This window comes from Micromonospora sp. NPDC047465 (assembly GCF_040643125.1).
Taxonomy (GTDB): domain Bacteria; phylum Actinomycetota; class Actinomycetes; order Mycobacteriales; family Micromonosporaceae; genus Micromonospora.
Window position 1 is genome coordinate 1 of the sequence record NZ_JBEYTP010000017.1, and the last position, 51,283, is coordinate 51,283.

Annotated in this window: 43 protein-coding genes; 27 read left to right on the top strand and 16 right to left on the bottom strand. The window is 73.2% G+C overall.

Annotated elements, in window-relative coordinates; all coding sequences use genetic code 11:
* The first annotated feature begins 273 nt into the window (after positions 1–273).
* From ABZ793_RS17215 to ABZ793_RS17245, 7 genes are all read left to right on the top strand, one after another.
* Positions 274–843: a sigma-70 family RNA polymerase sigma factor gene (locus ABZ793_RS17215; protein WP_357457908.1), complete on the top strand. Its 570-nt coding sequence runs from the start codon at positions 274–276 to the stop codon at positions 841–843.
* 89 nt (positions 844–932) lie between these two features.
* A complete protein-coding gene (locus ABZ793_RS17220) occupies positions 933–1,709 on the top strand; it encodes a zf-HC2 domain-containing protein (protein WP_357457910.1) in 777 nt (258 codons plus the stop codon).
* 95 nt (positions 1,710–1,804) lie between these two features.
* Positions 1,805–2,407, top strand: a complete 603-nt coding sequence (locus ABZ793_RS17225) for a copper chaperone PCu(A)C (RefSeq protein WP_357457912.1) — start codon at positions 1,805–1,807, stop codon at positions 2,405–2,407.
* Positions 2,404–3,633: a Dyp-type peroxidase gene (locus ABZ793_RS17230; RefSeq protein ID WP_357457914.1), complete on the top strand. Its 1,230-nt coding sequence runs from the start codon at positions 2,404–2,406 to the stop codon at positions 3,631–3,633. Before ABZ793_RS17225 ends, ABZ793_RS17230 begins: the two co-directional genes overlap by 4 nt.
* 29 nt (positions 3,634–3,662) lie before the next feature.
* Complete coding sequence (locus ABZ793_RS17235; protein WP_357457917.1) at positions 3,663–4,259, top strand: copper resistance CopC family protein; 597 nt, start codon at positions 3,663–3,665, stop codon at positions 4,257–4,259.
* A gap of 237 nt (positions 4,260–4,496) precedes the next feature.
* On the top strand, positions 4,497–6,482 hold the full coding sequence (locus tag ABZ793_RS17240; protein WP_357458180.1) for a bifunctional copper resistance protein CopD/cytochrome c oxidase assembly protein: 1,986 nt from the start codon (positions 4,497–4,499) through the stop codon (positions 6,480–6,482).
* Between the two features lie 574 nt (positions 6,483–7,056).
* Positions 7,057–7,602, top strand: coding sequence for a winged helix-turn-helix domain-containing protein (locus ABZ793_RS17245; protein ID WP_357457920.1), 546 nt, complete (start codon positions 7,057–7,059; stop codon positions 7,600–7,602).
* A gap of 202 nt (positions 7,603–7,804) precedes the next feature.
* Here the strand turns inward: ABZ793_RS17245 and ABZ793_RS17250 are convergent, their stop codons facing one another.
* On the bottom strand, positions 7,805–12,172 hold the full coding sequence (locus tag ABZ793_RS17250; protein ID WP_357457923.1) for a S8 family serine peptidase: 4,368 nt from the start codon (positions 12,170–12,172) through the stop codon (positions 7,805–7,807).
* A gap of 336 nt (positions 12,173–12,508) precedes the next feature.
* Between ABZ793_RS17250 and ABZ793_RS17255 the strand changes: the two genes are divergently transcribed.
* The gene (locus tag ABZ793_RS17255) at positions 12,509–13,063 is read left to right on the top strand and encodes a winged helix-turn-helix domain-containing protein (protein WP_357457926.1); all 555 of its coding nucleotides are present in this window, start codon (positions 12,509–12,511) and stop codon (positions 13,061–13,063) included.
* A gap of 91 nt (positions 13,064–13,154) precedes the next feature.
* Here the strand turns inward: ABZ793_RS17255 and ABZ793_RS17260 are convergent, their stop codons facing one another.
* From ABZ793_RS17260 to ABZ793_RS17270, 3 genes are all read right to left on the bottom strand, one after another.
* Positions 13,155–14,084 carry a diacylglycerol kinase family protein gene (locus ABZ793_RS17260; protein WP_357457929.1) on the bottom strand — a complete coding sequence of 310 codons (930 nt, stop codon included), beginning with the start codon at positions 14,082–14,084 and terminating at the stop codon, positions 13,155–13,157.
* A gap of 122 nt (positions 14,085–14,206) precedes the next feature.
* Positions 14,207–14,950: a DUF2071 domain-containing protein gene (locus ABZ793_RS17265; RefSeq protein ID WP_357457932.1), complete on the bottom strand. Its 744-nt coding sequence runs from the start codon at positions 14,948–14,950 to the stop codon at positions 14,207–14,209.
* 92 nt (positions 14,951–15,042) lie between these two features.
* Positions 15,043–18,120: a BTAD domain-containing putative transcriptional regulator gene (locus ABZ793_RS17270; protein ID WP_357457935.1), complete on the bottom strand. Its 3,078-nt coding sequence runs from the start codon at positions 18,118–18,120 to the stop codon at positions 15,043–15,045.
* 188 nt (positions 18,121–18,308) lie between these two features.
* Here ABZ793_RS17270 and ABZ793_RS17275 point away from each other — a divergent pair, with 188 nt between their 5' ends.
* Positions 18,309–20,150, top strand: a complete 1,842-nt coding sequence (locus tag ABZ793_RS17275) for a BTAD domain-containing putative transcriptional regulator (protein WP_357457938.1) — start codon at positions 18,309–18,311, stop codon at positions 20,148–20,150.
* On the opposite strand, the gene ABZ793_RS17280 is transcribed toward ABZ793_RS17275, so the two are convergent.
* Both ABZ793_RS17280 and ABZ793_RS17285 read right to left on the bottom strand, forming a co-directional pair.
* Positions 20,116–20,718, bottom strand: a complete 603-nt coding sequence (locus ABZ793_RS17280) for a hypothetical protein (protein ID WP_357457941.1) — start codon at positions 20,716–20,718, stop codon at positions 20,116–20,118. The genes ABZ793_RS17275 and ABZ793_RS17280 overlap by 35 nt on opposite strands.
* Before the next feature lie 42 nt (positions 20,719–20,760).
* Complete coding sequence (locus ABZ793_RS17285; RefSeq protein WP_357457943.1) at positions 20,761–21,660, bottom strand: hypothetical protein; 900 nt, start codon at positions 21,658–21,660, stop codon at positions 20,761–20,763.
* A gap of 319 nt (positions 21,661–21,979) precedes the next feature.
* On the opposite strand from ABZ793_RS17285, the gene bla reads away from it, so the two are divergent.
* The 3 genes from bla (at position 21,980) to ABZ793_RS17300 (ending at position 25,276) form a co-directional block, all read left to right on the top strand.
* The gene (gene bla / locus ABZ793_RS17290; protein ID WP_357457946.1) at positions 21,980–22,930 is read left to right on the top strand and encodes a class A beta-lactamase; all 951 of its coding nucleotides are present in this window, start codon (positions 21,980–21,982) and stop codon (positions 22,928–22,930) included.
* Between the two features lie 145 nt (positions 22,931–23,075).
* On the top strand, positions 23,076–23,651 hold the full coding sequence (locus tag ABZ793_RS17295; protein WP_350706088.1) for a TetR/AcrR family transcriptional regulator: 576 nt from the start codon (positions 23,076–23,078) through the stop codon (positions 23,649–23,651).
* Positions 23,648–25,276, top strand: coding sequence for an isovaleryl-CoA dehydrogenase (locus ABZ793_RS17300; protein ID WP_357457949.1), 1,629 nt, complete (start codon positions 23,648–23,650; stop codon positions 25,274–25,276). Before ABZ793_RS17295 ends, ABZ793_RS17300 begins: the two co-directional genes overlap by 4 nt.
* Before the next feature lie 38 nt (positions 25,277–25,314).
* Here ABZ793_RS17300 and ABZ793_RS17305 read toward each other — a convergent pair whose 3' ends face one another.
* Positions 25,315–25,971: a M23 family metallopeptidase gene (locus ABZ793_RS17305; protein ID WP_357457952.1), complete on the bottom strand. Its 657-nt coding sequence runs from the start codon at positions 25,969–25,971 to the stop codon at positions 25,315–25,317.
* A 79-nt stretch (positions 25,972–26,050) separates the two neighbouring features.
* Positions 26,051–26,614, bottom strand: a complete 564-nt coding sequence (locus tag ABZ793_RS17310) for an adenylate kinase (protein ID WP_357457954.1) — start codon at positions 26,612–26,614, stop codon at positions 26,051–26,053.
* Positions 26,615–26,719: 105 nt separating this feature from the next.
* Between ABZ793_RS17310 and ABZ793_RS17315 the strand changes: the two genes are divergently transcribed.
* The 3 genes from ABZ793_RS17315 to ABZ793_RS17325 all read left to right on the top strand — a co-directional run bounded on the left by ABZ793_RS17315 (position 26,720) and on the right by ABZ793_RS17325 (position 30,251).
* Positions 26,720–27,994: an MFS transporter gene (locus tag ABZ793_RS17315; protein ID WP_357457956.1), complete on the top strand. Its 1,275-nt coding sequence runs from the start codon at positions 26,720–26,722 to the stop codon at positions 27,992–27,994.
* 155 nt (positions 27,995–28,149) lie between these two features.
* Positions 28,150–28,935, top strand: a complete 786-nt coding sequence (locus ABZ793_RS17320; RefSeq protein WP_357457958.1) for an alpha/beta hydrolase — start codon at positions 28,150–28,152, stop codon at positions 28,933–28,935.
* A complete protein-coding gene (locus ABZ793_RS17325; RefSeq protein ID WP_357457961.1) occupies positions 28,932–30,251 on the top strand; it encodes a cytochrome P450 in 1,320 nt (439 codons plus the stop codon). Before ABZ793_RS17320 ends, ABZ793_RS17325 begins: the two co-directional genes overlap by 4 nt.
* A 61-nt stretch (positions 30,252–30,312) precedes the next feature.
* Here the strand turns inward: ABZ793_RS17325 and ABZ793_RS17330 are convergent, their stop codons facing one another.
* The 7 genes from ABZ793_RS17330 to ABZ793_RS17360 all read right to left on the bottom strand — a co-directional run bounded on the left by ABZ793_RS17330 (position 30,313) and on the right by ABZ793_RS17360 (position 35,897).
* On the bottom strand, positions 30,313–30,807 hold the full coding sequence (locus ABZ793_RS17330) for an N-acetyltransferase family protein (RefSeq protein WP_357457964.1): 495 nt from the start codon (positions 30,805–30,807) through the stop codon (positions 30,313–30,315).
* A 193-nt stretch (positions 30,808–31,000) separates the two neighbouring features.
* Positions 31,001–31,834 carry a MerR family transcriptional regulator gene (locus tag ABZ793_RS17335; protein WP_357457967.1) on the bottom strand — a complete coding sequence of 278 codons (834 nt, stop codon included), beginning with the start codon at positions 31,832–31,834 and terminating at the stop codon, positions 31,001–31,003.
* Positions 31,835–32,008: 174 nt separating this feature from the next.
* The gene (locus tag ABZ793_RS17340) at positions 32,009–32,197 is read right to left on the bottom strand and encodes a hypothetical protein (RefSeq protein WP_357457970.1); all 189 of its coding nucleotides are present in this window, start codon (positions 32,195–32,197) and stop codon (positions 32,009–32,011) included.
* Positions 32,198–32,257: 60 nt separating this feature from the next.
* A complete protein-coding gene (locus tag ABZ793_RS17345) occupies positions 32,258–33,322 on the bottom strand; it encodes a hypothetical protein (protein WP_357457973.1) in 1,065 nt (354 codons plus the stop codon).
* A complete protein-coding gene (locus ABZ793_RS17350) occupies positions 33,319–33,648 on the bottom strand; it encodes a PadR family transcriptional regulator (RefSeq protein ID WP_350706191.1) in 330 nt (109 codons plus the stop codon). Before ABZ793_RS17350 ends, ABZ793_RS17345 begins: the two co-directional genes overlap by 4 nt.
* Positions 33,649–33,788: 140 nt before the next feature.
* Entirely contained in the window at positions 33,789–34,835 is a 1,047-nt protein-coding gene (locus tag ABZ793_RS17355; protein WP_357457976.1) for a hypothetical protein, read from the bottom strand.
* A gap of 81 nt (positions 34,836–34,916) precedes the next feature.
* Positions 34,917–35,897, bottom strand: coding sequence for a DUF2804 domain-containing protein (locus ABZ793_RS17360; protein ID WP_357457979.1), 981 nt, complete (start codon positions 35,895–35,897; stop codon positions 34,917–34,919).
* Between the two features lie 224 nt (positions 35,898–36,121).
* Between ABZ793_RS17360 and ABZ793_RS17365 the strand changes: the two genes are divergently transcribed.
* The 4 genes from ABZ793_RS17365 (at position 36,122) to katG (ending at position 40,983) form a co-directional block, all read left to right on the top strand.
* Positions 36,122–37,315: an RNA ligase RtcB family protein gene (locus tag ABZ793_RS17365; protein WP_357457982.1), complete on the top strand. Its 1,194-nt coding sequence runs from the start codon at positions 36,122–36,124 to the stop codon at positions 37,313–37,315.
* Positions 37,312–38,001, top strand: coding sequence for a peptide chain release factor H (gene prfH, locus ABZ793_RS17370; protein WP_357457985.1), 690 nt, complete (start codon positions 37,312–37,314; stop codon positions 37,999–38,001). Before ABZ793_RS17365 ends, prfH begins: the two co-directional genes overlap by 4 nt.
* 253 nt (positions 38,002–38,254) lie before the next feature.
* Complete coding sequence (locus tag ABZ793_RS17375) at positions 38,255–38,683, top strand: Fur family transcriptional regulator (protein ID WP_357457988.1); 429 nt, start codon at positions 38,255–38,257, stop codon at positions 38,681–38,683.
* 23 nt (positions 38,684–38,706) lie between these two features.
* Positions 38,707–40,983 (top strand): catalase/peroxidase HPI, encoded by a 2,277-nt coding sequence (gene katG / locus ABZ793_RS17380; protein WP_357457991.1) that lies wholly within the window; start codon positions 38,707–38,709, stop codon positions 40,981–40,983.
* A gap of 98 nt (positions 40,984–41,081) precedes the next feature.
* On the opposite strand, the gene ABZ793_RS17385 is transcribed toward katG, so the two are convergent.
* Positions 41,082–41,996 (bottom strand): LysR family transcriptional regulator, encoded by a 915-nt coding sequence (locus ABZ793_RS17385; protein ID WP_357457994.1) that lies wholly within the window; start codon positions 41,994–41,996, stop codon positions 41,082–41,084.
* Positions 41,997–42,112: 116 nt separating this feature from the next.
* Here ABZ793_RS17385 and ABZ793_RS17390 point away from each other — a divergent pair, with 116 nt between their 5' ends.
* The 8 genes from ABZ793_RS17390 (at position 42,113) to ABZ793_RS17425 (ending at position 51,172) form a co-directional block, all read left to right on the top strand.
* On the top strand, positions 42,113–43,195 hold the full coding sequence (locus tag ABZ793_RS17390; protein ID WP_357457997.1) for a putative sulfate exporter family transporter: 1,083 nt from the start codon (positions 42,113–42,115) through the stop codon (positions 43,193–43,195).
* Positions 43,196–43,412: 217 nt separating this feature from the next.
* A complete protein-coding gene (locus ABZ793_RS17395) occupies positions 43,413–44,240 on the top strand; it encodes a DUF72 domain-containing protein (protein WP_357458183.1) in 828 nt (275 codons plus the stop codon).
* A gap of 369 nt (positions 44,241–44,609) precedes the next feature.
* Complete coding sequence (locus tag ABZ793_RS17400) at positions 44,610–45,383, top strand: aminoglycoside adenylyltransferase domain-containing protein (protein ID WP_357457999.1); 774 nt, start codon at positions 44,610–44,612, stop codon at positions 45,381–45,383.
* 130 nt (positions 45,384–45,513) lie between these two features.
* On the top strand, positions 45,514–46,779 hold the full coding sequence (locus ABZ793_RS17405) for an MFS transporter (RefSeq protein ID WP_357458002.1): 1,266 nt from the start codon (positions 45,514–45,516) through the stop codon (positions 46,777–46,779).
* Positions 46,780–46,788: 9 nt separating this feature from the next.
* Positions 46,789–47,745 carry a DUF1152 domain-containing protein gene (locus ABZ793_RS17410; protein WP_357458005.1) on the top strand — a complete coding sequence of 319 codons (957 nt, stop codon included), beginning with the start codon at positions 46,789–46,791 and terminating at the stop codon, positions 47,743–47,745.
* A gap of 325 nt (positions 47,746–48,070) precedes the next feature.
* Positions 48,071–48,913 (top strand): sugar ABC transporter permease, encoded by an 843-nt coding sequence (locus tag ABZ793_RS17415; RefSeq protein WP_357458008.1) that lies wholly within the window; start codon positions 48,071–48,073, stop codon positions 48,911–48,913.
* Positions 48,910–49,740: a carbohydrate ABC transporter permease gene (locus tag ABZ793_RS17420; RefSeq protein ID WP_357458011.1), complete on the top strand. Its 831-nt coding sequence runs from the start codon at positions 48,910–48,912 to the stop codon at positions 49,738–49,740. Before ABZ793_RS17415 ends, ABZ793_RS17420 begins: the two co-directional genes overlap by 4 nt.
* 22 nt (positions 49,741–49,762) lie before the next feature.
* Positions 49,763–51,172: an ABC transporter substrate-binding protein gene (locus ABZ793_RS17425; protein ID WP_357458014.1), complete on the top strand. Its 1,410-nt coding sequence runs from the start codon at positions 49,763–49,765 to the stop codon at positions 51,170–51,172.
* The last annotated feature ends 111 nt before the right edge of the window (positions 51,173–51,283 follow it).

The window sequence follows — 51,283 nt, forward strand, 5'->3', positions numbered from 1 at the left end:
TCCTACGGCACCCTGCTCGGCGCCACCTACGCGCAGCTCTACCCACAGCACGTCCGGGCGATGGTGCTCGACGGCGCGATCGACCCGAGGCAGGGCGTCGGCATGCCGACGCCGCCGACCGCGGGGAGGAGGTCAACCGATCCGGTCCGGCTAACTACCGCAGGGAGAGATACGTCGCGTCGCCCGCGATACGGTAGCGTCCGGTTACTACTACGACTTGTCGTGACCGCCGTGGGGGTGTCCGCCCTCCGGTGGGCTGACGGGAGGTGCCGGATGGCCGACGACGCGGAGATCACCGCGTGGGCGCTGGCCGCCGGCCGCGGTGACCGCGAGGCCGCCGCCCGGTTCGTCCGGGCGACGCAGCAGCAGGTCCGGCGCTTCCTCGCCGTGCTGGTCTCCCCCGCGGAGGCGGACGACCTCGCGCAGGAGACCTTCCTGCGGGCGGTGCGGTCGTTGCGGTCGTTCGCCGGGCGGTCGTCGGCGCGGACGTGGCTGCTCGCGATCGCCCGCCGGGTCGCCGCCGACCACATCCGCACCGCCACGTCCCGTCCGCGGACCGTGCCGCTGACCGACGGGCATGACACCGCCGACGCGTCGCGGAGCGCGTTCGACCGGCAGGTGGTGCTGGAGCAGCTGATCACGGCGCTGCCGGCGGACCGGCGCGAGGCGTTCGTCGCCACCCAGGTGCTCGGCCTGTCCTACGCCGAGGCGGCGGAGGTCTGTGGTTGCCCCGTCGGCACGATCCGCTCCCGGGTGGCCCGGGCCCGGGAGGACCTCGTGGCCGCCATGGGCGGCGGCGGCCGGTCGACGGCCGCGCGGCCGGGCGAGAACGCGGCCGGCTGAGCGGGCCGCACCCCGGTTGAGCAGGAGCGCAGCGGCGGCCGGCGAAAATCGTCGGGAACCGGCGGCGGCATCGGAACGACTATCCGTGCATGGGGTGTGAGCAGTGGCGTGAGGTGCTGTCGGCGCAGCTGGACGGGGAGGAGTCCCCTGCCGAGCGGACGGCGGCCGAGGCGCACCTGGCCGGGTGCGGCGACTGCCGGACGTGGTTCGACCAGGCCGCGGCGGTGACCCGGCGGGCGCGGTTGTCGGTCATGGTCGCCGGTGACGACCTCACGGACGTCGTCCTCGACGCGCTGCCCGAGGTGCCACCGCGCCGACGACGGGGGCAGGCCGTGCTCAGCCTGCGGGGACGGGCCGTGGTCAGCCTGCGGGCGGTGCTGGGGCTGATCGGGGCGCTGCAGCTGGTGTTGGGCCTGGCGCAGATCGGGCGGGGCGTCGCCGGCCCACACGTGCATCCGGCCGCCGACGGGCTGGCGGCGGGGCACCTGTGGCACGAGTCGGCGGCCTGGAACGTCGCGGTCGGCGCCGGGTTCCTCTTCGTCGCGGCCCGGCGCACTCCCCCGACGGGGCTGGTGCCGATGTTGAGCGCGTTCGTCGGCACGCTGGTGCTGCTGTCGGTCAACGACCTAGCGACGGGGCGGGTGGACACCACCCGGCTGGTCAGCCACGGTTTCCTGCTCGTGGGCTACGCGCTCGTCGTCGTGCTGTCCCGCCGCGGGCTGCGCCCCGACGGCCCGGTGCGGCGCAACCGCACCGACGAGCCTCGTTGGCACCTGCCCGACGAGGAGCAGCCCGAATCGCCGGGGCTACGGCTGCTGCCACCGTACCCCGGCTCCGCCCGCGTCCCCGCCCGCCGGGCGGCCTGATCAATTTCGGACAGGATCGGCTCCCGGCCGGAACTTTTCCGGCCACCGGGCCGACCAACCGCACGTCGCGTCATCGTCTGAAGGGACCTGCCCGGATGCTCCGCACCATGCTCGCCGGCTCGCGTCGCCGCCCGGCCGCACTCCTCGCCTGTGTCGCCCTCCTGCTCGGCGGGACGGTCGGCTGCGGCTCGTCCGACGGCTCGTCGGCCGCCGCGCCCAGCCCGTCACCGTCGGCCACGGCGAGCGCGGCGGGTGTGCTCGGCGTCCGCGACCCGTGGGTCAAGGCAGCCGACACGGGAATGACCGCGGCGTTCGTCAGCCTGGTCAACGACGGCGACACCGACGTCACGATCACCGGCGCCGCCACCGACGTGTCGCCGATGGAACTGCACGAGATGGCCATGCGGGACGGCCAGATGGTCATGCGGGCCAAGCAGGGCGGCATCGTGGTCAAGGCCAGGAGCACGCACGTGCTGGAGCCCGGTGGCGACCACCTGATGCTGATGGGCCTCAAACGGCCGGTGCGGGCCGGCGACCAGGTGAGCTTCACGCTGACCTTCGCCGACGGCCGGACCCAGACGTTCACCGCGGTGGCCAAGCCGTTCACCGGTGCGCAGGAGAGCTACGCCCCCGGCCACGGCGAACCCGCGCCGGACACGAGCGGCATGCCCGCGACGAGCACCGGCCCGGCGTCGTGACCGGAGTGCCCACCGCCCGCCCGGTGCGCAGGCGCGGCCTGCTCACCGGCGGCGCCCTGGCCGCCGGGGGCACCCTGACCGGCGCCGCCGCCGTCGCCGCCACCCGTTCCGACCCGGGGGTACGGCCCGTCGAGGCGCTGCCCGTGGCCGAGGTCGGTGGGGCGGTCGAGCCGTTCCACGGGCCCCGGCAGGCCGGCGTCGCCACCGAGCCGCAGGCACACGCGTCGTTCGTGGCGTTCACCCTGAGGCCCGGCACCGACCGGGCGGCGCTGGGCCGGATGCTGCGGCTGCTCACCGACGACGCGGCCCGCCTCACCCAGGGGCGGCCCGCGCTGGCCGACACCGAGCCGGAACTCGGGCTGCTGCCCGCCCGGCTGACCGTCACGTTCGGCTTCGGCCCCGGCCTCTACGCCGCCGCCGGCCTGGCGGAGCGGCGGCCGGCGTCGGTGGCCGCCCTGCCCTCGTTCCGCGTCGACCGGCTCCAGCCCCGCTGGTCGGGCGGGGACCTGCTGCTGCAGATCTGCGCCGACGACCCGGTCACCGTCGCCCACGCCCAACGGGTCCTGGTCAAGGACAGCCGGCCGTTCGCCGCCGTCCGGTGGGTGCAGCAGGGCTTCCGCCGCGGCGCCGGCGTCGAACCCGGCGGGCGTACCCAGCGCAACCTCTTCGGCCAACTCGACGGCACCGCCAACCCCAGGCCAGGTGGGCCGCTGGAGACCGCGGTGTGGGTGACCGACGGGCCGGCGTGGCTGCGCGACAGCAGCACCCTGGTCGTCCGCCGGATCAGCATGAACCTGGAGACCTGGGACCTGCTCGGCCGCGCCGACCGGGAACTGGCCGTCGGCCGCCGCCTCGACACCGGCGCCCCGTTGACCGGCGCCGCCGAACACGACGTGCCCGACTTCGCCGCCACCGGCCCCGACGGGCTCGCCGTCATCCCCGACTTCTCCCACCTGACCCGCGCCCGCGTCGGCGAGGACCGGCTGAAGATCCTGCGCCGCCCCTACAACTACGACGGGGTACCCGCCGCCGACGGCACCGCCGACAGCGGACTGATCTTCGCCTCCTACCAGGCCGACATCGCCCGCCAGTTCCTCCCCATCCAGCGGCGCCTCGCCGAACGGGACCTGCTCAACGAGTGGACCACCCCGATCGGCTCCGCCGTCTTCGCCATCCCGCCCGGCTGCCCCGACGGCGGCTGGATCGGCCAACAACTACTCGGCTGACCACCACCCCACCAGGAGAAGCACCAGAGATGCCCACCCGATTCCGCCGCCCGACCGCAGCCGGTCTCGTCACCGCCGCGCTGGCCGCCGCCGCGCTGCTGCTCGTGCCGGCCGCTCCCGCCGCCGCGCACAACACGCTGCAGTCCGCCAGCCCCGCCAAGGAGTCGCGGCTGACCACGGCGCCGACCCAGGTCAGGCTGACGTTCATGCAGAAGCTCGATCCGGCCTTCACCACCATCGCACTGACCGACGCCGCCCAGGCGAAGGTCGCCACCGGCGAGCCCGTCGTCACCGGAACGACGGGAACGGTGACGATCGACCGACCGCTGGCCAACGGCACCTACACCGTCGCCTACCGGGTCGTCTCCGCCGACGGGCACCCCGTGCAGGGCTCGTACCGGTTCACCGTCGCGGACCCCTCGGCGAGCGCCAGCCCGCAGGTGACCGCGGCGAGCAGCGCCCCACCGGCCGCCGGCCCGTCCACCCCGTCGGCCGGCCCCGCCGCCTCGGCGAGCGGCTCCGGCGGGGGGCCGGGCACCGCGACGCTGGTGGTGGCCGCCGGCGTCCTGGCCGCCGTCGTCGGCGGTGCCGCCATGATGTGGCGTCGCCGCCGCGCCGGCGCCTGACACACGCCCCGCCGACCGGAAAGGTCGACACCCATCGGCGGCCCCGCCGGGCAGCCCCACCGGGCGACCACCGCCCTCACCACCAGCAAGGGAACCGACGTGCCAGACACCATCTCCCACCCGGCCCACCCGGCCCCCGCCCCGGACGCCGGGCGCGCGGCGGCGGATGCCGGCCCCACCGCAGGGGCGACCGCCCGCCGGGTACGGCCGACGGCCAGCGGTCGCGGCGGGTGGCTCGTGCCGGTGGCGGCCGTGGCGTCGGCGGTGGCCGTACTCCTGCTCGGCCTGCGCGCCGGCGGGGCGCTCACCGCCGCGATCCCCGGCCTGCCCGATCCCGGGCCGGTCACGGCGTGGGCGTTGCCCGTGGTCCGGCTGCTCGCCGACGGCCTCGCCACCCTGACGGTGGGGATGGTGGTGACGGCCGCGTTCCTGCTGCCCGGCGACGGTCCGAGCGTGTCCCCGCACGGCTGGCTGCTGCTGCGCCGCGCCGGCGCGGCGGCCGCGGGTTGGGCCGTGGCCGCGTCCACGCTGATCGTGCTGACGGTCTCGGACCTGCTCGGCGTCCCCGTGAACGGGCTCAGCCTCGCCACCGTGGTCAGCTTCGCCTCCTCGATCTCCCAGGGCCAGGCGTTGCTGCTGCAGGCGGGGCTCGCCCTGACGGCGGCGGTGCTGGCCCGGGCGGGGGTGTCGCGCGGGCTCGCCGCCGTGGTGGCGTTGGTCGCCCTGGTGGCGGTGCTGCCGCCGGCGTTCACCGGGCACGCCGCCGGGGCGGGCAACCACCAGGTCGCGGTGACCAGCCTCGCCCTGCACGTGCTGGCCGCCGCGCTGTGGGTCGGCGGGTTGGCGGCGCTGCTGATGATCCGTCGCAGCCGGCAGCTCGCCGACACCGCCGGCCGGTACAGCCGCCTCGCCCTGGGCTGCTTCGCGGCCGTCGCCGTGAGCGGGGCGGCCAACGCCGCCGTGCGCCTCGGCTCCGTGGCGGAGCTGTGGCAGTCCCGCTACGGCTGGTTGGTCCTCGGCAAGCTCGTCGCGCTGGCGATCCTGGGTGTCCTCGGCGCCCTGCACCGGTCGCGGGCCCTGCCGGCCCTGCGCGCGGGCCGCCCGGGCGCGTTCCGTCGGCTGGCCGCCGGCGAGCTGGTCGTGTTCGCCGCCACCGTCGGGCTGTCGGTGGCGTTGTCCCGCAGCCCCGCACCGGTGTCCGGGGACCCGCTGGACGCCGATCCGATCACCGAGCTGCTCGGCTTTCCGATGCCCGCCGCACCGACCCCGGCACTCCTGGTGGGCCAGCCGCTGCCGGACATGTTCTTCCTGACCCTCACCGTCGCCGGGGTCGGCGGCTACCTGGCCGGCGTGTGGCGGCTGCACCGGGCCGGGAACCGCTGGCCGGTCGCCCGCACCGCGAGCTGGTTGGCCGGCATGCTGCTGCTGGCCGCGATCACCGACCTGGGCGTGGCCCGCTACGCGTACGTGCTGTTCAGCGCCCACATGGTGCAGCACATGGTGCTGTCGATGCTGGTGCCGATCCTGCTCGTCGGCGGCGCCCCGGTCACCCTCGCCCTCCGCGCCCTGCGCCGGCCCACGGACCCGCAGGTCCGCGGCGCCCGGGAGTGGCTGCTGATGGCGCTGCACAGCCGGCCGGCGAAGCTGCTCACCCATCCCGTGGTCGCGTTGGGCATCTACGCCGGCAGCCTCTTCGGCCTGTACTTCAGCGACCTGCTGGGCATGCTGATGCGGTCCCACGTCGGCCACCTGGCCATGCTCATCCACTACGTGGCCGCCGGGTACCTGCTGTTCTGGGTGCTCATCGGGGTCGACCCCGGCCGGCCGAGGCTCGCCCCTCCCCTGCTGGTGATCCTCCACCTGGCCGCGATGATGGCCCACGGCTTCTTCGGCCTCGTCCTGATGCAGAGCACCACCCTCATCGCCCCGGACTGGTACTCCGCCGTCCACCCGGCGTGGGCGTCCTCCCTGATCGACGACCAGAAGCTGGGCGCGGGGATCGCCTGGGCCTTCGGGGAGGTACCGGCCGCGTTCGTCATGATCGTGCTGGTGCGCCAGTGGATCCGCGCCGACCGGCGCGAGCAGGGCCGCCTCGACCGGGCGGCCGACCGGGCCGAGGCCACCGGCGAGGAGGACGACCTCGCCCGGTACAACGCCTTCCTCGCCGCCGCCCGGCACGCCGACGCCGGCCCGCAGGACGGCCGCGACCCCGCGCGTCCGTAACCGGGCGGGCGGCCGGAGGCGCGCCCGCCCGGCGGCGCAGCCCTGGCACGGCCATCCTGCCCGCCCACGCCCGTCAGGCGCGGCAGTGTCATCGCGCTACCGGAATTGTCCGTCAAGCAATTCAGGACGCCGCCAATGTATGGGGCGACGCGACCTGGACCGGTGCCGAAATACCGTCGACCCGTGACCGTAATTAGCACACGCGTGTTTCAGAAGGATGTCGGCTGAAGCGGACGACGACCGCGCCGCATACGAGATGTCGGCTGCCGCGACGTCCGAGCCGTCCGCGCGCGTCCCGCAACGACCAGCGCGCTCGACACGACGGCCGGTAGCAGGCATCACGGGGGCTGTCGCCGGGTCGCCGGCCGGAGCGCCCATGTCCGAAAGATCGGTCAACCCACCACGAAAGGTGGCGCCGTTTCCGTCCCGCGCCGCGAAACCGCCCATTTATGGATGCCAAAACGTAACCACCTTTGACCGAAGCGGGATGACACCCTGACAGGGCCACAAACTGATTGATCGGCGTCGTATAGTAAATGTCCCGGAACGGGTGGGGAGCCGGAAGGGGTGGGGCATGAGGGGGATCCCGGCCGTGTCCTTGGTCATCGGAATCGCTTCCTCGCCGGCCGAACGCCGGCAGCTCGCGCGACTGCTCGGCGGGACGGAGGCGTTTCTGATCGTCTCGAGCGTCGACCAGGCACGGGATTTCCTCGCCGTGGTGGAGACCCCGCAGCCAGGGTTCCTCGACGTGGTGGAGACCCCGCAGCCAGGGGCAGCGCCCCCAGCCGTCCAGACCGTGGTCACGGCGGCCGCCGGCGGCACCACTGCGCCACCACCCGACCTCAGCGTCGACTCCGACCGACGGGTGCTGCGCTGGCGGGACCGCGAGATCGAGCTGACCCGCCTGGAGCACGATCTCCTGCTGTGCCTGGTGGGCGCGCCCGGGCAGGTCTGGACGTACGAGCGGCTGCACCTCAAGGTCTGGGGCAACGAGCACCTCGGCCGCGGCTCCGACATGCATTCGGTCGTGCGGAGGGTGCGGCGCAAGCTGGCCGGGCTGGACGCCTCGGCGACGATCCACGCCGTCCGCGGGGTCGGCTTCCGCCTCGCCCCGGCCTGACCACGATCCGCCGCCGAGCGGGCCCGGAGCCGCTGCCGGGCGGCGCCACACACCGGTCGCTGCCCTCGGAACGCGCACCGGTCGCAGCCCTCGGACGCGCACTCCTGGGCCTTCGGACGCGCACCGCTCGCCGCCCTCGAAACTGATCCGGCCCGCCTGGTCGATGACCAGGCGGGCCGGACTGTCAGCTAGCGGTCAACTGTCAACAACGGATGGGGGACAGAGCGAAGTCCTCCACCGTCGGGGTGGTGGTGTTGATCCTCGTCTGACGGGTCTGGGGCTTCCAGCCGTCCTTGGCGACGATCATCGTCATCGGGTTGTTCCGACGGTCCATCCAGTAGGCGTACCTGCCCTCGGCGTCGGTGGCGAACGTCCAGGACATCGCCCACGAGTCGATCTGGACGACGGCACCGGCAAGCGGCGAGCTGGCACCCTGGCAGCTCGTCCCGGTGACCGCACCCATCAGCTTGCCCCAGGTGGTCGGCGGCTTGACGTTCATCGTCACGGCCACCGGGTCCACCGTGTACGGCGTGTTCTCCTTGATGGCGACCGAACCGGAGTAGGTGCCCGGCTGGTCGACGTTCGCCGTCATCCCGACGGTGACCGTGACCTGCTCGCCCGGCGCCAGCGTGACCGCCGTCTTGTCGATCGTCATCCAGCTGACGTCGGCGCCACCCTCGGCGCACTCCTCGAACCCGGGCAGCGCCTCGCTGTCGGGCGTGGCGTTGAAGCTGCCGGAGGAGCCGCCGACCTTGTAGAAGCCGCACGCCGCGGCACCGCGGTACCGCGGCGTGTTGGCGTTCGGCAGGTTGGACCACGAGTCGGTGGCCGGGTCGTAGGCGAAGCCGGCGTTCGTGATCGCCCCGCCCTGCACACCGCCGACGACCAGGAGCTTGCCGCTGGCGACAGCGAACGAGCTGGCCCAGCTGTCGACCGGCGCGTCGGCGATCGCGGTCCAGGTGTTGGCCCCGGGGTCGAAGGCGTAGCTGGACTTCAGCACGGCGGAGCCGTCGTTGCCACCGGTGCAGTAGACGACGCCGTCGATCCCGCCGCAGGAGGCGAAGGCCACCGACTTCGGGTAGTCGGGCAGCGTCTCCCAGCTGTCGCTGCCCGGGTCGTACCGGACCACGTCGTTCGACATCGGCGTGCAGGACGACGTGGTGCAGCCACCGACGGAGTACAGCTTGCCGTCGACGACCGCCTGCCCGGCCGCGGAGCGTGGCGCCGGGTTGTCGGCCTTCTCCGTCCAGGTGTTGGCCGCCGGGTCGTACGACCAGGTGGTGCCGTCCGGGCCGGACGCCGCCCAGCCACCGGTCGCGATGATCTTCCCGTCCACGACGCCCACCGTCATGGCGTTGCGGGCGCCGGGAAGATCCGCGATCGGGGTCCAGGTCTGCGCGATCGGGTCGTAGACGAAGTTCTTCGTCGTGGACGCCGACCCGTTGGTGCCGGCGATCGAGTACACCTTGCCGTCCAGGTTCACCACCCGGTTGTCCATCACGTTCGCCGGGTAGTCGGCGATGTCGCTCCAGGGCGCGGCCTGCGGCCCGACCGCGGCCGAGGCCGCCGTCGCGGACTTGCCGGTCGCCGCCGCGGCGAACGACGTCGGGGTGGTGAGCCGCTGCTCCGGCGCGCCGGTGGAGCCGAGCACCTGCTGCTTGCTGATCCGGGTGCCGTCGGCGCGCAGGAGGGTGAACCCGCCGTCGCGCTCGCTGAACTCCACGTCGACCGGGGCCCCGCCGGTGTTGGTCACCGTGAACGGCTTGCTGACCTTTCCGGTCGGCATCTGGACCGTTCCGCTCACCGCAGCCGGCTTGACCGACAGGCGGCCGGCCGCCAGCTGGAAGTTCGCGGCGGTCGCCCAGTCCTCCTGGACGTCGACCTGCTTGCTCTGGCTGACGTAGTTGCCGGCCTTCGCGGTGAACTTGTGGTTGCCCGTCAGCGACGAGAACAGCCAGTAGAAGCCGTCGGCCAGCCCGGCGTCGTCCGGCGTCGCCACGGTGGTGGCCTTCTCCGCCGGCCGCTCGTCGCTGGTGACGGTGGCACCGTTGACGTAGCCGCTGGTGTTCTTGTCACGGACGTGGCCGAGCACCAGGCCCCCGTTGGTCGGCTCGCAGACGACCTGGCTGCCGATCAGCACGTTGTCGACCTGCCACCACCACTCGTACGAGGCGTCGTAGTAGTGGAACCGGACCCGGGTCTGCGCCTGGCCGGCGGCCTGCGGGATCGGGACCTCGGTCACCCGCGGCCCGCGGACGTCGGCCGCCTGCCGGAGCACGTTCGTCCAGGTGGTGCCGCCGTCGACGCTGAGGTCGACATCGGCGCGGTCGCTGCCCAACCAGTTGTAGTCCTGGTTGAACCGGATCACCGGAGCCGCGACGTCGGTCAGGTCGACGACCGGGCTGACGAGCGACGTGTCCTGCCGCCCACCGGAGCCGTACTCGTCGCTGTCGACGATCGCGAAGTTGCCGGTGCCGCCGGTCAGGTTGCGGCGGCCGCCCTCGTCGGTGAACTTCCAGACCTGACCGGTGTTCGCGTGGTCCACCACGGACCAGCCGGCCGGCACGGTGGCGCCGTCGAACGTCTCGTACTCGCCGTCGGAGCCGAACCGGTAGCCGGGCGCCGTGGTGCAGGAGTTGGTCTCCACCGGCACGGCGACGTTGGCGGTGACGTTGCCGTCGCCGACCACGACCTCCTTGGTGACGGTCTGGTAGCCCGGGTACTGCGACTCGACCTTGAGGTTGTACGTGGCCGAGGCCGGGAGCCTGACGCTGTATCGGCCGTTGACGGGCGTGGTGTAGTCGGACACGCCGGACGGACCCTCGACGGTCACCTTGGCGTAGAGCGGCCAGCCGTGGCCCGACCCGTCGGTGACCGAGCCGCTGACGGTGACGCTGGGCACCGCCGTCAAGGCGACGTTGATCGTCGTGGTCGCGTCGCGGTTGACGGTCGCCGGCGTCGTCTTGCCCTGGTAGCCGAACGCCGTCACGGCGACCTGGTAGTCACCGACCGGGAGCAGCGACGAGTACGTCCCGTTGGCAGTGGTCGTCAGCTCGCGGTCCGCCGCGCCCGTCAGGGCCACCGTGGCGCCCGCGATCGGGGCGCCGGTGGTCGCGTCCGTGACCGTGCCGGCCAGGGTGCCGGTGTCGCCGATCGGGGCCGCGTTGAGCAGCGCGAGCGCGTCCAGCCGACCCTCGCCGTACACGTTGTTGTCGTCGGTGGTGCCACCGCACTGGGTGTCGGCCTTGTCGACCGCCGCGTTGTCCAGCAGCGCGCGGGTCGGGTTGACCTCGCCGACCAGCGCCGGTGCCGCGGACCACAACAGCGCGATCGCGCCCGCGAGGTGCGGGGCGGCCATCGAGGTGCCGTTGTAGCTGGCGTAGCTGCCGCCCGGAACGCTCGACCGGACGTTCACACCCGGCGCCGCGATGTTGGGCTTGATCTCGCCGTTCTGGCCGACGCCACGCGACGAGAAACCGGCGATGTTGTTGTTGATGTCGTAGGCGCCGGCCGAGTAGTTGCTGACCAGGCTGCCCGGGGAGCCGCTGGTCTGGCACGCCGACCCGTTGTTGCCGTTGGACCAGACACCGAAGATGCCCGACGCGGTCCAGGCCAGCGTCACGTCCTCCATGAACGGTTCGTTGGAGGGGCTCGTGGTCCCCCACGAGTTGTTGATGATGTTCGGCCGCTTGCTGACGTCCGGGTTCTGGCCGTTGAGGTCGGTCGGCTCGAGCATCCACTGGCCGGAGTTGACCAGCGCGGCGTCGCTGGGGCAGCAGCCGTTCGCGGCGATCCACTTGACCTCGGGTGCCACGCCGATCTGGTTCGCGTCCGCGGAGCCGGCCATCGTGCCCATGGTGTGGGTCCCGTGGCCGTTGCTGTCGCAGGGCGCCGCGGCGCAGGTCCCGGCGGCGTTGTACCAGTTGTAGTTGTGGTCGAACGTGCCGTCGCCGTTGTTGCCGCGGTAGGAGTTCACCAGCGCCGGGTGGTCGAACTGGACCCCGGTGTCGATGTTCGCCACCGTGATGCCGGCGCCCTTGACGCCGTACTGGGACCAGACGTCGTCGGCGTTGATGTTGGCGATGCCCCACTCGAGGGCGTTCACCGTCTTCTCGTCGGTGCCCTTGGTGACCTCGGGCACCTGGTAGGCGACGGGGGCGTACAGGCCCTCGACCTCCGCGTGGGAGGCGATGCTCTGCGCCATCGCCAGCGAGCCGCCGCTGACCTTGATCGCGTTGGTCGCCCAGAAGGTCTCGTACTTCGCGCCCGCGCCGTCGAGCTCGGCGCGGATCTTGGTCTGGCTCTCGGCGGCGGTCTTCTTCAACGCCGCCACGACCGCGGCGCCGCGCTTGTCCCAGTCCTTGATCGCTGCGGCCTGGTTCAGGTCCGCCCTGTCCTTGAAGCGGATCCAGAAATCCCCTTCGGTCTTGCCCTGGAGCTGCTTGCTGAGCTCCGGCCGGATCTTGCCGTCTGCGGAGGCTGCTCCTGTCCCGGTCAGCGCGGCCTGTGCGCCTGAACCGAATGCGGCCAGGCCCGTCGCGGCGAGGACCAAGGCCGCGCCGGCACTCACCAGGGATCTGGCTGTGCGTTTCGTGGATGGACGTCTGAACATGGGTGGCGCCTCCTCCAGAACGACCCAGAGTGGAACGAGCCACGGTGGAGGGTGCGGGGCACGCGTCTCCCCGAGTGGATGAAGCGGAACGCACCCCTCCATGGCCCCCAGGCAACCGCGCGGGTCACGCCGGCTGCCCGTCTGGACACTATGATCGACATGAAAGGACGATCAAGAACTTGCCGTAAGCAATCTGTCACCAACAGTTGGCCAACCGTCGGGAAGCTTGCCAATTTTTGTCACGATCATGACGAAGCTGGGCAGAAACTTGCCCATCGTTTCGGGGTGGGTGCTGTGGGGGCACACGACGAAAGCACGGTGCCGGACGGGCGCGATCCGGCCGAGGAACAATTTCCGCTGGTGATCGCGGTGACACCGTCGCCGGCCGAGCGGATCCGACTCGCGGAGCGCCTCGAGGGCATCGCGCCACTGCTGCTGGTCTCCGATCTCGACGAGCTGCGCAGGCTGATCGCGGCCCCGCAGCGGCTCCCCCCGGCGTCGTCCGGGCCGCCCCCTGCCGCCGCGCCCGAGGCCACCGACGGCACGCTGCTGATCGACTCGGCCCGGTCCACCGCTCGCTGCCGGGATCGCGAGGTCGGCCTGACGCGACTTGAGCACGACCTGCTGATCAGCCTGACCACCGAGCCGATCCGGGTGTGGAGCTACGCCGAGTTGCACCGGACGGTCTGGCGCGACGAGGGGCTGGAGCGCAGGGCCGACGTGCAGTCGCTGGTGAAGCGGCTGCGGCGCAAGCTCGCCGGCCTCGGCACCGGCGTGACCATCGACGCGGTACGCGGCGTCGGGTTCCGGCTGACCGACCACCAGCAGCCGCGGGTCAGCGGTTCCTGATGCCTGCCTGACTTGGGCAGCCCGCATCGTGCTCCATCACCTGCGGCCCGGCGCGAGGTGGGGTAATGCCGGGAAGGGCTCCCGGCCCGCCCTAGCGGTCCGGACTGTCGGCGGCGGCCATGACGCGCAGCGCGTTGGGGTCCAGGCCGATCCGGATCGGGGTCTCGCCGTACGGCTCCCCGTCCACCTCCACGGGCGCCGGCCGGTCGGTCTCCAGCCAGAGTTCGCGTACGGCGAGGAACGGCTCGTCGACGAGGGTGCGGCGATGGCCGGTGGCCGCGTTGCGCGCCGTGTCCCGCAGCAGTCCGCGGCGGGTCGGGCCACCCACCGGGTACGCGACCAACAGCCGGTCGTCGGCGTCCGCGTCCGCGGTGATGGGCCGCCCCGCGTGGAAGCCGCCGTTCGCCACGTACAGCTGGTGGGTGAGGAACTCGTGCCGCCGTCCCTCGGCGCGTACGGCGGCCCGCAGCGGCCGGTGCCGGGTCAGCAGCGCCAGAGCGGTCATCGGGTACGCGATCCGGCCGATGACCCGCTTGAGCCGGGGCGGCGTCCTGAGCATCACGTCGGCGGAGAGGCCGATGCCGATGTGGTTGGTGAACCGCATGCTGCCCACGAGTCCGAGGTCGACGTCGATCACCTTGCCGTCGGTGAGGACCGCGACCGCCGCGTCGAGGTCGAGCGGGATGCCCACCGTACGCGCGAAGTTGTTGGTGGTGCCCAGCGGCAGCAGGCCGAGCGCGATGTCGCGGTGGGCGAGCAGCCGCGCGGCGGTGCCGATCGTGCCGTCGCCGCCGCCGGCGACCAGGAGGTCCGGCCCGAGGTCGGCGGCGGCGGCGAGGCTCTGCTCGAGTTCGGCGGGCCGGTCGACCGGGTACGTGCCGAGCAGGGTGAAGCCGGCCGCGACCAGCCGTGACCGGGTCTCCTCGTAGAGCTGGCGGCCCCGCCGGGAGTGGGCGTTGACGACGAGCGCCGCCCGCCGCTCCCGCCGGATGGCCGCGCTCAGCTCCTGCTTCGTCCGCATAGGGCCCGACCCTAGCGCCGGACGGACGGCGCACGACGCACGCCGGCCGGGTGTTCGGGTCGGCGGTGCCGTTGGCCACCCGGTTGATGGTGTGCGAAGCCCACCGGGATCCCGGCCGGTGATCAACGAGACGGGCGCAGGGCGACCGGTGGGCCGAACCGGACCGGCACGCCGGGGGAATACAGCACGCTGGCCGGCGGTCCGGTCGGCGCCGGCAGCCCGGCGGCGGTGACCAGCTCGTCGTCCAGGTGCAGCAGCTCGGCGCGGTGCAGCGGCCAGCGGGGATGCCAGTTCGGCAGGTGCCGCGTGCGACCGTACGCCCGGGTGTGCAACCCCCATCGGGCGGTGACGAAGTGCTCCAGCGGGGTCGGCTCGGCGATCGCCCCGCCCACCCGGACCACCATCCGGCTCGTCGCGCCGCGCGGGCCGGGCCAGCGACGCCGGCACCGGTAGGTGCGGCGGTCGCCGTCCCGGTCCAGCCGCATCGCCGACCACATGTACGGCAGCCGCAGGGTCGCCCGGGCAGCCAGCACCATGAGCAGCCGGGACGCGTCGAGCGAGCGGAACACCACCGCCCGCCGGCCGGTGCCGTCGACCGAGTAGAGCCGGACGTTGGTCTCCCAGAAGCTGCCGAGGTACGGCACCCCCGGCCCGCAGCCGAGGCCCAGCCCCACCATGCGGAAGCCGATCAGGCCGACATAGCTGAGCCCGTCGAGGGTGTCCGGACGCGTCCCGGCGGGCAGCAGCGGCGCGACGAGCTCCGGAGCGACGGCCCAGTGCAGGAAGGTGAGGTCCTCCCAGCGCTGCCGCAGGATCGCACGCGGGAACGCCTGCTCGGGCGCGCACTCGACCGGCTCGATGTACACGTGCCCATCCTGCCCCGGCGTCACCGGGTGGCGCTCCCCTCCCGGGCGCGGCGCGGCCGCGGAGTTGCACACGGGCCGACGTCCCTCGGCAATCAGCTCGCCGACGCCAGCGGCCCGCCCTCGGCCAGCACATCCCGGGCCTGACGGGCGAGCAGGAGGTGCTCGGCGCGCCGGGCGAGCTGCTCGCCGAGACGGGCGTGCCGCACCGCCTCCGCCTCCCGCCCGGCCGCCCGGTGCGCCACGGCCAGACCGATGTGGGCGCAGACCTCCGCGCGGCGGTAGCCAATCTCCCGGCTCAGCCGTAGCGCCTGATGCAGCAGGTCGACGGCGGCGGCCGGCCCGTGCAGGCCGAGCGCGATCGTCGCGTGGGTGGTGAGCGACTCGGCCTCCACCCGGCGGCGGCCGATCGCGCGGGCGGTGGCCAGGGACTCCTCGGCGAGGTGGAGCGCCTTGGCGTGGTAGCCGAGGTCGGCGTACGCGGCGGCGAGCTGGTCGAGGTCGGTGGCGGCGCCGTAGCGGTTGCCCGTCCGTCGCCGGATCGCCAGGGCACGGGTCAGGTGGACCACGGCCAGGGCCGGCCGGCCCAGCGCGCGGAGGCCGACCGCGAGGTTGTGCAGCACCGTGGCGATGTCGTCGTGCGGCTGCGCGGCCGGCTCCAGCGAGGTGTAGCCGTCCAGCGCCGTCCGCTGCGCGCGTACCGCCTCGGCCACCCGGTCGAGTTCCAGCTGGACCACCCCCAGGTTGCCCAGGCAGCTCCACTCCGCGTTCCGGTTGCCCAGCTCCCGGTAGCGGGCCAGGGCGCGGGCGTAGCAGGCGCCGGCCTCGGTGAGGTTGCCCTGTTCGCGGTGCACGATGCCGAGGTTGTTCAGGATGGACGCCTGCCCGGCCCGGTTGCCCAGGCGCAGCTGGATCTCCAGCGCGATGGTGAACCGCCGTTGGGCGTCGGGGTAGTCGGCGCGGCTGGCGGCGAGCGTCGCCAGGCTGAGCTCCATCGCCGCGATGCCCGCGTCGTCGCCCTGTCGGCGGGCCTGGTCGAGGCCCAACTCGGCGACGGACCGCCATTCGGCGTGCGCGCCGATCTCCTGCAGGTGCCCGCGCATCCGGTCGGCCAGGTGCCAGACGAGCTGCGGCGGGCCGTGCCGAGCCGCGTGCCGGATCGCCGTCAGCAGGTTGCCGTGCTCGGCGTGGAACCACTGGGCCGGTGCGGCCGGCTCCGGGGCGCCGGCCACCGGGGCCGGTCCCGGCGGTCGGGACAGGAACGCCATCCGGGGGTGACCCCGGCGGGCCAGGGCGTCGGCGGTGGTCAGGTAGGAGTGGAGCAGGCGGTCGACGGCGGCGGCGCGCTCGCCGGCGGTGTCCTCGGCCCGGGACAGCTCGGCCGCGTAGAGGCGGATCAGGTCGTGGATGAAGAAGCGGTCGTGGTGGCCGGGTCGCACCAGGTGGCAGGCGGTCAGCGTCCGCAGTACGGCGCTGGCCTCGGACCAGCCGACGCCCGTCAGCGCGGCGAGGTCGGTGGCGGTGAAGCAGTCCGTCGGTGACGACGCCAGCAGCCGCAGCGCCCGCCGTTCCGGCGCGCCGAGGCGCCGGTAGGACGGCGCGAACGCGGCGCGCATCGCCACCTGCGGGTCGCCCGGGACGGACAGGCCGGCGAGCCGGTCGCCGTCGCGCAGCCGCCGCAGGTAGTCCCTGGGGTCGGCCTCGCCGGCGGTCGCCAGGTTGGCCGCCGCGATCCGCAGCGCCAGGGGGAGGTATCCGCAGAGCGCGGCCAGGTCGGCGACGGCGTCCGGCGCGACGTCCATCGCATGCTGGCGGAGCACGGTGGTGAGCAGGCCGACGGCCTCGTCCGGGTCGAGCGGGTCGAGGTTGACCGCCCGTCCACCGTGCAGGGCCACCAGGCCGCCGAGCGTGTGGCGGCTGGTCACGATCACCGCGCAGTTCGCCGAGCCGGGCAGCAGCGGGGCGACCTGCTCGACCGAGGCCGCGTCGTCGAGCACGAGGAGGACGGAGCGCTCGGCCAGGACGGCGCGCAGCGCCGCCTCACGCGCGTCGGTCGTGCCGGGCTGCGCGGCGCCGCGGATGCCGGCGTAGGTCAGCAGCTCGGCCAGGAGGTCGGCGGGCCGGGCGGGATCCGGTTGCTGCCCGCGTAGGCGAACGAACCACTGGCCGTCGGGGAACAGGTCGCTCATCTGGTGACCGACGTGGACGGCCAGCGCGGTCTTGCCCACACCCGGCGCGCCCGAGAGGGCCACCAGCGGCAGACGCCCCTCGGCGGCGGCGGTGGCGATCGCCTGCCGGACCGACCGCACCGCGCCCGCTCGGCCGTGCAGGGTGCCCGGGTCGGCCGGGAGCTGGAACATCGGGTTCGCCGGCGGCGCGGGGACGCCCGGGCCGACGGTGGCGGTGGACGCCGGGGGCCGCCAGCGCAGCGCCGGGTCGGAACGGAGCATCGTGGTGCGCAGCTCCCGCAGGGCCGGAGACGGGTCCAGCCCCAGCTCGGCGGCGAGGAGCGAGGCGACCTCCTGGTAGGAGTCGAGTGCCTCGGCCTGCCGGCCGCTGCGGTAGAGGGCCAGCATCAGCTGCGCCCAGAACCGTTCGCGCAACGGGCTGCGCCGGGTCGCCTGCCGCAGCCCGGGGATGATCTCGACGTGGTGGCCGAGGGCCAGCTCGGCGTCGAAGTACGCCTCGGTCGCGCGCGACCACCGCTCGGTCAGCGCCGGCACGTCCTCACGGTGCAGCACGTCGGAGACGACGTCGGCCAGCGGGTCGCCGCGCCACAGCATCAGCGCCCGGTGCAGCAGCTCGGCGCGGTGTCGCAGGTCGCCCGTCGCCTCCCCCGCGGCGAGCAGCGCGTCGAACCGGGCGAGGTCGAGGCTGTCCGGCGGCAGGTCGATGCGATAGCCGTTGGCGCCGGTGGCGATCAGCTCGGCGCGGCCGTCGTCACCGCCCAGGGTGGCGCGCAGCCGCCGAACCAGTGAGTGCAGGGACGCCTTGGCGTGGGTGGGCAGCTCGCCGCCCCAGACGCGGTCGACGAGGGCGGGGACGCTCACCGGCTCGCCCTGGTTGAGCAGCAGCACCGCCAGCAGCGCCCGCTGCCGGTTGGCGGGCACGGGCACCGCCTGGTCGTCACGACTGACGCGCAGCGTGCCGAGCACGGAGAAATCCCACCCCACGACAGCCCCCCAGCGCCGCGCCGGCCCGCCACAACCTCGACCGAGAGCGACCGTAACACGACGGTCCGACAAGACCGGGCGGCCGGGGCGCCGCCCCGTCCGGCGGCGACCGACCACCGTGGACGGCAGTGCGACGACAGTGGTTCGGCGGCGGCGACTGCCACCGTGCCCTCGGGAAGGAGGCACGGATGACGGGTGTGGACTTCGGCGTCCTGGGACCGATCGAGGTGCTCCGGGAGGGGCGGCCGGTGCGGCTGGCGGGGGCGCGGCAGCGGACGGTGCTGGCGACGCTGCTGCTCGCGGGTGGGCGGGTGGTCCCGGTGGCCCGGATGGTGCGGCTGCTCTGGGGCGAGTCGCCCCCGCCGACGGCACGCACGCAGGTGCGCAAGCAGGTGGCCGGGCTGCGCGCGGTGCTCGGCGCGGACCGCGTCCGTTCCGGGCCCGACGGCTACGCGGTGCGTCTCGAACCGGGCGAGCTGGACCTCGACCGCTTCCACGAGCAGGTACGGCGGGCCCGGGCGGCGCGCGACGCGGGCCGGGGCGTCGAGGCGGCGGCGGCGCTGCGGGCGGCCACCGCCCTCTGGCGCGGCCCGGCGCTGGCCGGCGGCAGCCCGGAGCTGGTGGACACGGAGGCGCCGCACCTGGAGGAGCTCCGCCTCGCCGCGGTCACCGAACGGATCGCGGCGGACCTCGACCTCGGCCGGCACGGGCAGGTGATCGGTGAGCTGACCCGGCTGGTGCGTCGGTATCCGCTCCGGGAGCGGCTGCGCGCCCAGCTCATGCTGGCCCTGCACCGCAGCGGGCGTACCGCCGACGGACTCGCCGTCTACCGGGAGGGGCGGGCGGCGCTGTCGGCGCAACTGGGCGTCGAGCCGGGCGACGAGCTGCGTGAGCTGCACCGGGGGATGCTCACCGGGGACGCGTCCCTGGCACCGACGCCGGACCGCCCCGCGGAGCCACCGTCGTGCGGCCGCCCGGCGGAGCTGCCGGCACCGGAGCCGGACCTCGTCGGGCGGACGACGGAGAGCGACGCCGTCCGGGCCAGCCTCACGGCGGGTCGGGTAACGGTGGTGCACGGCCGCGGCGGCACCGGCAAGACCGCGCTGGCGGTACGGGTGGCGCACGCGCTCAGCGGCGACTTCCCCGACGGCCAGCTCTTCGTCGACGTGGGCGAGCGGGATCCGGCGGACGTGCTCGGGCGGCTGCTGCGGGCGCTCGGCTGCGCCCCCACGGCGCTGCCGGCGACGCTGGAGGAACGGGCCGCCCGGTACCGCACCCTGCTCGACGGCCGCCGGCTGCTGGTGGTGCTCGACGATGCCCACGCCGAGGCGCAGGTCGCCCCACTGCTGCCCGGCTCGGCCGCGTGCGGCGTGCTGGTGACCAGCCGTGGCCGCCTGGGTGTGCTGTCCGGGGCGGCCCGCCACCGGCTGGGACCGCTGCCCGCACCGGACGCGGTGGAGCTGCTCGCCCGGGTCGCCGGGCCGGGACGGGTGGCGGCGGAGCCGGCCGCCGCGGCGACCCTCGTGGCGCGCTGCGGCCACCTGCCGCTCGCGGTGCGGATCGCCGGGGTGCGGCTGGCCGCCCGTCCCGGCTGGACGGTGGCCCGACTGGCCCGGCGGCTGGACGATCCCGACCGGCGCCTGGACGAGTTGGTGGCCGCGCACCTCGACGTGCGGGCGGTGCTGGCCCGCGACCACGCCGCGCTCGACGAGCCCCTGCGGCACGCCCTGCGGGTCGCGGCGCTGCTGCCCGACGGCCCGTTCGCGCCGGCACAGCTGGCGTGCGCCCTCGGCGTGCGGGTCGACCGGGCCGAGGACCTCGCCGCCGCCCTGACCGAGGCGGGCCTGCTCGACCAGGTCGGCGCCACCCCGACCTTCCGGCTCGACGCCCTCGTCCGGGCCGACGCCCGACGCCGGGCCGGACGCCGGGTGTCCGCCTGCGTCACCCGTGACGGCAGGCCGGGCGGGGACGACGCCGCCCCCGCCCGGCCGGGCCTCACACGCAGGTGGTGCCCCAGTAGTGCGAACTGATCTGGTTGTCGGCCGCGGTGCCGTCGTTGAAGACCTCCAGGCCGAGGGTGAAGTCGGCCCAGTAGTCCCCGCGGTCCAGGCACATCCGCCCGCCCAGGTAGAACGTCTCCACGTGCATGTTCACCGCGTCCGCGCCCGGGAAGTAGAACCCGTTGTTCCACACCGAGGTGGCGATGTTGTCGAAGCCGTAGTCGCCGCCGCAGCCCCACTTGCCGCCGGTGCCGGCGCCGCCCGGGTTGCCCCAGTTCTTCGCGGTGCCGTCCCAGGCGCACCACTTGCCCTCGAACCAGGCGTGCTCGTAGGCGTAGAAGTAACCGTTGGCCGTGTCCGCCGCGGTGCTCCCCGCGGCGGCGGTGGCGGCCCGCGCCCCCGGGGCGACCGGCGGCGCCTCGCGGGCCAGCGGGACCCGCTCGGCCCGGCCCTCCCGGTCGGCCGCCACTGCCACCGTGGCGCCGGCGGACGCGGCGGCGCCGGACGGTGCCGGCGAGGCCGACGCGGCCGCCGGCGCGGCGGCCACCATCACGACGAGCGTCGCCACGCTCGCCATGATCGCGTACAGGCGTCTCATCTCATCCTCCTTCTCGCCCCGGCGTCGCTCGCCGGGGGCGGGTCATCGACGTGCGGATTCCGCGGCGACCACGGCCCGGGCCCGGGGGACCGCGGCCTGTTCCAGCCGCTCCCGGGTCGCCACCTCCAGCCGGTACACCGCCGTCAGGTCCGCGCGGTGGCGGGCGTCCAGCTCGCGGGCGGTGGCCGCCAGGCCACCGGCGGCGCAGCGCGCCTCGGTCACCGCCGCGGCCACCTCGGCCGCCCGTCCCCGGGTGACCACGGCCTCGCGCAGCTGGTCGGGGGTGTCCACCGGGTATCCCTGCTGCCGCACACAACGCGACCAGGACCGCAGCGCCGCCGCCCAGGCCGGGTCGGCGAGCACCCGCCGCTGGCGCAGGTACGACAGATTGGCGACCACCTTGCTCGACCGGTACCAGGCGGGCAGGTCGCCGTAGAGCTGCCGTTGTGCCTCGGACGTGCACCCGTCGGCGCTGCGCCGGACCACGCCGCCGGACGGCACCCGGGCCTCCAGCCCCTCCGGCCGCGCACCGTTGAGCGCGGCCAGCGCCGCGACGCGACGCTCGGCGGGCAGCGCGGCGAAGTACCGCTGGTTGGGGTCGTCGCGCCGGCGCTCGTCGGTCGCCGCCACCAGGTCGGTGCCGAACCCGTGGGCCCGGGCCCAGGCGACGTCGTCGACCACGTACGGGAACGAGCGCAACTGGTCGGCGGGGGCGGGCGGCACCACCCACAGCTCGAACCCGGCCCGCCGCATGCACTCCCGCGTCAGGAGCTGCTCGGCCAGCCCCAGCACCCGGCGGTCGTCGGCACCCACCCCGCCCGTCCGGCCGGGTGACGCGGGGACCGCCGAGCCGGCCAACGGCAGCGCGACGGCGGCGACGGCCGTGGCGGCCAGCCAGGCCCGCAGCCACCGTCCGCGCCGCCGGGATCTCGGAACTCGCACGCGCCGAGCACACCAGGGCGCTGTTCCCTTCCCGTACCGGCGGCGTACCGCCTCCGGTCCCGGCCGTCGCTGGCGCCCGGCACCACGTCGCGGCGGCGGCGTTGCAACCGCCGCCGGGAGACCACGCGTGTACCCCACTGTGGAAGATCTTGCGAAGCTGTCCGGGCCGCCGCCGTGGGCGGGTGGCCGCCGGTGCCGCCGTGGATGTCAGCGTGGTCCGGGCCACCCGATGTGCGGGTCGTGCCAGACCGACCGCGGGGAGTCCGAGGGTCGGCTGGGTTCCGCGCGTCCCGGGAACGGAGTGTCGACGATCCGTGACGTGCCATCGCCACCGACCGTCACCCGCCGCGCCCTGCTGGGCATGGTGGCGCTCTCGCCACTGGCCGGATGCGCGGACGCAGAGCCCCCCGCTGCCCCCTCCTCCGCTGCCGCGCCCTCCGGTCCCTCGTCCTCCCCGCCCGCCGCCCCCACCGCCGCGGCGGAGGTCCGTCACGAACGCCTGGTCGAGTTGGAACGGAAGTTCGACGTACGCCTGGGGATGTATGCCCTGGCCACCGGCACCGGCGTCACCGTCGCCCACCGGGCGGACGAACGGTTCGCGTTCTGCTCGACGTTCAAGGGACTGGCGGCAGCAGCGGTGTTGGCGAACAACCCGCTGTCGCATCTCGACACGGTCGTCAGGTACACCGAGGACGACCTCATGAAGAGCGCCGTCATCACCAGGAAGCACGTCGCCACCGGGATGACGATCCGTCAGGTCTGTGACGCCGCCGTCCGCTACAGCGACGGCACGGCCGGCAACCTCCTGCTCCGCGACCTCGGCGGACCGGCTCGACTGACGGCGTACGTGCGTGGCCTCGGCGACACGGTCACGCGGATGGACCGGATCGAGCCCAAGATCGTGTCGGCCGTCCCGGGAGACCCGCGCGACACCACGTCGCCCCGGGCGATCGGCACCGACTACCAGCGGATCGTCCTGGGTGACGCGCTGCCGGCCGACAAGCGCGCCTTTCTCCGGGACCTGCTGGAACGCAACGCCACCGGCGCCGGCGCCCGACGCGTCCGGGCTGGCGTACCGAAGGGTTGGACCGTGGCCGACAAGACCGGGACCGGCGACTACGGCACGGTCAACGACATCGCCGTCGTGTGGCCCCCGGGCACCGCGCCACTGGTCGTTTCGATCATGTCCAGCAAGGCCACCCGGGACGCCGGGTACGACCAGGCCGTCGTCGCCGAGGCGGCCGCGTACGCGGTGGCCACCCTCACCTGAGCGGTGCGTCGCCGCCGGCTGACGCCGATCGTGACCACCACGGTGACACCAACGTCAGCGCCGCGTGACCGCGCCCGCCGCCACCTTGTGACCAAGGTTTGAATGATGGTTCAATTCTTGCGTGGTCTACCGGAGCACCGACCGTGTGAAAGCTCGGCTGAGCGCGTCCCGGGACCGGATCATCGTCGCCGCCCTGGAGATCATGGCCGGGCACGGGTACGCCGGCTGTTCCGTCGCCGCCGTCGCCGAGCGGGCCGGCATGGCGACCGGCAGCGTCTACCGCCACTTCCCCACCAAGGCCGACCTGTTCGCCGAGGTGTTCCGCACCGCCTCCCAGCGGGAGGTGGACGCGGTCGCGCGCGCGGCAGCACTCGAGTCCACGGTCGCCGCGCAGGTGTCCGCCGTCATCGAGACGTTCTCCGGCCGCGCGCTGCAGTCCCCGCGGTTGGCGTACGCCCTGCTCGTCGAGCCGGTCGACCCGGCGGTCGACGCCGAACGGCTCGTCTTCCGCCGGGCGTACGCCGAACTGATCGCCGGCTACGTCGCGGCCGGCGTGGCGAGCGGTGAGCTGCCCCCGCAGGACCCGGAGCTGACCGCGACCGCGCTCGTCGGCGCCCTGGCCGAAGCGATGGTCGGCCCGCTGGCGGCCGGGGTCGCCGGCCCGAGCACCATCCCCAGCCTGATCACGTTCATCCACCGTGCGATTGGAGTATCGCCGTGACGACGCACGAGGTTCTCAACCAGGTCCCCCCGCTGGCCGGCTACGACGCGGCGGACGACCCGGCGCTGCTCGACGGGCTCGCCCGGGAGGGTGCCGGGTGGGCCACCGCGGAGCTGCACGAGCTCGGCCGGATCGGCGGCACCGAGCAGGCGATCGAGTACGGACGGCTGGCGAACGAACACCCGCCGGTCCTGCGCACCCACGACCGCTACGGCCACCGGATCGACGAGGTGGAGTTCCACCCGGCCTGGCACGAGCTGATGCGCACCGCGGTCACGCACGGGCTGCACGCCGCGCCGTGGGCGGACGACCGGCCCGGCGCACACGTGGCCCGGGCCGCCAAGTTCTACACCTGGCGCCCCGACGCCGGGCACGGCTGCCCCGTCTCCATGACGTACGCGGCGGTGCCGGCGCTGCGGCACAACCCGGAGCTGGCCGCACGGTACGAGCCGCTGCTCACCGCCGCGACGTACGACTTCGGGCTGCGCGCGCCGCTGGGCAAGCGGGGGCTGCTGGCCGGCATGTCGATGACGGAGAAGCAGGGCGGCTCGGACGTACGCGCCAACGCCACCACCGCCCGCCCGGAGCCGGACGGCACCTACCGGCTCCTCGGGCACAAGTGGTTCACCTCGGCGCCGATGTGCGACGTCTTCCTCACCCTCGCCCAGGCGCCGGGCGGGCTCACCTGCTTCCTCGTGCCGCGCGTCCTCCCGGACGGCACGCGCAACCCGATGCGGCTGATGCGCCTGAAGGACAAGCTCGGCAACCGGTCCAACGCCTCGGCGGAGGTCGAGTACGAGCACGCGGTGGCCTGGCGCGTCGGCGACGAGGGCCGTGGCGTGCGCACCATCATCGACATGGTCAACCTGACCCGCCTCGACTGCGTCATCGGCGCGGCGGCCGGGATGCGCCAGGGCGTGCTCACCGCCGTCCACCACGCCACCCACCGGCAGGCCTTCGGCCGGTACCTCGTCGACCAGCCGCTGATGCGCAACGTCCTCGCCGACCTCGCGGTCGAGTCCGAGGCCGCCACCGTCCTGATGATGCGGCTCGCCGGGGCGACCGACCGCTCCGCGCGCGGTGACGCCGACGAGACCGCGTTCAAGCGGCTCGCCCTCGCCGTCGGCAAGTACTGGGTCTGCAAACGCTGGCCGGCGCACGCCGCCGAGGCCCTGGAATGCCTGGGCGGCAACGGCTACGTCGAGGAGTCCGGCATGCCGCGGCTGTTCCGCGAGTCGCCCCTGAACTCGATCTGGGAGGGCTCCGGCAACGTCGCCGCGCTGGACGTCCTGCGCGCCCTCGCCAAGGAACCGCGGGTCATGGAGGTGTTCCAGGGCGAGGTGACCGCCGCCGCCGGCGCCGACCCGCGGCTCGACGCCGCCGTACGACAGGTGCGGGCCGACCTGGCCGACCACGGCGACCTCGAGCTGCGGGCCCGCCGCGTCGTCGAACGGCTGGCGCTGGTCCTACAGGGCTCGCTGTTGGTGCGGCACGGCCACCCCGCCGTCGCCGACGCCTTCTGCGCCTCGCGCCTCGGCGGGGACCACGGCCACGCGTTCGGCACCCTGCCGCCCGGGGTCGACTTCGCCACGATCATCTCCCGCGCCGTGCCGAAGGTGGGCTGAGGCCGACGCGACCCTCCCCACGATCCGGATCCGGCCCGTCACAACGATTCGACGACCTCCGTCTCCTGAGGAATGCCCCGGTCGACCACGACCGACGGCCCGTCGGGTCGACGCCACGCCCGATAGTCCCGGAAGGACATGGGGAGGCCACGCGCGGCGAACGGATCCGCGGAGTCCATGACCTGGATGTGCAGGTGCGGCTGCGTGGAGTTGCCCGAGTTGCCGCAGTCGGCCACCTCCCGGCCGGCCGCGACGGGCTCGCCCTCGCCCACCCGGATCGAGCCGGCGCGCAGGTGGGCGAGCACGACGTACGCACGACGGCCCTCCAGCTCGAGGATCACGTGGTTGCCGGCGAGCGCGCCGGCGCCGCCGCGCGCCCGGGACGCCTGGGTCAGGGCGTAGGGCACCCGCGCGAGCGGCGACCGCCGCGCCACGTGGTCCGCCTCGCCGTCGTGGACCGACACCACCCTGCCGGCCGCGGGCGCGAGGACGGGCTGACCGAACGCGAAGAACCGCTCCACCGGCTCCGTGGACAACAGCGAGCGCCAGTCCCGCGTGGTCGCCGTGCGCCGGCCCCGCACCGCGACGAAGTCCATGGCGTACGTCGTGGCGAACAGGTGGGTGCCGTGGCTCGGCACGCGCCGGGCCGGGCTGTTGCGCGCGAGCCACGGGCCGCGGAACGGTAACGTGAGCACGACGTGGTCGAGAGTGGAGATCGTGAACCTCCCGTGTCACCTGCGCGTCGCCACACGAACCTCTACCGGTGGACCGACGTCAACGACGTGAGCCGAGCGTGCCGGCCCCGTCTCCCGCGCGGGGCAGGTCGGTCAACCACCGGTCCAGGGCTGCCGGCGAGCGGAACAGCAGCACCGGCGGCCCGGTCGGGTCGGCCTGCCAGGCCCGCATCCGCCGCCGGGCCCGGCCGAACGCGGTGAGGTGCCACACCAGGATCGAGTCGCGCGACAGCACGCTGCCCAGCGACTCGCGGTTGCCGTTGCAGATCTCCTCCCCCGTCCGCAACCGACGGACGGTGCGACGCAGCAGGCGCCCGAAGGAGCACCAGCGCGGGTAGTCCAGGCCGACGACCAGGTCGGCGCGGGCCAGCACCACGTCCCGCCACCCGTGGTACGCGCCGTCGAGGATCCATCGGTCACGTCGGCAGATCGCCTCGATCCGGCTGCGCTGCTGCGCGACCGGCACCTCGACCCAGCCGGGCTCCCAGAGCAGGTCGTCGACGGGGTACCACGGCAGCCCCAGGTGCCGGGCCAGCCGCGCCGCCAGGGTGGACTTGCCGGCGCCGTACACGGCGTAGATGAGGATCCGCGACGGAGCGCTCATCGCGGCAGCGTACGCCGGCGGCGCCACACCGCCCGGCCCACCGTGTCCCACCCCGCCGTCAGGCTCGCCAGCCTGACCGGGGTGGCGGGACTATCCTCGCCGGATATGAGCCAACGCGTCGGTCCGGCCCAGCCTCCCTTGTGGCGTGACCGCAACTTCGGCGCGTACTGGGCGGCGCAGTCGCTCTCCGCCGCCGGTGACTCGTTCGCCTACATCGCGGTGCCGCTGCTCGTGCTGCACGCGACCGGGTCGGTCGCCCAGATGGGCCTGCTCACGGCCGTGGCCGGCGCCGCCTCCGTCGGCGCGGGGGTCTTCGGCGGCGTCCTGGTCGACCGGTACGACCGGCGGACACTCATGATCGCCGCAGACCTGGCCCGCCTGGTGCTCTACGCCCTCGTTCCCCTGGCCTGGCTCGCCGGCCCACAGATCTGGCTGCTCTTCGTCGTCCTGCCGATCTGCGAGGCGGCCGGCATGGTGTTCCAGGTCGCCGCGGTGACCGCGGTGCGCAACCTCGTCGACCGACACCGGATCACCGAAGCCAACGGGCGGCTGCAGGCGACCTACGCGACGGCGGCCGTGGGCGGACCGCTGCTCGCGGGAGTGGTGTCCGCCCGGTTCGGTCCCACGGCGGCCATCGCCATCAACGCGGCCAGTTTCGCCCTGTCGGCCGCCGGCCTCTGGCTGGTCCGGCTCCGGCAGCCCACCGAGGGGGAAGGGACCGACGGGGTGGGGCGGGAGACGCGACTGGCCGAGTTCCTGGCCGGCGCTCGGTTCCTCTGGCGTCAGCCCGTGCTCCGCTCGCTGACCATCCTGCTGTCGGTCTTCATCTTCCTGACGTACGGCTTCACCGACGTGCTCATCTACCACGTCAAGAACGACCTCGGCGGCTCCGACGGCACCGTCGGCACGGTGCTCGGGCTGGCGGCGCTGGGCACGATCGCCGGAGCGCTGCTGGTGGCGCCGGTACGCCGCAGGCGTGGCTTCGGCGTCACCTGGATCGGCGCGGTGGCGATGTCCGGTCTCGCCATCGCCGGCATCGGCGTCGTCGGGGACGTACACGGCGTCACCGTGCTGACCGCGGTATACCTGTGCGGCGTCAGCGTGGGTGGGATCTGCTCGATGTCGCTGCGCCAGGAGATCACGCCCGATCACCTGCTCGGGCGGGTCACGTCGGCTTTCTGGAGCACGCACTACTCGCTCGGCCCGGCCGGTGCCGCGGTGCTGACCTGGGCCGCCGGCCGGTACGGCGTCACCGCGGTGACTCTCGTCGCCGGAACAGGGTGTCTCCTGGTCGCGGTCGGCGGAGCGTTCACGCCCATCCGCCGAGCCGGTTCGGAACCGGTCGCCCACGAGCCGGAGCTTCAGCGGTCCGCAACCTGATCCGGCGCGCCGGTGTCCCTCGGGGCACCGCCGACCACTCTTCCGTTCGGCCCGCACGCGGACTACGGTCGCTTTCACGTCACCAGGCTTCACCTCGTCGGCCTCAGGTTGTTCACTTCGGTCGCAGCGCCGCAACAACGAAAGGGGTCGCCGTCATGTCGACCAGCCACACCAGCGTCGGTGACTCCGACGCGAGCCCGGTCACCGTCGGGCACGGGCCACGCAGGGTGCTGGCGCTGCACGGCTGGTTCGGGTCGGCGCGGGGCTGGGGCTGGCTGCCGGAACTGATCGACGCGGAGCGCTTCACCTGGGCTTTCCTGGACTACCGGGGCTACGGCGCGCGCACCGGGGTCGCAGGCGACCACAGCATCGCCGAGATCTCCCGTGACGCCCTGGCCCTCGCCGACTCCCTCGACTGGGACACGTTCTCGGTGGTCGGGCACTCCATGGGCGGCAGCGCCGCCCAGCGGGTGCTCGCCGACGCGCCGGGACGGGTGGAACGGCTCGTCGGCATCAGCCCGGTCCCGGCCGGTGGTGTTCCCTTCGACCTGCAGGCCTGGGCCCTGTTCGACGGCGCCGCCGCCAACCCGGGCAACCGGCGCGCCATCATCGACCTCACCACCGGCAACCGGCTGTCCGGCCGCTGGCTGGACGAGATGGTGCGGTTCTCCCTCGACCACTCCACCCGGGAGGCGTTCGGCGCCTACCTCACCGCCTGGGCGCGTACCGATTTCACGGACGACGTAAAGGGCAACCAGGTGCCGGCGCTCGCCGTCGTCGGCGAGCACGACCCGGCGCTGGGCGCCGACACGATGCGCGAGACCTGGATGCGCCACTACCCGAACGCCCGGCTGGAGGTCCTCGCCAACGCGGGGCACTACGCGATGTACGAGACCCCGGTGCGGTTGGTCACGGTGCTCGAGGACTTCCTCGGGCAGTGAGCCTCGACGCGGCGTCCCTGGTCGATCCCCGCACCTACGTCGACGGCGTTCCGTACGACCTGCTCGCCACGCTGCGCGCGACCAGCCCGGTGGTGTGGGTCGAGGAGCCGCCGCTGCTCGGGCTGCCCGGCGGTCCGGGCTTCTGGCTGGTGCTCCGGCACGCCGACGTGACGGCCGTGCTCAGGCAGCCGGGGCTCTTCTCGTCGGCACTCGGCGCTACCCAGATCCGCGACCCGGCGACCCCGGAGGACCTGGGTTACGTCCGGCGGATGATGCTCAACATGGATCCGCCGGAGCACGGCCGGCTGCGCCGGCCGGTCGCCCGCTCGTTCACCCCGCGCGCGGTCGCCGCCCTGGAGGCGTCGATCCGCGCGAACGCGGCGGCGCTCGTCGACCGCGCGCTCGGCGACGCGGACGAGGGCACCTGCGACTTCGTCCGCGACCTCGCCGCCGACCTGCCGCTGCTCACTCTCGCGGACGTGCTCGGGGTGCCGGACCGCGACCGCTGGCTGCTGTACGACTGGTCGAACCGGGTGATCGGCTTCCAGGATCCGGACTACGCCGTGTCCGCCACCTTCGACCCGCAGGCCGGCACCGCTGCGGCCCGGGAGGCACTGCGGCACCGGCCGGTGCCGGACGCCGACGGCCGGATGCCGGATCCGCGCACCAGGGCCGGCATGGCCGACCTCTACGCGTACGCGCACCTGCTGGCGGAGTCGAAGCGCCGCGACCCGGGACAGGACGTCATGTCCATCCTGCTGGCGCACCGCGGCGACGAGCGGCTCTCGGTGGACGAGTTCGAGAACATGTTCTGGCTGTTCGCCGTGGCCGGCAACGAGACCGTCCGCAACGGCCTGCCCGGCGCGATGATCGCCCTGCTGGAGCATCCGGCGGAGATGGCGCGGCTGCGCCGCGACCCGGCGCTGTTCGACACCGCCGTCGACGAACTGCTGCGCTGGTGGACGCCGGTGATGGTGTTCCGGCGTACCGCCACGGTGGACACCACCGTCGCCGGGGTGCCGGTGCGGGCCGGGGACAAGGTGGTGGTCTCGTTCGCGTCGGCCAACCGCGACGAACGGGTCTTCGCCGAGCCCGACCGGCTCGACCTCGCCCGTCACCCCAACCCGCACCTCGTCTTCGGTCACGGGCCGCACTTCTGCCTCGGCGCGCACCTGGCCAGGTGCCAGCTCCGTGCGCTGCTCCAGGAACTGCTTGCCCGCACCGCGAGCGTCACGTACGCGGGCCCACCCGACTACCTGCGCTCGAACTTCCAGCGCGGCGTCAAGCGCCTGCCGATCCGCTGGCGGCGCCGCTGATCACGCCCCGGCCCCGCCGACCGGCGTGCAGTGCGGCCCCGGTCGGGCGGAACCGGCCGGTTCAGGTGATGACGGGGCTGCGGCGCTCCAGCAGGACCACGTCGCGCCAGCGGCCGTGGTGACGGCCGACCCGCTCGCGGATGCCGACGACCCGGAAGCCCGCCCGCTGGTGCAGGGCGAGGCTGGCGGTGTTCTCGGGGAACACCCCGGACTGGATGGTCCAGATTCCGGCCGCCTCGGTCGAGGCGACGAGCGCGTCCAGCAGCATCCGCGCCGCGCCACGTCCGCTGGCGGTCGGATCGACGTACACGGAGTGCTCGACCACCCCGGCGTAGACCGCCCGGGTCGACGTCGGTGACACGGCGACCCAGCCGACCACGGCGTCGCCGTCGACGGCCACGAAGCGGTGGTCGTCCAGCCTTCCCGCGTCGAATGCCGCCCAGGTCGGGGCGACGGTTTCGAAGCTGGCGTCGCCCGCGTCGAGGCCGGCCTGGTAGATCGCCAGGACCCGCTCGGCGTCCTGTGGCGTCATGGGTCGGACGGCGATGCCGGCCATCAGCGGGCTCCGTTCGGGCTCGGGGCCGGACGGCCCGTCACGACGTCGGCGGCCGACGGGAACGCCGACAGGCGATGAGCCTAGCGGCCGGGCGCTTGCTGCCGCCGACGGCCGCGTGAACGGGCGGCGCGGGCGCACTCGACGCGGCGCTCCGCCCGCTGGCCCCCGGTGGTGACGGCACGGGGTTCGCGGCCTACCGGGGTGTTGCCGGTTCGCAGGGGAAGGCGACATCGACGCACGGCTCAGCGTCGGCCGCGGTGGCCCAGTTCTCGTAGTAGATCTCCCGCGCGGACGCACCCAGCCGCTGGTCGTGATCCCGGAGCCACGAATCCAGCGCGTCGTAGGCCCGCAGGATCGCCGGGTAGGCCGCCTCCGCCTTCGTCAGCGACACGTACGCCTGCCGGTGGGCTCGCTCGATCCGGACCCCCACCGACCCCTCGGGCTCCACCGGATCACCCGTCGGGGCGCACACCTCGACGGGCCCGTCGGAGTCCTCGGTGACCAGGCCGTGGTAGGCGACGAACACGGGCCCGGACAGCGTGCCGCCGGCGGCGGTCAGGTGGTCGAACAGCAGGCGTGTCGCTTCGGGCAGGAAGAACGGAAGGCGATCGGCGGTCACGTGTCGCTGGATGAAGGTCACCTTCTGGGTGGGCACGTCGCGACACCGGATCCCGGACGCGACCCCCGGGGCCACTCGATCGTCGAGGAGACCCAGCAGGTGGCGCACCAGCGGCCGACGGGCGTGGTGCGCGGCCTCGGCGTCGCGCCAGTACGCCTCCACCCTGTCGACCGCCTGCGGGCCGGGAAGTCCGAGCACCTCGGCAACGTCCGCCACGGGCATGCCGATCGCGCGCAGCAGGGTGATGCGGCGAGCCCGGTCGAGCTCCGCGGCGCCGTAGTACCGGTAGCCGGTCCGGGCGTCGACGTGCGCCGGGCGCAGCAGTTGCCGCTCCTCGTAGAGGCGCAACGCCTTCGTGCTCAGTCGTGACCGATTCAGGAACTCACCGCTCGTCAACCACCGTGGCATGGGCGGGAGTCTGCCCTCCGCCCCAGGGGCAGGGTCAAACAGGCAGGTGCCGATCATCGGCCGGCATGACGCACCGGTCGCGCCAGCCATCGCCCGCCGTCACCTACCGCAACGGCGGCTCCAGCCACTCTTCCCGCCCAGGCACCACCGGCGCGATCGTGAGGGGGCTTCGCCTCAGTCACCGTCGCCGTCGCCGCCGCCACACCCACCGGTGTCGCCCGAGGTCGCCAGCCACAACAGGCCGGCCGGGGTCGCGGCCTGGGTGGTGACGACCTGGTCGAGGCGTACGCGTGCCGGCAACCGCCGGTACTTCTCCGCGCCGCCGGGATCCTGCGTCCTGCGCGGCGTGTCAGGCTCCGACATGAGGGGATCTCCTCTCGCACAGCTCGATGGGTCGCTGGCCATCTGATGGCCTGTGTCACGTCATCCCGGCACGTCGGCGGGGTTCACGGAGAGTTCCCGGGTGGCCCGCTGCGCCAGCATCGCCAGCGGCAAGCACACCACCAGCAGGATCGCTGCCTCGGCAGCGCACACCGCTGTCACGGCGGCAGATGCGCCGCCCCGCAGGACGTAGTCGGCGACGGACACGCCGCGCAGCGCGAGGGCAGCAAGCCCCAGGAACAGGAGAGTCAGCGGCCAGTGGGCTGCCCGGGCCACTGCCGACGCGCGCAGGACGAGGTAGGCGATACCCGCTGCGGACACCGACAACGCGCACAGGCCCGGCCAGTCGAGTGCGGCGAATCGCAGCTCCTGCTCCACGGGAAGTGTCCACATCCCGATGACGAACAGGGGGCTCAGGAGGACACCGGCGACGAAGGCACGGATCCAGGCCCGGGTGCGCACGGGCGGAGCCTCCCGATGGAACGCCACCAACGCCAGCACCAGGCCGGTGTTGACGAGCACGATGAGCCAGGTGGTGGTGGGGGGCGTGCCGCCAGGCAGGAACATCGCCTCGTAGGTCCTGGCGACCCAGTCCGCGACGAGGGGCACCGCCGCCAGCCAGCGGGCCGGCCTGGGCTGATTCACCGCGAGCGCGACGAACGCGGCGATCGCGAACAGACCAAGGGGGTTGAACGCCAGGCGCCACGGTGCACCGGGCAGGTCGAACACCGGCTCGGTGGGCGGCGTCGGCAGCGGCAGAAAGTCGCCGGCGAGCCAGGGCATGACGCCGATCTCCACCGCCGCCGTGACGGCATGGAAGAGCAGGCCGAGCAGCGCCACCGCGCGGATCGCATCGCCCCGGAGCCGCGACCTCGGCTCGGCGCCGACGCCGCCGAGCCGAAGCCGCGTAGCAAGCGCCAGGACGCTGAGGACTTCGTCTCTGTCCGGCCGGCCGTGGTCCCGGAGGTACGCGGCGTCCTCGGTGTCTTCCTCAGCGCCGACGCACTCCAGGAAGGTGCGGACCATGTCGTCCTCCCACTTCCGGCGGTAGGAGGCTGGCAGAAGCGTCAGCAGCCGGCGGTACCGCTGCTCCAGGCTGCTCGTCATGCCGCACCGCCGGCGGCGGGCCGCCACACACCGAGCCTCTCAGCGGCCGCACGGGCATTGGCGGCTTGGCGGTCAGCTTCCTCCGCCAACGCCCGCCCGCCGGAGTTGGTCAGCCGGTAGTACCGCCGGAGCCGACCCTGCTGCACCTCCTCGCGGTCCAGTTCCACCAGACCGTCGGTGACGAGCCGGTCGAGCACGCCGTAGAGCGTGCCCACCCTCAGGTGCACCCGCCCCCGCGACAACTCCTTCACCTCGTTGACGACGCCGTAGCCGTGGCAGGGCCCACCGGCCAGCGCTGTCAGGACGAAGAACGCCGCCTCGGTCATCGGTCGAGTCACCATGGCCACAATATATCGGGAGACAGGATATGCGTCCAGGCGGACATATCTGGAGGGACGCTGACGCGGCCGGGGAACGCCGGATGAGGTCCGGGGTCCGCCGCATCGACCGACCGGGCCAGGGACGGTTAGCGCGACCTGGCCCGCCGGGAACGGGCCACCACGACCCCCGCCACGACGACCAGCCCCAGCCCGAGTGCTCCGGCCGCCGCGATGAACGTGGGCACGTCGTCGGGGTGTTCCGCCCTGTCGTCGTCCGCGGCGCGCGCGGTCGGCGCGGGGGTGGCAACCGGCGCTGTCGACGGGTCGGCCGCGGCCAGGGCGTAGCGGAGGAGGTCCGCCCTAGTTCCCGGCGGCCGGCCGGCGGTCTCGGAGACGGTGAGCAGATACCGCCCGTCGCGGCTGTAGGTGATCGACTCGCCCTGCGGCTCGTCGGGTAGCGGGATGACCCGTGGGGTCCCGCTGGTCAGCGCGGTGACCACGTCGCCGTCGGCGACGTCGAACTCGTACGCGTCGGCATAGGTGCGCAGCACTACCCTGCGCCCGTCCGCCGCGGTGGCGGCGCCGGTGACCGCTGTCCGGCCGAGCACCGAGAACGGGTTGCTCGTCGTGGAGGCCGGCAACCGGACCTGTCCCACCTTCGCCAGTGGCACGGTCGCGCCCGGTCGCAGTGGGCCGCTCGGGGCGTACAGGTTGGCCGAGTACTTGGTCACGATCACCGGCCGGCCGTCGCCGGTCACGAGCACGGCCTCGGCGTCGTGCGGGCCGTCCGGATACGCCATGCGGTGCAGCACCGGGCGGTCGGCGCCCGGCGGCAGCTTCCACACCGCGACCGTCTGCCGAGAACGGTCGTTGTCGCCGATGTCCGCCACCCAGACCGTGCCGTCCGCGCCGACGGCGAGATCCTCGGTGTCGCGGGGCCGCGACGGATACGGCACCGTCCGCTCGACGGCGCAGTCATGGTCGAGGAAGAAGATCCGCCGGCGGGCCTCGTTGTCCGCGCCGTCGTTGACCACGACGTACCCGTCATCCGTGGCGGCCAGGCCGGAGATCTCGGTCAGCCGGTCGTCACGCACCTCGCACAGCGGCGTCCCCCGGACCGGAGCGGGCGACGGGTTCGCCACCGCGGCGCCCGGCACCAGCAGGACGGCGAGGATGACGGCCGCTCCCGCCACGCGCGGCAACCTCCGCGCGGTTCCCTTACTGCGTCGCATCACCGGCAATCCTCTCATCGCGGCACGCCGGTCCGGGTCGGACTACCAGCGGTTGCGTGCTTCCTCCGCCCAGCCGACGAGGCCGTCGAGGTCCGTGCGCTCGCCGTCGTCGGTCTGCGCCCAGCCGGTGAAGTGCCCGAAGCACTGGTGGGTCTCGTTGGCCAGCACGCCGAGGTTGGTGCGGGCGACCCGCTCGTGGAACGGGTGGAACTCCACGTCCACCCGGTCGCCGGTGATCCGCCAGGGCCGTAGCCAGTCGGTGCGGTCGTAGCGCCAGGTCAGGTCCGCGCCGATCTTGTGCAGCCGCCCGTCGACGAAGAGGGCGTTCTCGGTGGAGCCGGTGCCGTCGGTCCATCTGCCGCCCAACTGGATGGATCGGCCGGGACCGCTGCCGGCCGCCCAGTTCCACCGGACGGCGTACGGCCATCTGCCGCGGCCGTGGTCGAGCACGCCGAACGAGTCCTTCGCGCTGACCGGGTACGCCGTGTCGCCCACCCACAGGGTGCCGCGTACGGGCCGGCCGAGGTCCTTGACGGTGTACTGGAACCGGCGGGTGTCCCACGGCACCACGACGCCGAGCGATTCGTGTTCCGCGGGCAGCGGCGCCTCCAGGTCGACCTGGACGCCGGGCGTGGTGGCGCGGATCGTGCTGCCGTCCGGGCGCTGGTCGATGTCGATCGACAGGCCGCCGCCGGCGGCGCGTACCCGGCCCGCGCCGCTGGCCGCCGGGAACAGCGCGCGGCGGGCGAACGGGACCACCGCCTCCTTGTTGGTCTCGACGCCGGTGCGGCGGTCGAGGACGTAGACGCTGTGCACGCCCGCGTAGTCCAGCGACGACGCGACGAGGCCGACGATGTGCGTGGGGGTGACGATTCCCCAGTACTCCCACCGCTTGGTACGTCCCCAGCCGCGCAGGTTGGCCCGGTGCAGCGGTCTGCGGCTCCAGCCGACCGCCGCCGGGTTGAGCCGCCCGTCGGGCAGGCACAGGTCGACCGGTTCGGTGATCTCCCGCTCGCGCGTCACCGGGGCAGGGTACCGGTCGGCCGGCGGCCCGGCCGGCAGTCGGGCGTGACGTCCGTCGAAGCACCGCCCGCGCCGCCGAAAGTCGCTTGCCGCCCACGCCGCGCTCCGGGATGGTGGGACCCATGACGTTCTGACGGACAGCACCCCGTTGCTCCCAGGCCCCACGGCGCCGACCGGTGCCGTCGTGCCGTCCGCCCGTCCCTTTCAGCGAAAAGCGAGCGTCTTTGTCTCCACACCATTCGCGGCGGGAGTCCCTGCCGCAGCCCAACCCTGCCCCTGCCACCGTCACCGTGTTCGCCTCCCCCACGAGCTGGATCGAGTCCGACGCCCTGGCGCAGTGCCAGCAGGTGGCCGCCCTCGACGGCATGATCCACGTCGCCGCCATGCCGGACCTGCACCCGGGCAAGGGCGCCCCGATCGGCGCCGCCATGGCGTCGACCGTGCTGTACCCGTTCCTGGTGGGCTCCGACATCGGCTGCGGCATCGCCGTGTTTCCCATCAGGCTCAAGCGCCCCGTACCCGAGAGGCTCGCCGCCCGGTTCCCCGACCTCGACCGCGCGCTGGACCCCGAGCAGGACGCCGACGACCCGGCATGGGCCGTCGTGGAGGGCGACGTTCCCGCCGGTCACGTCGAGGGCCTCGGCACGGTCGGCCGGGGTAACCACTTCGTCGAGCTGTCGCGGATCGACACCGTCCTCGAGCCGGGCCACGCGAGCCGTCTCGGGCTCACCGCCGGCGACCTCGTGCTCATCGTCCACAGCGGCTCCCGAGGGCTGGGCGAGCGGATCCTGCGGGCGCACACCGAGGTCCACGGCGCGGGCCCCGCCCCTGACGCCGCCGCCTACCTGGCCATGCACGACGACGCCGTACGCTGGGGATCGTTCAACCGGCGGCTGCTGGCGGCCCGGGTCGCCCACGCGCTGGGGGCCGAGCCCACCGAGCCGATCGTCGACCAGTGCCACAACCTGGTCGAGGTCCGCGACGGGATCTACCTGCACCGCAAGGGCGCGGCGCCGGGCGACGGCCGCGACGTGCTCATCGCCGGTACGCGCGGCACCCCCTCCTACCTCGTCGCCGGCCACGCCGGCCCGGAGGCCAACCATTCCGTGGCGCACGGCGCGGGCCGCAAGATGTCCCGCGCCGATGCCCTGCGCCGGGGCCGGGCCAAGCACACCGTCGAGGAACTGCGCCGCACCCCGGTCGGGTCGCTGGTGGTGTGCGGCGACCGCCAGTTGCTCTTCGAGGAGGCACCCACGGCCTACAAGCGCATCGAGCAGGTCGTCAGCGACCTCGTCGACCACGACCTGGCCACCCCCGTGGCCACCACGGTCCCGCTGGTCACCTACAAGACACCCGACGTCGGGCCCACCTCCCGGCCGGACCGGCGGGACAACCGCCGCAAGCGAGGCCGGCCGTGAGCGTCCACCTGCTCGTCTCCGCCGGGCGCGGCCCGCAGGAGTGCGCCTGGGCGCTGGCCCGGCTGCTGCGTCGCCTGGAGGCCGACGCCACCCGGCACGGTCTGACGACCAGGCGGGCGCAGATCGTGCCCGGTGACCGGCCCGACACCTACCGGTCGGCGCTGATCCGGATCTCCGGTGCCGGCGCCGAGGCGTTCGCCGCCTCGTGGACCGGGACCCTGTGCTGGCAGGCGCCCAGCCCCTACCGGGCGAGCGCCGGCCGGAAGAACTGGTACGTCACCGCCCGACCGTGCCAGGTCGACACCCCGACCACGACGTTCACGGAGGCGGACGTCGACATCGTCGCCTGCCGTACCGGCGGCCCCGGCGGTCAGCACCGGAACAAGGCGAGCACGGCGGTACGGGCGACCCACCGTCCCACGGGCCTCGTCGTCGTGGTCGACACCGAGCGGCAGTTCAGCCTCAACCGCCGCATCGCCGTCCAACTGCTGCGGCAACGCGTCGAGCAGGGCGACGAGACCGCGCGTAGCGCCGCCACCACCGCCCGCTGGCGCATCCACGACGAACTCGTCCGCGGCAACCCCACCCGCGTCGAACGCCCGAGCCCGTCGGGACAGGACACGGCCCCACCGCAGGGGGCACGCCAACGACGGGGACGGTCCACCGGGCCACGCTCGCCCCGCTAGTCGCAGCGCCACCGCCGCTGTTCTTCCTGCCGGGTCGCCCTTGGCATGGCACAGTGGTCGGGAATCTCACCCTCGAGCGCTGATTCCAGGATCCGCTTCGTGAGCTGCTGCAGCAGCCCGCCATCGCCGGTCGACTGCAAGCCGGCCACCCGGGCCTGCTCCATCAGCTGGGCGACCAGGTCTGCGCCGAAGGTGTGCGGGTTGAGCCGAGCAAAACTAGATTCATTCCAAAAGAATGGACTATGTTCACCACATGACGTCCGACCTCGAGACTCAACTGCGGGCGGTCTCGTTGCGCGTGACGCGGCCCCGGTTGGCGGTGCTCGCAGCGCTGCGCGACCACCCGCACGTCGACACCGACACGGTGATCGCCCTGGTACGGGCGGATCAGCCCACGGTCTCCCACCAGGCGGTGTACGACGTGCTGCGCGCGCTCACCGTCGCCGGTCTGGTGCGGCGCATCCAGCCTGCCGGTGCGACCGCCCGGTACGAGTCCCGGGTGGGGGACAACCACCACCATGTCGTGTGCCGCTCCTGCGGCGCGATCGCCGACGTCGACTGCGCTGTCGGCCACGCTCCCTGTCTCACCGCCTCCGACGACCACGGCTTCACAGTCGACGAGGCGGAGGTCGTCTACTGGGGCACCTGCCCCGACTGTGCGACCGAACGCACCTCCCAGTGATTCGCCAGTTCGGAAGGAAGCAGATGAGCGACAACCAGGACAACGGCCCCTCCAGCGCGCAGGGCGTGGACAAGAAGGCGGCGGCCGGCTGCCCGGTCGCGCACGACTCCGTGACCGCGCACGGAAGTGAAAGCGAGAACCCGGCGATCGACTCGCCGGCCCCGAAGACCGGAGGTCGTCCGCGCACCAACCGGGACTGGTGGCCCAACCAGCTCGACCTCTCGGTGTTGCGTGCCCACTCGTCCAAGGGCAACCCGTTGGGCGAGAGCTTCAGCTACGCCAAGGAGTTCGCCAAGCTCGACGTCGAGGCCCTCAAGCAGGACATCATCAAGGTCCTCACCACCTCGCAGGACTGGTGGCCGGCCGACTTCGGCCACTACGGCGGCCTGATGATCCGGATGAGTTGGCACGCCGCGGGCACCTACCGCATCCACGACGGTCGCGGTGGCGCCGGCGACGGTGGTCAGCGGTTCGCTCCGCTCAACAGCTGGCCGGACAACGCCAACCTCGACAAGGCCCGCCGGCTGCTGTGGCCGGTCAAGCAGAAGTACGGCCAGAAGATCTCGTGGGCCGACCTGCTCGTGCTCGCCGGCAACGTCGCCTTGGAGTCGATGGGCTTCAAGACCTTCGGATTCGGCTTCGGTCGGGAGGACGTCTGGGAGCCCGAGGAGATCTTCTGGGGCCCGGAGGACGCCTGGCTCGGCGACGAACGCTACGTCTCCGAGAAGGAGATGGCGGCCGGCCTCGGGGCGACCGAGATGGGGCTGATCTACGTCAACCCGGAGGGCCCCCGCGGCAACGCGGACCCGGCTGCGGCGGCGCACTTCATCCGGGAGACCTTCGCCCGGATGGCGATGAACGACGAGGAGACCGTCGCCCTCATCGCCGGTGGCCACACCTTCGGCAAGACCCACGGCGCCGGCGTCGCCGACGACCACGTGGGTCCCGAGCCCGAGGCCGCCCCGCTGGAGGCGCAGGGCCTGGGCTGGCTGAGCACCTACGGCAGCGGCAAGGGCGCGGACACGATCACCAGCGGTCTCGAGGTGACGTGGACCGACCGGCCGACGCAGTGGAGCAACCGCTTCTTCGAGATCCTCTTCGGCTACGAGTGGGAACTCACCACGAGCCCGGGCGGCGCGAAGCAGTGGGTCGCCAAGGACGCCGAGGCGATCATCCCGGACGCCCACGACCCGTCGAAGAAGCACAAGCCGACGATGCTCACCACCGACCTGTCGCTGCGCGTCGACCCGACGTACGAGAAGATCTCGCGCCGCTTCCTGGAGAACCCCGACGAGTTCGCGCTGGCGTTCGCCAAGGCCTGGTACAAGCTGCTGCACCGCGACATGGGCCCGGTCAGCCGCTTCCTCGGACCGTGGGTGCCGGAGCCCCAGCTGTGGCAGGACCCGGTGCCGGCCGTCGACCACGAACTCGTGGGTGACGCCGACGTCGCCGCCCTGAAGGCGAAGGTCCTGGAGTCCGGTCTCACGACCGCCCAGCTGGTCTCGACCGCCTGGGCCTCGGCCGCCAGCTTCCGGTCCACCGACAAGCGTGGCGGCGCCAACGGCGCGCGGATCCGTCTCGAACCGCAGCGCAGTTGGGAGGTCAACCAGCCCGAGCAGCTCGCGACGGTCCTGGAGACCCTCGAGGGCATCCAGCGCGAGTTCAACGAGGCCGGCGGCGCGAAGATCTCGCTCGCGGACCTGATCGTGCTGGCCGGCTCGGCCGCCGTCGAGAAGGCGGCGCGCGACGCCGGCGTCGAGGTGACCGTGCCGTTCCACCCGGGCCGCACCGACGCCACTGCCGAGCAGACCGATGTCGAGTCCTTCCGGGTCCTCGAGCCGCGCGCCGACGGGTTCCGCAACTACCTGCGCCCCGGCGAGAAGACCCAGCCGGAGGTACTGCTCCTCGACCGTGCCTACATGCTCAACCTGACCGCGCCCGAGATGACCGTCCTCATCGGCGGCCTGCGCTCCCTCGGTGCCAACGTCGGCGGCACGCAGCATGGCGTCCTCACCGACCGGCCCGGCGTGCTCACCAACGACTTCTTCACCAACCTGCTCTCCCCGGGCACCCGGTGGAAGGCGTCGGAATCCGCCGAGCACGTTTACGAGATCCGGGACCTGGCCACCGATGAGGTGAAGTGGACCGCCACCGCGGTTGACCTCATCTTCGGCTCCAACTCGCAGCTACGGGCACTCGCCGAGGTCTACGCCAGCCAGGACGCGCGCGACAAGTTCGTCACCGACTTCGTCGCGGCGTGGGTCAAGGTCATGAACCTGGACCGGTACGACATCGCCTGATGCGCAGAGGGTCCGGGTCACCGAGCACGTGACCCGGGCCCTCTGCGTCCCGCGGGATGGCCGGCCGTGGCCCGCGTCATCGATGCGCCCGCGCCGGATCAGCCGGGTCCTCGACCGCGTCGAGCCGCGATGGCGAGGAGGTCCCGGGCCGGTCCGGTGGGTCGCTGACCGGCCGGCCAGACCGCGCGGAGCGGCCGGCTGAGATCCACGCCGGTCACCGGGACCCGGACGAGACGTCCAGCGGCGACCTCGTCGTCGATGGCCAGGTTGCTCAGGACGGCGGGGCCGGCGCCGGCGGCGACCGCCGCGCGCATCGCGCTCGTGGTGGACAGCTCCAGCAGTGGCGGGGCGAGCGGCGCGTGGCTGCTCAGGGCTGTTTCCAGGGCGTGCCGGGTGCCGGAGGTGGGCTCCCGCTGCACCAGTCGGGTCGCGGCGAGTTCGGCGGCGTCGACCGGCCGGCGCCGCCGCGCCCACGGGTGGCGCGGATGCGTCACGACGGTGAGTTCGTCGCGGGCGACGATGCGTGAGTCCAGCCCGGTGGGCACGCGCGGCCCCTCCACGAAGCCGAGGTCCGCCGTGCCGTCGCCCACCGCCCGTGCGACGTCCGTGGAGTTCATCGCGTGCAGGCTGACGGCGGTCTGCGGCCGCTGCGCGGCGAGCCGGACGAGCCACGTCGGCAACAGGTGCTCCGCCACGGTGAGACTCGCCGCGACCCGCAGCCGTACGTCCCGCTCCGCCCGCAACGAGCGGATGCCGGCGTCGAGTGTCGCAGCCGCCTGCAGCACGTCGCGGGCCCAGTCGGCCACCAGCCGCCCCTCGGGCGTGAGCGTGGATCCACGGGGACCCCGCTCGACCAGGGGGAAACCGACGAGCCGCTCCATGGTGCGGACCCGGGCCGTGACGGCCGGCTGCCCGATCCCCCGTGCCTGTGCCGCCCGGCCGAGGCTTCCGGTGGCATCCACCAGCAGCAACAGCTCGAGCGCGTCCAGATCCGGCACCCGCGACAACTCCACGCCCAGACACTACGCCGACCCATCAGCCGCCCTGATGAGCCCATCACACCGAGCCACCTACCGGCCCGACCACCGCTGCGGCACTGTCAAGGGGATCTCACTTTCCGGGAGGCACGGTGGTCGACGAAGACCCGAGCAGATCCACCCTCACGGCACGCGGCGCCGGCTGCCGGTGCGGAAACGGTCGAACGCACCCACCCGGGTCGGAACCGCGCCGGCTGCCGGGCGCCGTCCCCGGACTGCTCCTGGTCGCCGCGGCCACCGCGGTGGCGTTCGCCGTCACCCAGATGCTGCCGGCCGTGCCCGCGTCGACGGTCGCCGTGGCGCTCGGGATGGTCGTGGTCAATCTCGGCGTGCACCGCCCGGTGTTGCATGCCGGCACCCGGGTGGCCGCCGGACCCCTGCTCCGGCTCGCGGTGGTGCTCCTCGGCCTGCAACTGAGCCTCGGCGACCTGGCACAGATCGGCGTCCCCGGCCTCGCCGTGGTGGTGGGCACCGTCGCGGTCACCTTCGCCGGCACCCGGTTGCTCGGACGACTGCTCGGCGTGTCCCCCGCCCGCTCGCTGCTGGTCGCCACCGGCTTCAGCATCTGCGGCGCCTCCGCCATCGCGGCGATGGAGAAGGTGACGGACACCGAGGACGACGACGTCCCCGCCGCGGTGGCGCTGGTCACACTGTGCGGCACCCTCGCGATCGCCCTGCTGCCGCTGCTGCGCGGCCCGCTGGCGCTGGACCCGGTCGCGTTCGGCGAATGGGTCGGCGCCAGCGTTCACGACGTCGGGCAGACGGTAGCCACCGCCAACCAGGTGCCCGGTGCGCTCACCACCGCCGTCACGGTGAAGCTGGCGCGGGTCGCGCTCCTCGCGCCTCTCGTGGCCGCGGTGGCCGTCACCGCTCGCCGCGCCGCGAGAGGGGCACCAGCCGGGTCGGGCCGCCGGCCACCCGCGGTACCGCTGTTCGTCGTCGGGTTCCTGGTCGCGGTCGGCCTCGCCAGCACCCCACTGGTCCCGGACCCGCTGGCGGACGCCGCGCGTCACGTGCAGCACGTGCTCCTCGTCGCCGCGCTGTTCGGGCTCGGCACCGGCATCCACCTGCCGACCCTCCGGCGCACCGGCGGCCGCACCCTGGCACTGGGACTGGCGAGCTGGGTCCTGGTGGCCGCCACCGCCTACGTCGGCGTGCGACTCCTCGCCCGCTGACGGCCGACAGCCCGTGCCGCTGCCCGGGGCGGCCGACGGCGGGTCGGGGAACGCGCGAGGGGCGGACGGCCCGACGTCGGGCGCGAGCCGAAGGCCGAGCCGGCGGGTGTGCGCGGAGCCGGGTCGCCCGGCCGGATACCGTACGCGGGCGCGGGCCTGCCCCGCGCGGGCCGTCGAGCGGTGGGAGGATCGGATGCGCCTGTACGTGGGGTGCGCGATGTGGACGCACAAGTCCTGGCAGGGACGCTTCCTGGCGCATCCGCTGCCGGCCCACGAGCGGCTGCGCGCGTACGCCGGCTGGTGCACCGCGGTCGAGGGGAACACCACCTTCTACGCGACCCCGGCACGGGAGACGGTGGAATCCTGGGCGCGGCAGACCGACCCCGACTTCCGGTTCGTGCTCAAGCTGCCCAAGACGGTCACGCACGAACGCCGGCTCACCGGCGCCGACGAGGAACTCCGGGGCTTCCTGGACGCGATCGAACCCCTCGGCCCACGGGCCCACGCCCTGTGGATCCAGTTGCCCGGCTCGTTCGGCCCCGCCGACGTGCCGGCGCTCGCCCGCTTCCTGCGAGGGCTGCCCACCACCCACCGGTACGCCGTGGAGGTCCGCCACCCCGCGTTCTTCGACGACCCGCGGGCGGCGCGGACCCTGGAGGACACGCTCGTCACGGTCGGCGCGGAGTGGATCCCCTTCGACACCACCGCGTTCTTCCGCACCCCGCCGACCAGCGACGCGGAACGGGAGGCGTGGACCAGGAAGCCACGTACGCCGCTACGCACCCGCGCGCTGACCGACCGGCCGATCGTCCGGTACCTCGGCCGGGACGACCCCGCGCGGACGGTCGAGGGCTGGCAACCGTGGCTCGACGTCGTGACCGGCTGGCTGCGCGAGGGCCGCTCCCCGACCATGTTCGTGCACACCCCGGACAACGCCGACGCGCCCGATCTCGCCCGCAGGTTCCACGACGAGGTCCGGGCGCGCCTACCCGGGGTCGAACCGCTGCCCGAGCCGACGCCGGTCGGACCGTCGACGCTGTTCTGAGCCGAGGTGGGCGCTGGTCGGGCGACAGCGGGACCGCGACAACGGCGCGTGCCCGGTCGCCCGCGCCGGGCTCGGCGACGATCCGACGGCGCCGAGTGGCGCGGAGGGCACCCGACTACATGTGCTCCAGGCGGGTGAACACCGGTCGTGGGTTGGGCGCATCGGCCGGCGCGATGTCGCCCCCGCCGTTGTCCTGCCGCACCGGACAGCCGCATCGGGTGTCCGGCGCCAGGTAACCGCCGCCCAATACGACGGACGGTATTGAACCGGCATTGCCGGGCCCAGCGTACTGTCGTATCGCCGGCTCCGGCCGAAGCGGACGTACGCCGAGGCGATCGAGTTCCGTGCGGCACTGCTACGGTCGCCGGCATGATCCAGGATCTGACGCGGGCCTACCTGGCGAAGGTCGATCATGACCTGCCGGGCTATGTGCGGGGCCTCTACGTCGTCGGCTCCGCCGCGCTCGGCGCCTGGCAGCCGCGCGCCAGTGACCTGGACACGGTGATCCTGACGTCGCGGCCGGCCACCGGTGACGACCTGACCCAGCTCGCGAGGATCCACAGCGAGATGCCGGGATCGCCACGCCTGGACGGCGTCTATCTCGAGCCGGCCTTGGCGCAGGTCTGGCCGATCGACAACCGGACCGTGCCGTTCGTGGTGGACGGCCACTTCACGCCCGACCGGCCGTGCGGCGAGCTCACTCCGGTGCTGTGGTTGACGTTGCGGCGGTACGGCATCCCGGTGCGTGGACCGGCCGTCGCGGACCTGCGGATACGGGTCGACCAGGAGCAACTGCGCCGGTACAACCTCGACAACCTGCGGGAGTACTGGAAGGCGACGGCGGCGACGATCCCGGCCGCGTTGGCCGACGTGCCACCCGACCAGGTCGTGGACGCCGACACCGTCGGCTGGTTCGTACTCGGCCCCGCACGGCTGCACTACACGCTGGCCCACCAGGACGTCATCTCGAAGACGGCCGCCGCCGAGTACCTCGCGGAACTGTTCCCCGCGTACGCCGATCTCGCGCGACGAGCGGTTCGCCGGCGTGCGGGTGAGCCGGAACAGTTCACCGCAGCGGACCTGGCCTCGGCGGGCCGCAGCGTCGACGCGGTGGCCGACGATGCGTGGCGCCGCTTCGGATGACCGGGGTGCCCGCGTGCGCCGCGAACGCCTGCGCGGCGGCCAGCCGCCCGATGCCCGACGGCCGGCCGCGCGGGATCCGGTCCCCTAATCCGGTCGGCGAGAACGGCAGCCGCTGGTAGGTTCGCTCGCCGTGACGGCGACCAGAAGCGAACGACTCGGCGGGCGCTTCGCCCGGCTCCTGGCGGCCAGCACCACGTCGGCGCTGGGCAGCGGGATGGCGACGGTGGCGGCTCCGCTGTACGTGGCGTCGCAGACCGACGACCCGTTGACCGTGTCGGCCGGCGCCGCGGTGGCGTGGCTGCCGTGGTTGCTGTTCTCGCTGCCCGGCGGGGTCCTCGCGGACCGGGTCGACCGGCGCCGGCTGATGATCGCCGTCGACTGGGTACGGGTCGCCGCCCTGGCGGCGCTGGCCGCCGCGATCGTCACCGACCGGGCCGGGGTGGCGCTGCTGTACGCGGTGCTGTTCGTGGTGAACGCCGGTGAGGTGGTGTTCCGCACGGCCGCCCAGGCGGTGTTGCCGGCGGTGGTGCCGCGGTCGCGGCTGGAACGGGCCAACGGCTGGCTGGGCGCGGGCACGACAGTCATGCACAACATGGTCGCCGGGCCGCTCGGCGGGTTCCTCTTCGTGGTGGCGGCCGCCATCCCGTTCGGCGTCAACGCCGGCACGTACGCCCTCAGCGCCCTCCTCGTGGGCCTGATGGCCGGGTCGTACCGCGGAACGTCGGAGACGGGCGGACGCCGCTCGGTGCGCGCGGAGGTCGCCGAGGGGTTCCGCTGGTTGCTCTCCCACCGGCTGCTGCGCACCATGACCCTGCTGATCGGGCTGCTCAACCTCACCCTCACCGCGGCCCTCGCGGTGCTGGTGCTGCTCGCCACGCAACGGCTGGGCCTCGGTTCGGTCGGGTACGGCGCCCTCTTCACCTGCCTCGCGGTCGGTGGGCTGCTCGGGTCGGTCGTCGGGGACCGGCTCGTCGCCGCGGTCACCGCGACGTGGACGATCCGGATCGGCCTGCTGATCGAGGCGGGGCTGCACCTGGCGCTGGCCGCGTCCCGCAGCGCGGTGGTCGTCGGGGTGGCGCTGTTCGCGTTCGGGGTGCACGGCGCGTTGTGGAACATGGTGGCCAACTCGCTGCGTCAGCGGTTGACCCCGTCCGCCCTGCAGGGCCGGGTGGGCAGCACGACGCTGTTCATCGCCGCCGGCGGCAACTGCCTCGGTGCGCTGCTCGGCGGGGTGGTCGCCGCCCGGTTCGGGCTGACCGCGCCGTACTGGGTGGGGCTCGTGGTGGCCCTGGCGGTCATCGCGGTGACCTGGCGGGTCTTCGACCGGGCCACGGTCGCCGCCGCGTACGCCGATCCCGCCCCGGCGGCCCCGGAGACTCCCGCCACGATCGCCTGAGGAGGCCCCATGCCGTCGCTGTCCGTACCGCCGCTGTTCGCCGCGCTGGAACCCGCCCGCACCGTGCTGATCGCCGGCGCGGGTGGCGGCTTCGACGTGTACGCCGCGATCCCGCTGGCCGTCGCGTTACGCGACACCGGCCGGACCGTGCACCTGGCCAACCTCTCCTTCACCCAGCTCGAACTGCTCGACCTGGACGCCTGGCAGGCGGAGAACGTCGCCGCCGTCACCCCGGACACCGCCGGCCCGGACGACTACTTCCCGGAGCGCGCGCTGGCCCGCTGGCTCGCCGCCAGCGACCAGCCGTGCACCGTGTACGCCTTCCCGAGGGTGGGCGTGCAGCCGCTGCGCGCCGCCTACCGACACCTGGTCGACAGGCTCGGCGTGGACGCGGTGGTGCTGGTCGACGGTGGCACCGACATCCTGATGCGCGGCGACGAAGCCGGCCTCGGCACCCCCGTCGAGGACATGACCAGTTCCGCCGCGGTCGCCGGGCTCGACGTGCCGGTGAAGCTGGTGGTCTGCCTCGGGTTCGGCATCGACGCCTATCACGGGGTGAACCACACCCAGGTGCTGGAGAACATCGCCGCCCTCGACCGCGACGGCGCGTACCTGGGCGCACTGTCCATCCCGGGCGCCAGCCGGGAGGCGGAGCTGTACCGGGACGCGGTGGCGTACGGGCAGGCGGCCACGCCGCTGCGGCCCAGCATCGTGCACGGGCAGATCGCCGCCGCCACCCGTGGCGCTGACGGGGACGTGCACGTGACCCGCCGCACCCGGGGCAGCACACTGTTCGTCAACCCGCTGATGGCGATCTATTTCAGCTTCGACCTCGACGGTCTGGCCCGCCGTTCGCTCTACCTGGACCGCCTGGAGCACACCGTGGGCATGCGGCAGGTGGCGGCTCGGATCGAGGAGTTCCGCGACGAGATCGAGCGGCGCACGCCCCGGGTCTTCCCGCACTGACCCCGACGTGGGCCATGCGGCGGCCGTCGCGAGCACTGCCGACCGATGTAGAAAGGCGGCGGCGCGCGTCGTCGGTCGGGCCACAGGAAATGCCGCGGATCGCCGCTCATGTCTCTGCGCCCGGCTTGGTTCGCCCGACACCGGCGGCGACGGCATTGAGCGAATGATTTCCATCTTTCGATGATGTTGGTACTGTGCTGCGGTGTCTCCCCCTCGCACCGTCAGCACGCCACCGGGCGACCGCTCCCAGACCGTCGAATCCACGCGTTCCACCTCCCGACGGGTGCGACTCGCGCGCTCCGGCGAACCCGGTCTCGCGTGGCTGATGCTGCTGCCTTCAGTGGCGATCTTCGCCCTGTTCGTGTTCTGGCCGCTCGGGCGAACCCTCTATCTGTCCGTGCACGGGAACGACATCTTCGGCGCCCCGTCCGAGTACGTCGGCGGGGAGCACTACCGGGAGATGCTGTCCGGGGAGTTCGGCAAGGTGCTCGCCACGACGGCGCTGTTCACGCTGTTCTCCGTGGTGCCGGCCGTCCTGGGCGCGCTCTTCGTGGTGCTGCTGCTCGAGGCGCGCATACGCGGGGTACGGGTGCTGCGCACCGCGTTCGCGCTGCCGTTCGCGTTCTCGGTGGCGACCGCGTCGGTTGTCTTCGCCGTCATCTACAACCCGGCGATCGGAGTGGCGAACGGCCTGCTCGGATACCTCGGGATCGACCGGGTCAACTGGCTCACCGACCCGTCGATCGCGCTGCCCGCCGTCTGCGTCGCCACGGTGTGGATGAACTTCGGCTACAACGTCCTCGTGCTCTCGGCCGGAGTGTCGGCCATCTCGCCCGAGGTGGTCGAGGCGGCACGGCTGGACGGCGCGACCGGCTGGCGGCTGGCGTCACGGATAACCGTGCCGCTGCTCTCCCCACAACTGTTCTTCCTCGTCGTGGTGTCCACGATCCACGCGTTGCAGAGCTTCGGGCAGATCCACATCCTGACCAAGGGCGGACCGGACCAGGCCACGACGACGCTGGTCTACTCGATCTACGAGAAGGCGTTCGCCTTCGGTTCCTCCGACTTCGGCGCGGCCAGCGCGCAGGCCGTCGTGCTGCTGGTCATCATGCTCGGCTGCACGGCCGTCCAATTCGGCATCCTCGAACGGCGGGTCCACTACCGATGAAGAAGCTCAGCCTCGGGCAGGCCGCCGTCTACGTCGTGCTCGGCCTGGCGGCGATCCCCGTCCTGTTCCCGGTCTACTACGGCTTCGTCGGCGCCGTCATGGGCCCCGGTGACCTGGCGACCTACCCGCCCGCGCTGGTGCCGCAGGAACTGCACTGGCAGAACATCAGGGACGTGTTCCGCTCGGTGCCGCTCGGTCGCTTCTACGTGAACTCCGCCGTCCAGGCCGGGATCATCACGGTGGCACAGGTCGTCACCAGCATCTTCGCCGCGTACGCCTTCGCGTTTCTCCGCCTGCCCGCGAAGGCGGCGACCTTCGGCCTGTTCCTCGCCACCCTCATGGTGCCGTGGGAGGCGATCATCATTCCCAACTACCTGGCCATCTCCGGCTGGGGCCTGACGCGGGGTGGGCTGACGTACCTCGGCCTGGTGCTGCCCTTCCTCGCCTCGGCGTTCGGCACGTTCCTGCTGCGTCAGGCGTTCCTGCAGTTCCCGACCGAGTTGCGGGACGCCGCGGTGATCGACGGGTGCGGTCACTGGCGCCTGTTGTGGCGGGTCATCGTGCCCCTGTCCAAGCCCTCGATCGCGGCGGTCGGGGTCTACGTCTTCCTCTCCGCGTGGAACCAATACTTCTGGCCGCTGATCCTGATCCGCGACACCGAATTCCAGACGCTTCAGATCGGCATCTCCCAGCTCAACGATGCCGAGGCGGCGCAGCCGGGTCTCATCCTCGCCGGCGTCGCGCTCTCCCTGCTCCCCACGCTGGCCGTCGTGATTCTCGGTCAGCGCCACATCGTCCGCGGCCTGACCGCCGGCGCGCTGCGTTGAACCTTCGAGAAGGAGAGAACCAATGAGAAGACCTCGGCTCCGCCGGACCACGGCGGCGCTCGTCGCCCTCGTGGCCGCCGCCGCGCTCACGGCCTGCGGCGACTCCGGATCCGGCACCGACAGCGGCGGTGACGCGCTCGACGCCCCCGGTGCCGAGGTGCTCGAGAAGGCCACGGACAAGACCACGATCGAGTTCTGGCATGCGATGAAGGGGGCCAACGCCACCGCCGTCGACCAGCTCGTCGCCGACTTCAACGCGCAGAGTGGGGGCAAGGTCGAGGTCAAGGCGGTCTTCCAGGGCAGCTACGACGAGACGATCGCGAAGTACAAGGCGTCGGTCCAGCAGAAGAGCACACCGGCCCTGGTACAGATCTACGACATCGGCAGCCGCTTCATGGTCGACTCCAAGCAGGTCGTGCCGATGCACAGGTTCATCGAGAAGGACGGCTTCAACGCGGGCGACATCGAGCCGAACATCGCCAGCTACTACTCCGTCGACGGCAAGATGTGGTCGATGCCGTTCAACTCCTCGACGCCCTTGCTCTATCTCAACAAGGAGGCGTTCGAGCGTGTCGGTCTCGACCCGACGAAGCCACCGAAGGACCTCACCGAGATCGGCGACCTAGCGAAGAAGCTGACGGTCAAGGACGCCAGCGGCAAGACGGTCCAGTACGGCTTCGGCGCCGCCATCTACGGGTGGCTGTTGGAGCAGTTGCTCGCCACCGACGGCAAGGAGTACTGCGACAACGGCAACGGGCGTACGGGCCTGGCCTCGAAGGTGCAGTTCGACCAGGAGACGGCCGTGCGTGTCGCGCAGTGGTGGACGGACCTGGTGAAGGGCGGCTACGCGACGAACACCGGCCGCAAGACCGACGACGCCCAGGCGGCGTTCAAGGCGGGCACGGTCGCCATGCACCTGGAGTCCACCAGCGTGTTGCGCGGCTACGTCGACGCCGCGAAGGGCAAGTTCACCGTCCTGACGGCCCCGTACCCGAAGGTGAGCAGCTCGTCCACGGGCGGACCGATCATCGGTGGCGCCTCCCTGTGGATCAACGGCGTCGGTCACGGCGCGAAGGAGAAGCGCGCCGCGTGGGAGTTCGTGAAGTTCGCCTCCACCCCGGTCCAGCAGGCCAAGTGGCACACCAGCACCGGGTACGTGCCGATCAACGCCAAGGCGCTCGACGAGCAGATCGACAAGGACTGGATGGCGAAGTTCCCCCAGTTCCGCACCGCGGTCGACCAGCTGCACGCGCTGCCGCCGTCGGTCGCGTCGGCCGGGTGCCTGCTGGGCGTGATGCCGCAGGCCCGCAAGGCGTCCGAGGACGGCCTGGAGGCAGCGATCGTCGGTAGCAAGCCGGCCGACCAGGCCATGAAGGACGCCGCGACGAGCGTGCAGGGCGCCATCGACAGTTACAACAAGTCGGTCGGCTGATCATCGCGTCACCACCGGGCCGTCCGGTCACGGAGAAGGGCCAGCCGAGGCCCTCGCCGCGGCGGAGATCGGCCGCGAGCGCAAGGCCGACGAGCGGCACACCGGGCTGGG

Bases quoted from the DNA above. Each gene is read 5' to 3' on its own strand.
- ABZ793_RS17245 (WP_357457920.1), top strand. From the start codon at position 7,057: ATGAGGGGGATCCCGGCCGTGTCCTTGGTCATCGGAATCGCTTCCTCG.
- ABZ793_RS17335 (WP_357457967.1), bottom strand. From the start codon at position 31,834: ATGCCACGGTGGTTGACGAGCGGTGAGTTCCTGAATCGGTCACGACTG.
- ABZ793_RS17415 (WP_357458008.1), top strand. From the start codon at position 48,071: ATGCTGCTGCCTTCAGTGGCGATCTTCGCCCTGTTCGTGTTCTGGCCG.
- ABZ793_RS17410 (WP_357458005.1), top strand. From the start codon at position 46,789: ATGCCGTCGCTGTCCGTACCGCCGCTGTTCGCCGCGCTGGAACCCGCC.
- katG (WP_357457991.1), top strand. From the start codon at position 38,707: ATGAGCGACAACCAGGACAACGGCCCCTCCAGCGCGCAGGGCGTGGAC.
- ABZ793_RS17315 (WP_357457956.1), top strand. From the start codon at position 26,720: ATGAGCCAACGCGTCGGTCCGGCCCAGCCTCCCTTGTGGCGTGACCGC.
- ABZ793_RS17345 (WP_357457973.1), bottom strand. From the start codon at position 33,322: ATGACGAGCAGCCTGGAGCAGCGGTACCGCCGGCTGCTGACGCTTCTG.
- ABZ793_RS17260 (WP_357457929.1), bottom strand. From the start codon at position 14,084: ATGCGGACGAAGCAGGAGCTGAGCGCGGCCATCCGGCGGGAGCGGCGG.
- ABZ793_RS17225 (WP_357457912.1), top strand. From the start codon at position 1,805: ATGCTCCGCACCATGCTCGCCGGCTCGCGTCGCCGCCCGGCCGCACTC.
- ABZ793_RS17215 (WP_357457908.1), top strand. From the start codon at position 274: ATGGCCGACGACGCGGAGATCACCGCGTGGGCGCTGGCCGCCGGCCGC.
- ABZ793_RS17235 (WP_357457917.1), top strand. From the start codon at position 3,663: ATGCCCACCCGATTCCGCCGCCCGACCGCAGCCGGTCTCGTCACCGCC.
- ABZ793_RS17350 (WP_350706191.1), bottom strand. From the start codon at position 33,648: ATGACCGAGGCGGCGTTCTTCGTCCTGACAGCGCTGGCCGGTGGGCCC.
- ABZ793_RS17320 (WP_357457958.1), top strand. From the start codon at position 28,150: ATGTCGACCAGCCACACCAGCGTCGGTGACTCCGACGCGAGCCCGGTC.
- ABZ793_RS17395 (WP_357458183.1), top strand. From the start codon at position 43,413: ATGTGGACGCACAAGTCCTGGCAGGGACGCTTCCTGGCGCATCCGCTG.
- ABZ793_RS17340 (WP_357457970.1), bottom strand. From the start codon at position 32,197: ATGTCGGAGCCTGACACGCCGCGCAGGACGCAGGATCCCGGCGGCGCG.
- ABZ793_RS17375 (WP_357457988.1), top strand. From the start codon at position 38,255: ATGACGTCCGACCTCGAGACTCAACTGCGGGCGGTCTCGTTGCGCGTG.
- ABZ793_RS17330 (WP_357457964.1), bottom strand. From the start codon at position 30,807: ATGGCCGGCATCGCCGTCCGACCCATGACGCCACAGGACGCCGAGCGG.
- ABZ793_RS17420 (WP_357458011.1), top strand. From the start codon at position 48,910: ATGAAGAAGCTCAGCCTCGGGCAGGCCGCCGTCTACGTCGTGCTCGGC.
- ABZ793_RS17400 (WP_357457999.1), top strand. From the start codon at position 44,610: ATGATCCAGGATCTGACGCGGGCCTACCTGGCGAAGGTCGATCATGAC.
- ABZ793_RS17310 (WP_357457954.1), bottom strand. From the start codon at position 26,614: ATGAGCGCTCCGTCGCGGATCCTCATCTACGCCGTGTACGGCGCCGGC.
- ABZ793_RS17220 (WP_357457910.1), top strand. From the start codon at position 933: ATGGGGTGTGAGCAGTGGCGTGAGGTGCTGTCGGCGCAGCTGGACGGG.
- ABZ793_RS17425 (WP_357458014.1), top strand. From the start codon at position 49,763: ATGAGAAGACCTCGGCTCCGCCGGACCACGGCGGCGCTCGTCGCCCTC.
- ABZ793_RS17280 (WP_357457941.1), bottom strand. From the start codon at position 20,718: ATGAGACGCCTGTACGCGATCATGGCGAGCGTGGCGACGCTCGTCGTG.
- ABZ793_RS17275 (WP_357457938.1), top strand. From the start codon at position 18,309: ATGACGGGTGTGGACTTCGGCGTCCTGGGACCGATCGAGGTGCTCCGG.